A 57,671-nucleotide genomic window follows, 5' to 3' on the forward strand; every position below is an offset into this window, starting at 1 on the left:
CTTGACGCCCGTCGCGGCGTAGACCTTCTCGGCGACGGCTATCTGCTCGCCGCGGCTGGCGAGGTCGGGGCGAGCGGCGTGGGCGAGGCCTCCGTACGACTCCCAGGTCTCCTGCGACATCTGCAGGCCGCCGTAGAAGCCGTTGCCGAGATCCGCGCTCCACATGCCGCCGGACTCGCATTCGGCCACCCGGTCCCAGGTGGTGGCGTCCGCCGCGGACGCGGAACCCGCGCCGAGCAGCGGGAGCGCGATGGCGGATCCGGTCACCCCTGCCGCGACGACGATGGCGGGGGCTTGACGGGGTCGTCGGTGCCGGCCGTTCCCGGAGCGCATGCGGTGCTGCCTTTCGCGTGACTGCTGAGGTGACGGTGAACGTAGCGGCATTCGAACGTCAGTCACAAGTCGATGCAGCGGAGATCACGCGAAGATCACAGAAATGACGATCCGTCAGCTGACGTGTGTCACAAAGGGGGTGAACTCGACCGGGAGCGTACGCAGTCCACGCATAATGAGCCCGCCACGCCACCGCAAATCGGATGGATCCCCCGCAAGCCGGAGATCGGACAGGCGGGTCAGCAGCGTCGCGAGCGCGGTCTGCCCCTCCAGCCGGGCGAGCGGCGCGCCGAGGCAGTAGTGGATCCCGTGCCCGTACCCCAGGTGCTGGTTGTCGCGCCGCGCCAGGTCGAGCGTGTCCGGCTCGTCGAACCGTGCGGGGTCACGGTCGGCCGCGGCGAGCACGACGAGGACGGGGTCGCCGGCCGCGATCCGCTCGCCGCCCAGGGTGAGCGGCTCGGTCGCGAACCGCCAGGTCGCCAGCTCCACCGGCCCGTCGTAGCGCAGCAGTTCCTCGACCCCGGTCTCCAGCAGCCCGCGCTCACCGGCGGCGAGGGAGGCCTGGAGGCGTTCGCGCTGGCCGGGGTTGCGCAGCAGCGCGTACACGCCGTTGCCGATGAGGTTGACCGTCGTCTCGAAGCCCGCGAACAACAGGATGAACGCCATCGCGGCGGCCTCGTTCTCGGTGAGGTGCTCACCGTGGTCCGAGGCCCTGATGAGCCCCGAGATCAGGTCGTCCCCCGGGTTCTCCCGCTTGCGGTGGATCAGCTCCGCGAGGTAGCCGCGCATCTTCTTCACCGACCGGGCGACCCCGCCACGCGGCCCGCCGCCGTGGCGGATCATCATCCCGGCCCAGTCGCGGAAGTCGTCCTGGTCCTCGCGGGGCACGCCCAGCATGTCGCAAATGGCGTAAATCGGGAGCGGGAAGGCGAACTCATGGATGAGGTCCGCGCTCCCCTTTGTAGCGAAGTTGTCGATGAGCCGGTCCGTGAGCTCCTGCACACGCGGCGCGAACTCGGCCACACGGCGGGGCGTGAACGCCTTCGACACCAGCCGGCGCAGCCGGGTGTGGTCCGGCGGGTCGATGTTGAGCAGATGCGTCATCAGCTCGGCCTTGCGCTCGCCCGGAATGCCGGTCTTGCCCTTGGCGTGCGCGGGCTCGTCGTGATGCGCGGGATTCTTGCTCAGCCGCTGGTCGGCCAACGCCTGCCGCGCGTCCGCGTACCGCGTCACCAGCCACGCCTCGACCCCGCTGGGCAGCCGGGTGCGGTGCACGGGCGCGTGCTCCCGCAGCCAGGCGTAGGCGGGGTACGGATCGGTGGCGAACTCCCAGGTGAAGAGCTCGGGCACGCCGGCCTGCGGGACGTCACCCTCCGGGACGGCCGGGGCGGCCGGGGCGCCGTCGGGCGCGGCCGGGGCGCCGGCCGGGACGGTCGGGGCGCCGTGCGGGGCGGCCGACGCGGGCGGGCCCTGCGGGGCCGGGGTGCCGGCCTGCGGGGTGGCCGGGGTGCCGGGGGTGGCCCGGGTGCCTGGCGTGCTCGGGCGGGTGGGAGTACCGCCCGGGGCGGGCGGGGAGCTCGGGGTACCGGCCGCGGCCGGGGAGCTCGGGTGGGCGTTCTCGTCGTGCGGGGCGTTCACTCGTCGACGGTATCCGGCGCCGTGGGGCCCTCCGCCGCGCGGATCGCGTCGCGGTAGGCGCGGCCGGCCGCGCGCAGGGCCGCCTCCGGGTCGACGCCCTCCGCCTCGGCCCGTACCGCCAGGGCCAGCAGCTCGTAGCCGATGCCGTCACCGGACGGAAGCGGGACGTCCAGCCCCGCGTTGCGCACCCGGCTCGCGAGCTTGGCCGCGAGCGCGAGGCCCGGCTGGCCCAGCGGGACGCCGTCCGTGACCGACGCGCGCTGCTTCTCGATCGCCTTGGTCCGCAGCCAGTGCTCCTTGACCTCCTCCGGCGTCTCGGCGCGCTCCTCGCCGAAGACGTGGGGGTGGCGGTGGATCAGCTTCTCGACGATGGTGCCGGCCACGTCGTCGACGGAGAACGGCTCCTCCTCGTGCTCCTCGGCGATCCGCGCGTGGAAGACGACCTGGAGCAGGACGTCCCCGAGCTCCTCGCGCAGCTCGTCACGGTCGCCGTCCTCGATGGCCTCGACGAGCTCGTACGCCTCCTCGATGCCGTACTTGGCCAGGCCCTCGTGTGTCTGCCGGGACGACCAGGGGCATTCGCGGCGGATCCGGTCCATGACCTCGACGAGGTCCAGCAGCCGGGCGCCCGGCAGGTCGTACGAGCCGGGCAGCAGCTCCAGGTCGGGCATCGCCACACGGCCGGAGCCCGCCATCCGGGCCAGCCCGTCCGTCAGGGCGCGGTCGCCCTCGCCGGCCGCCACGACCACCACCGTGCGGCCCCCGGCGCAGGTGCCGACCAGCTCCTGCGCCGTGGGCGCCGCGATCTCCACGGCGACGCCCGCCTCGCGCAGGTACGGCAGCTGCGGGTGCGCGTCGTCGGCGCACAGGACCCGGTCGGCGGCGTGCAGCGTCCGCCACGCGGGCCAGGACAGCAGCCCGGGCGCGACGCGGTGGCTGGCGGTGAGCAGGACGATGCGGCCGGGGGTACCGGAGGTGTCGGTGTCGGGGGTGTCGGCGTTCACCCCTCGAACCTACATCTGCTGCTGCTTACCGATCTGCCGGATCCAGGGCGCGCTGTACTCACCGAGCTGGATCTTGTCGTTGTCCCACGTGCCGTACCGCGGGTTCACATCGATGTCGAGCGCCTTGGACGCGGCGGCGAAGACCTCGGTGAGCTTCTGCTGCCCCTCCGGGGTGTTCCCGGCGCCGAGCTTCGCGGCGATCTTGTTCATGATGACGTTGCGGCGCACCACGCTGTCGATCTCGTCCGGCGCGACACCCTGCTGCTGGAGCAGCATCGCGGCGAGCTGCTCCTCACCGCCGCTCTGGCCGGCGGCGGCCCGCCGGGTCTCCTGGATCTCCTTGCGGCTGACGGTGATCCCGTGGTCCGCGGCGACCTTCTCCACGACCCGGTCGAAGATCATGCCGTTCAGCTTCTCGCGGTTCAGGTCACCGGTGGCCTCGATCAACTGCTTCGCCTGCGGGGACGCCTCCTGGGCGGTGCGGACGTCCCTGACCTGGGCCTGGAGCGCGCTCACCTCGATCCGGTCACCGTCGACGACGGCCGCCGCGCCCGGGCGGGCGTCGCTTCCGCAGCCGGCCAGGAGCGGGGCCGCGGCGAGGAGCGCGGCGGAGACGGAGAGCGCGGTGCGACGGCGGCGATGCGGGCTACGCAGGCGGTGCAAAGGAGCCTCCCGGCGTGGGTCGTGCGTCAGTGTGAACGACCTTGCGGTGATCGATGGTATGCAGTCGGAGTGGCGTAGGCCACTACTTCTGCATGCTCACTGCCGACCAACGAAACAGGGCCGGGGTGGGATGCGGACCTCCCCCACCTCGGGGCGGCCGTATGACGCCCAGGCACGAACAAGAGCGTCGGCTACTGCCGCTGCACCTGTCCCTCAGCAGCCGGACCGCAATCGTGGGGCAGATGCGCGACCACCAATGCTGCCGCCTGGGCCGCCGTTGCCACATCACCCAGAGTGGAACCGTCCTTGCCGTACACGCGCCACCCATTCTCCAAGGGCCCGATCATCGCGAGGTCGTTGGAGAAGGGCTTGCGAGTGGTCCTGCTGAAGTGAAGCCACCCGTGGCCGGCGACCGGAAACAACTGGCGAAGCCTTGGCTCGGCATAGGCAGCCTCGGTCAGCTCGTCATCAACCAGATCGACCTCGGGGTGCCTTTCCCGCATGAGGCGCCACGCGGTGGCCACCGCATGCCCTTCCACGTGCGCTTCGGCGAGCGGCTCGAACTCGATGAACGGCCACACGGCACGCATCTCGCCCAAGGGCATGTCCTGGTTCCAGGCCTGTACGGCACCGGCCACAGCGAGAAGATCTGCCGTACGCCCCGTACCGAGATCCGCACCCGGCGCCCAGACGGTTATGTGGAACAGCCGGGAGCTCGGCGAGTCGGCCGCGACAAGGAAGGTGCCCCGCTCCGTCACGGCCTTGGCCCGGGCCGCCCCTCCCGGCCCCTCCCCCTGCGACAGGTTTCCGAGGTCGAACCCCTTGTCAGAGGCGACCCGCCGCAAAGCCGGCACAAGTCCGCCGGCGGCCGCGACATCCGGATACAGGGCTTGGTCGACAGCATCAGAGGTCCGGCCTCTCGGCTCGTCGGGCTGCGGAGGCACCATCACACATGTCCCATCAATCTGCTCAATCCGAGTGACTGGCGCTCACCCGCCGCCACGTCGTACGTCTGCGCCGAGTCAACCGTCAGGGGTCCGTACGCCGGCCGGCAACTCGGACAGTTGGACGCATCCCGCTTCGGCATCCGCCGCAGCCACTGCGGGGCCGAGAGTGTTCCAACACGTTCCCACGACAACTTCGTATAGAAGCCGTTGATGTGTCCGGCTCACCCGGTCATCCCATAGCTCTCCGGAAGCCCAACGCAAGTGGAGTCAGATCGATTCCACGTCTACGCCGTAGGCATCCCGGACATCGAGCAGGAAAATACCACCGCCGACGCGAGGAATCCGACGTTCCCACCAACCCCAACTGCCAGTGACCTGAAATCCTCCCTCAAGCAGCGATGAGAATCTCGCGTGGATAGCTGCAACTTCCCCGATGAACCACTGCACATCTGCAGCCTGCTGGATCTGAGGGTCGTCGATCACGGCCTGCAAGAAGCGTCGAATGGATAATTCGTCTCTATATTCGGCAATGCTGTCTTCGTAACCCTGCGCGCAGTTTTCGACCGAACTGAACCCACACTTCAAGAGCCTGTTGAGGCGTCAAAGAAGGCCTGCCCAGCGTTCGCGCCACACTATTGTACCGTTCTGCTAACACAGATCCCCCGAATTCTGGCATGTCCACAGTCCGACGCTGGATCGGCGTTGACTAGGAAGCAGCGGCCTTGCCGATTCGGCCGTCATCGGCTGGGACGACGTCGGCCAGGTGTTGCCCTGCCACTACCCAGCGCACGAAGGGCCCACTGGGCTGCGTACGTCCCCCGGGACCTTTCGCATGTCGTGCCAGTCAACGACTGACTGACGATCCCACACCTCGTCAATCTCAACGCTTCAGCCGTCCGGCGAGCGCTGAGCGAAACTCCTCAAACCGGCTTTCATCCGGATCAGCGAACTCGAGTACGTCCAGGGCTGCCTCGGCATCTCCGGCAGCGGCCTCTTCGTAGAGGGTCCAGAGGCCCTCTCGAACGGCCTCGACGCATTCTTCCTCTAGGTCCGGGCAACCCGCTTCCACCTCACTGCTGTGAGATTCTCCGGTCACGAGGAATGCGAGAGTGCTCAGCAGATGCCCGCGTACGAACTTCGGCAGGTCAGACGCAAGTGCAGCCAGCATTACCGGCACAGCGTGCGGCGCCACTTGGAAGAGCATTGACTGCTCCTCCAAGTGTCCATCCAGCCGGTACCCGACACAATCCTCGGGAGCTCGAGCCTCCAGGAGCCGGGTGAACGTCTCCGTCAAGTGAGCGGCTGACTCACCGCATCCACAGCGCAGCCTGGACCAATCATGGCGGTCAAGTTCAAGTAGTGCGGCCCTCACGACGGCCCCCCGATCATCCACGGCCCCTTCGGATCGTAGAGCACACCGGAAACGAAGTTCCCTGGCCCATAGTTTCCCTGACAGGTAGTACAAATCTCTTTTTCCTGCAACACCTTGCCCAGCCCGTCATCGAAGTCCTCGCGCCGAATAGCACTGGTGAAGGTAACATCTTCTGCCTTCCACCCAGTGAACTCAAGGATGTTCGGCTCGGCACAGCTACCATTGCCCGAGCACCCGACCGCGATGTCACCGGTATTCCTGTTCACGGCCGCAGTGTAGGTTCGGCTCTTCGCCTTACCAGTAGCGGATTCCGCAGCCTCGTAACGCAGAGCTGTGGCGTCCGAGATCCGTGTGTTCATGTCCCAGTCGCCCTGGGCTTGGTGAACGGTGATCGTAGGCTTGAACTTGCCCTTGTTGCCACGCGTGCCCGCAGTAACACAGTTGTGAACAAGGGCTGATGTCTGGCCGGTGGCCACATAGTACGTATGCGCCGTATCGACGCTGAGGTTGTAGACGGTGGCCTGCTGCGTCCAAGCCTGGACCGCCTCCACCTGGACCCACGTGCCGCTGCCGGTTTGAAGCCATTGCCCAGGCTTGAGCTCTCCAGCCTTGAGCCACTTCTCCAGCGACGGCACCCAGAAGGGGTGGCCAACGGTTGCCGTAAGGGTGTCAGTGGCATTGCCCTTCTCACCATCGAGATCGATAGTGAGCCTGACCAGGCGCTTCTCTCCCTTGCCCTCGATCAGATCGGTGACCTCTTGGGCCGAGGCTTCGCCCGTAGTCGGATCGGTGGCCAGCACCATGTCACCCACCTCGACGTCCTCGATCGGCTTGCGTGTGCCGTCCGCCATCACCACCTCAGTGCCTGGCACGAAGCTGTTCCCTGCGAGTTCACTGGCGAGCGTGGCGCACTCGACGGCGGACTCGACCTTGTCGACGGCGTCCTCGACCTTTTCGGCCGCCTTGCCGACCTTGTTCGCCGCCTTCGCGATGTCGTCCGCGTACCCCGCCGCCTTCGACGCCATCCGCCCGGCCTTGGCCGCGCGGACGAAGCCCGCACCGACGCCGCCCAGGGCGGCGCCCGCGAGGGTGGCGGCGGCCCAGGCGCAGGACTCCATGTCGCCCTGGGTCACGCAACGCTTGATGTCGTTGAAGCCCGTGACCTCGGCGACGACATTGCCGACCGACCTCACGCCCTCCCAGATCTCGCCCAGGTCGACGTTGTTCTTGACCGTCTCGACGACGCTGCCGATCCCGTTGACCACGGTCTTGCGCAGCTCATTGGCAGCGCGAGCCATGTCCTTGATGACATCGGGTGCCGCCGCGACGATCAGGGCCGGGAGGTTGGGGTCGCCCGTGACGATCGCCACGCCGACGGCCACCCACGGCTTGACCGCGGCCTTGATCGCCGGGATCGGGTTGTGCTTGGCGACGAAGGCCGACGCCGCCTGTGCCTGCCGGGTGACCGCGGCCTTGGCCTCGTGCACCTGGCGCCGTATCTCAGCGGCCTTGTTCACCGCCCAGTTGGTGACCTCTCTCTTGGTCACGTTCCAGGCCTGTCTGGCCTTGTTGACGGCCGATTTGAGGCCTGACTTCTCGTAGATGTAGGAGGCGCCCCGGCCCACCCAGCTCCTGAAGGAGTTCCACGCGGCCCTGGGGTTGTGCCAGACGTACGACACTGCGCTGCCGATGGATCGGGCCGTCTTGACCAGGCCGTTGCCCACGGCCCTCGCGCCCGAGACGAAGGCCCTGCCCACGGTCTTGGCGCCGTCGGCGATCGCATTGCCGACCTTGTTGCACCAATCGCACGACCAGTGGCCGTCCGGGTCCGAGTAGTTCATCGGAGCGCCGGCGCCGTAGGTGTACCGGTTGGCCAGGATGGAGGCGCCCGAGTTGTACTGGTAGGAGTCGCGCGAGCTGAAGGCCGCCGAGACCGGGTCGTACCAGCGGGCGCCCATGTTGATCTGGTCGGTGTCCGGGTCCGTGTAGTCACCCTGGTAACCGGCGTTGCCCGCCATGTCCGTGGTGCCGGCGGTACCGATCGGCACCCCGAAGGGGTCGTACGCCGCGGACTGTGCCAGTGAGGTGGCCGCGCCGTCCGTGGGCGACATGTTGCCCACCACGTCACCGTGGTTGTCCGACAGGGTCAGCCGCGCGACTCCGCCTTCCTGGACCGACATCAGCTCGGCGCCCACACCGCGGCCGTAGGTGGAGGTGTTGTCCTTCACCGGGTCCGGGGACATGCCCTCGTACACGAAGTCGACACCGTTGCGTGCGGCGACCCGGTCGAGGGAGTCGTACGTGTACTCGGTACCCGACTCACCCGCCTTCGTCATGCGGTCGAAGGCGTCGAACGTGAACTCCTCCGTCAGACCGGAGCTCGTGCGCGATGTGAGCGTGCCGCGCGCGGTGTGGTCGTAGGTGTAGTCCCCGTCCGAAAGCATCCGGTTGCGCTCGTCGTACGTGGCGGTCTTCTCGCCGTTCTTGACGCGGTTGCCGCTGTCGTCCCAGGCGTACTCGACCTTCTTGCCGTCCGCGGTCCAGGAGGTCATCCGGTCCGCGTCGTCGTACTCGTAGGTGTTCGTCCCGGCCTTGGCGGTACCGGCCGTGGTCTTCGACGTCAGGCGGTCCTGAATGTCGTAGCCGTAGTCGGTGGACGCCACCGCGGTCCCGCCGCTGCTCTTGACCGTGTCGGTGTCGAGACGGCCGAGATCGTCGTACGTCAGCGACCGCGCCTGGCCCGAGCTGTAGTTGATCCGCTCCAGTTTGCCGGACCGGTCATAGCCGTACCCCTGCTGGACGCCGGTGAGCGGGTCCTTCGCCGTGGTCAGCAGCTGGTTGGTGTAGGTAAAGGTCGCGGTGCCGGAGGCATCGGTACGGGTGGACAGCTGGCCGTCGCTGTTGTACTCGTACGTGGCGGTGCCGGACGGGCCCTCGGCCTTGAGCAAGTTGCCGCGGTCGTTGTACTCGTACGTGTTGTCACCCTTGGGCGACGATGCCTTGATCAGTCGGCCTGCGGGGTCGTAGCCGAACTTCTTCTCCGGCGTCGCTGCCTCGGCACCCGCCCCGGTCTCCCGGACCAGCTCGCCGGCCTTGTCGTATTCGCGCTCCCGCACCACGTTGCCCGGTGCGGTGATCTTCACCGGCTGGCCGCCGGCGTTGTAGGCGGTCGTCCAGGTGCGGTCGGCCGCCGCGGGGTCCCGCTCGGTGACGGGCTCGATCACGGACTCGGGCAGACCGAGCGTGTTGGTCGTGTAGACCGTTTTGTTGCCGCGGCCGTCGGTGTAGCGCGTGCGGTTGCCCAGCGCGTCGTACCCGAAGGACGTGGTGAGGGACTTGGTCTCCGACACCGGCTCCGTCTGGCTCGTCAGCCGGCCCAGCGCGTCGTACGCGTACGTCGTCGTGCGGTTCATCGGATCGGTCGACGACGTGACGTTGCCGGCCTTGTCGTAACCGAACGTCATCTTGCGCAGCTGGCTGTTGGCCGGGTCCATGTCGGAGTCCTCGACGACCCGGCCGAGCTGGTCGTACATCTTCGCCGAGGTGCGGCCCTTGCCGTCGGTGGTGCGCACCTCACGGCCGAGGGCGTCGTAGCCGAACTGGGTGGTCACGCCGCTCGGCTGAACGACCTTGGTGATCTGGCTCAGCGTGTCGTAGGTGTACTGGGTGACGCCACCGCCCGGGTTTGTCTGCCTGACCACGTTGCCCGCGTCGTCGTACTCGCTGCGCGTGGTGAAGGCGCCCGGGACGGGCTTGCGCTCGATGGACGTCTGGGTGACCGGGCGGTCCAGGTCGTCATAGGTGGTCTCGGCTCGCGCCCCGTTGGGGTCGGTGACCGTGAGCACCTGGTTGGTGCGGGTGTAGGTGTACTTCCACTGGGCCCGCTCCTCGCCGGTTCCGACCGGGACGTCCTTGATGGTGACCCGGTTCTGGCGGTCGTATGTGAGCTTCGTCGTGCGGCCCAGCGGGTCGGTCGTCTCGATGACGTTGCCGAGCGCGTCGTACTTGTTGGTGACGGTCGGCGTCACGGGTGCGTTCGCGCCCGGTGCCGTGTAGGCCGGGGCCCTGGCCGACACCGCGCGCCCGAGGCGGTCGTAGACGGTCCTGTTGGTGTTGCCGAGGGCGTCCACCGACTCGGTGACCGCGCCGAAGGTGTCGTAGCCGGTGTACGTGGTGGGGCGCGAGGTGACCGGCGCCGAGCCGTTGCTCTCGGTCTCGACGGTGGGCGCCTTCGTCGAGATGGGACGGCCCAGTTCGTCGTAGACGTACTCGGTCTTGTTGCCGGCCGGGTCGGTGGTGGCCGTCAGCAGGCCCCGCTGGTCGTAGTCGTACGTCGTGGTGCGGGGGTCGGTGCCGTTCTCGACGGTCTCGGAGCGCCGGTTGCCGGCGTCGTCGTACGTGTAGCGGACCGTGGCGCCGGAGACGGCCAGCGGCCACGGCACGTTCGACCCGAAGCCGCTGGAAACGGTGGTCTCCACGTTGCCCGCGAGGTCGTAGGTGAACGACGTCCGGCGGGCCAGTCCGGCCGGATCGGTGACCTCCGACTTCACCCGGCCCACGGCGTCGTAGGTGTACTGCGTGACGAGTTTGCCGTTGGCGGCGGTCTCGGTCAGGACGTTGCCCGCGCCGTCATAGGTGTTGGACTCGATGACGATGTCGCGCTTGGTGCCGTCCGGGTTGTGGAAGCCCTCCAGCTTGACGGACTTGACCAGGTCGTCGCCGTAGTACTCGTACACCATGGTGCGGCCCATGCTGTCCGTCTCACGGGCCACGCGCCCGCCCATGTCGTACGCGTACGACTTGAGGACCGTGTGGTCGTCGTCGCCGCCGTCGTCCTCCCAGTCGCGCAGCCGTGTCTCGGCGAGCATGTTGCGCGCGGTGTAGAGGTACTCGTACCGGTTGCCGTTGGCGTCGACCATGGACGTCTTGTTGCCGAAGACGTCGTATGTGTACGAGGTCTCGTTGCCCTCGGCGTCCGTGATCTTCTCGGGACGGCCGCGGTCGTCCAGATCGAAGGTCATCACACGCGAGGCGTCGCCGCCCAGGAGGTCACTGACCTCGGTCCGTATCACGTTGCCGTCGGCGTCGTACGCAGTGACCGTCTTCTGCTGGTGCTTGCCGAGCGTGACGACGTTGGTCGCTGCCGCGTCCGTCGTCGAGGTGAGCCGCGACAGCTTGTCGTAGGTGTACGTCCGCGTCACACCGGCGGGCTGGGCGGTCGTGACGGAGGTCTCGGTGATCTTCCGGCCGAGCGCGTCATAGGTGAAGTTGGTGACCTTGCCGGACGGCTCGGTCACCCTGGCGAGGTCACCGTTCTTGAAGTACTGGAAACGGGTGATCTTGCCGCGCGGATCCTTCACCGTCATCGGCAGCCCCGAGGGGGTGGGGCCGCCGTCGAGCGCCGGCTCTCCTCCTGTGGTGTACGTGTGCGCCACCGAGCCACCGTCGGGCGACGTCTGGGTCAGCAGACCGGCCCGGGTGTTGTACGTGTACTTGGTGACGTATCGGCTGTCCGTCGGCCCGGAGGAGCGGCCGTCACGGGTCTCCGTCGGCTGGTCCGCCCGCGGGTCCAGATCGCTCTGCGGCGCCGGGTAGGTGGTGTAAGCGGTCTGGCAGTCGCCGGTCGACCTGCACGTCGTGCGACTGGTCACGTTGCCGCGGTCGTCGTAGCCCAGCTTGACGGTGTCACCGTTCTCGCTGGTGATACCGGTCTGGAAGCCCTTGTCGTCGTACGTGAAGGAACGGATCGCGACGCCGTCGACCGGGTACCGGATGAAGTCCGGTTCACTTCCGCTGCCGCTGGGCGGCGTGGTGCAGAACATCGGGTCGCCCGGGTCCGGGGTGGTGCACACCTCGGTCGGTCCGGTCGGGGACGGAGACGGCGAGGCGGTGACCGGCTCGCGGGCGCCGAGGGCGGTCGGCTCACCGGAGCGGAGCAGGTTGGAGGAGAGTCCGTCGTACTCGTAGAAGTACGGGGAGTTCATCGGGTCGCGGACCTCGACGGTGCGCCGCAGGTCCCTGTCGTTGCCGAAGACGGCCGGCGCGCCGATCCGCCACGTGCCGCCGTTGCGGTCGGTGTACTCGGTGACGCGGTCGCGGGAGGTGTCGTACGTGACCTCCGACGCGGTGCGTCCGGTCGGCAGCGTCGTGCCGGTCACCAGGTCGGCGGCCCGGCCGCCCTCGCGGTAGTGGCCGGCGACGGTCGAGGCGCCCAGCGGGTGGTGGTAGACGGCGACGTCGTCGATGGCGCCGTCGAAGGACTTGGCCCCCACGGAGCCCCAGCCCGGCCAGGAGGCGGGCGTGGAGGCGTGGGCGGCGCCGATCTGGTTGTGCGTGAGGTCGTTCTGGACGAGCTGCTTGCCGGTGATGGTGCCGGACAGCTTGCCGTCCAGGTAGAGGCTCTGGGTGGAGCCGGACACGGACAGCACGGCGTGGTGCCAGCGTCCGTCGTTGACGTTCTTGGTGATGTCGGTGATGGGCTGGACGGCGCCGGTCCAGAACTGTCCGCGCAGCTTGCCGTCCGTACCGACGTACAGCATCGGGACACCGGTGGTCGGGGCGGTGCCCCAGGCTTTGTTCTGGTAGCCGACGAGCGGGCCGCCGACACCGGTGGCGACCGTCCTGAACCAGACCTCGACGGCGGCGTCCCGGCTCTTCTTAAGCGTGCCGGCGGGCAGGCTCACCCGGGAGGTGCTGCCGTTGAAGCCGGCGGCGGTGCCGGGGTCACCCGCGATGGCGCCGGCGGCCTTGAGCGTGACGTTGGTGTACGTACCGCGGTCCTTGCCGAGGTTGGCCACGTTGGCGCTCTCGGCCGCAGTGCCCTCTTCCTCGCCGAGGCGCCAGTAGGACTCGGGGCGCGAGTCGAGGACGGTAGTGCGATAGTGGCTGCCGGTGCCGTAGGTGTACTGGGTGCAGGCGTCCTGCGGGTCGCACACCTTGGTCAGCAAGTCACCGGTGTAGGTGTAGTTCCAGCTCAGCGCTGCCCCGTTGACGGCGTTCGTCGACACCTTGGTGACATGCGCACCGGTCCAGGTGAAGGTCAGCGAGCGGCCGGAGCGGCTGTTGACCGCGGTGGCGAGCTTTCCGGCCGAGTACGTGTAGGTGACGGACGTCGAGTAGGCGTCGGTGACCTTGGTCAGCAGACCGGTGGAGCTGAAGTCGTAGGTGGTGCCGGACTTGTCCTGGAGCTTGTACGCGCCGGTGGTCGTGTCCTGCGTGAGCTTGGCGAAGCGGCCGGGCGGCGGGGCGAAGGTGCCGTCGGCGTTCTTGCCGAAGCGGACGTCCTGGCCTTCCGGATACCGGATGACGACGTTTCCGGTGCCGTCGTCATCCGGCGTCAGACGGACGTCGTACCGCGTCGTCCAACCCGCGCCGAACGCGAGGTCACGCCGCGGGTCGAGGCTGTTGTAGGTCCGGACGAGGGTGAGGTCGGGCCCCACTCCGGCGAAAGAGGCATCGACGGCCGTCGCGGTGAAGTTGCCGACGTTGGGGTCGAACTCCTTGCCCTGCCCCTGGGAGAGGCGCGAGGTGATCTCGGGCTGCGGAACCATGGCGAGCAGAGCGATCTGCGCGGTCGGCACCTCGTTCGTCGCGTCCTTGACGAAGCCGCGCCACAGATAGGTCTTGCCCCACTTCAGCCGCCCGGAAGGAACGGGATAGGCAGAGCTCGTCTGGTAGGCGGAGGTGGTGCAGCCGGTCGGCTTACCGTCCTTGTCCGCCTCGCAGATCTCGAACTTGTACTGGAGTGCGGAGCCGGCCGGAGCGTCGATGTCGACACCCGCCGCCCACAATTGCGGGGTCAGCGTCTGCGCCTGATAGCCGTTGGGCGGGAACTGCTCCTTGACGACCGGCGCGATGTCGAAGACCTGGATGGTGAGCCGGCCAGGCGGGACCTGTTCGTCGGTGAAGACCTTGCCGCCGGTACGCACCATGGTGAAGTCGAGGAGATAGACCCCGGGCGGCATCGCCTTGATGGTGGCGTCCAGTGTCACTTTGGCACCGTGTGCCACGTTGGCGACGAGGTTGGCCGCGCGCTGCTGGCTGACCAGCTTGCCCTTGTCGTTATAGACACGGTACGCGAGGTAGTACGTGCTCGGCGTCCATGTCTCGGCGCCCTTGTTGGTGACGGCGATCCGCACCTTGCCGTTCTGGTTCTGCATGACCGGCGGGTCGGGAACGGGCTTCGTGAAGGCGTACGTGGCGTTGTACGGGCTGTGGGTGACGTACAGCTTCGGCGGGTTGGCCGTGGCGTGCCCGGTGAACCGCTTCCAGGCCAGCGAGTCGGTCGCTGAAGCGCGCAGCGACAGGCCGTGGTTGGCCTGGGTGCCGTCCGCCCATCGCTGCACGAGGTCCCGGCCGGCCTTGCCGAGGTCGAAGAGTTCACCGGCGGTCGGGCAGGCGGACTGGGACTGGCCGAAGCCGATGTGGCCGTACGCGAAGGGCTTCGACGTCAGCGCGGAACCGACGGAGGGGCCCGGGTAAGCGGTGCCGGTCCCGGCGGTCCAGGCCTGGGTGACCGGGTGTACGGAGACGGAACGGGGACGGCAGGAGGCGGAGTCGTAGTTCACGACCTGGAGCTGTGCGCCGAAGATGTTGTGGTGCTTCAGCTTCGTGTCGAGGCCGGGGAAGCCGAGGTAGGAGGCGGTGGCTCCCTCCGGGCCCTTGCCGACCTGGAGTTCGCTGGAGCCGACGACCGAGCCACCGCTCTTGACGTACATGGAGGTGGTCGCCGCCGTGGTGTCGACGGACGGGTCGACGCGCACCGGGAAGGCGCGGGCCGGGTCGGTCAGCCACTCCTGGTCAACATTCACCCGGAGCGCCTGGCCGCCGCCGTGCTGTTCGACGAGGTCGTAGCGAACGGCGTGCGAGAGTACGCCCTTGGCGTCCTCCATGAAGCCGGCCGGGATGACGGCCTTGGTGCGGCCCGCGGCGTCGGTGAGGGTGATGGAGCCGTCCCGCGCCTTGGCGGTGAGGCCGGTCAGCCGCAGCGGGAAGAGAAACTCGCCGGGCGCGTCCGCCGAGTGCAGGACCAAGGTCTCCTTGACACCGCCCGCCTGCGACTCCAGCCACAGGTCGGTCTCGGGCAGGACCTTCTCATAGGTGACCTTGTTGCCGTCGGCGGTGCCCGCACCGGCGGCGGCGCTGTCGAGGCCGTACCCGAAGACCTCCCCGGACGGCAGGGTGACGGCGGCCAGCTCGGCGGCATCGGCCCGGTCGGCGATGCGGACGTCGACCGCGTCACCCGAGTTGGTCCAACCGCCCGGCCGCTCGACGAGGTCCGCGTCAATGGGGCGCCAGTCGCCTTCGCCGTCGCGGAAGTTCAGCGGTGCGGTGGAGAGCTCCGTGGTCTGCGTGCCGTCCGCGTTCAGGTACGTACGGCTCCGGCCGTCTCGTTCACCGACCAGTTCCTTGCTCGTCCTGCGGTCGAAGCCTTTGAGCCGGGGGACCGGCGGGGCGTCCACCGAGACGGTGTTGCGGGCGACACCGGGGCGCGCCACCGCCACCGGAGTGGTCGGGTACTTGGCGCGAAGGGACTGGGGTACCTCACGGTTTCCCTTGCCGCCTACCGCGTGTGAGAGGCCCTCCGCACTGCCCCAGCGCTGCCCGGGCCCCTTGGCCTCGGCTGCGGCCTCCGGGAAGAGAGGCACGCCGACCCCGGCAACCGCGAGTGAACCGACGCCTATGACGACGGCGACAGCGAATGCAACTGCCGTGCCCCACCGGCTCCGTAGCAAGCGGTGCACGAGAAGCTTTCGGGCAGTCTTCCGGTACGCCGGCACGGTCCCCCCACAGGACAGAGGTCAAGAAGCTCAGTGATCCTTACGCATCTGTGACGCTCGTGTCGATTACTTGTGAGAACCATTGACCGAATGTGATTAGGTCGTGACCGGTACGTGGACATGGGAACGTACTGTTTTCAGCCGTAACTGATCAGCCCTGGGGGGGCAGTGACATTTTTCAAGCATGCAGGAACACGACGATGGGCAGCGGCGGCGATGAGCGCCGCAGCGGCCGTTCCCCTGCTCGTCGCCGTGCCGGGCACGGCCCGTGCGGCGGAGACCGCCAGTTGCACGGCCAACGGCCGAACGTTCGTCACCAACGCGGTCGGTGACCTGCTTCAATACACGATGGCGACGCCGCTGACCGGCTCGACCTTCTCCGCCTACACCAAGGTCGGTGCCGGTTGGGGAAGTTACGGCAAGGTGGTGGCCGGCCCGAGCGGCCAGTTCTACGCCTTCAAGTCGGACGGCACCTACTACGCTCATCGCACCTCGACGGGCACGTGGGACGTCAGCCCGAAGAGGGTCAGCACCTATCTGGGGTGGCTCGCCAACGCCGCCGACCGCGACCAGGCCACGGTGGACCGCGACGGCCATCTGTGGGTGGCAGACAACCTCGGGCAGCTGTACGCGTATCGCTATGACGCCACCATCGGCACGACAGGCGGTCTCCGCTCCCTGGGCCGGCTCGACAAGGGCTGGGACCGCTACAACCTGATCACCGCGGGCGACTCCGGAGTCCTCTTCGGCCGAGCTGCCGACGGACGGCTCTACCGTTCGCGCTACGACCACTCGAGCCAGCGCTGGCTCGAGCGGCACGTCCTGGTCGGCTCAGCTGCATGGGGAAACTTCGAGGCCATCACGGGCGGAGGTGGTGACACCCTCGTGGCGGTCAACCCCACCGGTGAGGCGCTGTACTACCGCCGTGACGAGGCGACAGGGGCCTGGCCGGTCACCGGCAAGGAGGTCGCGGCGGGGGGTTGGCACAACTTCACCAACGTCACGTCGGCCCCGGACAACTGCCGGCTGACCGCCAACCACACGCCCGCGGCGCAGCCCCAGCAAGTGGAGAACTTTTCGCGCACGGCGGTGATGCAAGGATCCTCAGGGAAACTCGAGTTCGCCTACACCGACAACTTCGGTCGCCTGATGCACGGGCGAACCGATCCGGTCGAGCTCGACAACATCCAGTGGACGCCGATTTCCGTCAACGACGCCTTCAGCGGCCGGCCGTCGCTGTCCCAGCACGCCGACGGCCGCCTCGTAGTGACCGCGCACAACGCGTCCGGCAACGTCTGGCAGCGTCAGCAGACCGCGGCGAACGGCACCGACTGGGCGGCCTGGGCCGACCTCGGCGGCTCCATGGCTCAGCACGCCGTCACGGCGAAGACGCCCTCGGGACTGCTGGTCCAGTTCGCCGTGGACGCCGCGGGCAAGCCCTGGTACCGACTCCAGGCGGCCGCCAACGCGGAAACGATGAGCTGGATGCCTCTGGCCGGCTCCGGGTTCGCCGGGCCACTGACCGTGACCCAGGTCCGGGACGGGATCCAGCTGTTCGGCAGGAACGCCTCCGGCGTCCTGAGCACCGCCCTGTTCAAGCAGGACGGTACCCTTTCCGCCTGGACCGCCATCGGCACGCAGGCGGTCACCGGCGCCCCGTCCGTCATCGTCTACCCCGGCTACCGGATGCGGATCTTCGCCACCGACACCAACGGCAAGATCGTCACCACGGTCCAGTCCGCCGAGGGCGGCGCGTACGGGGAGTGGACCGGTGTGGGGGACTCCGCACACGACAACGGAATGCCCGTCGACCCCCTGATCGTCAGCGGTTCTCCCAGCGCGGTGCTCTCGGCTCAGACGGTCGAGATCGTGGTCCGTGGCGCCGACGGATCCGTCTACAACACGGGCGAGACCTCCCAGGGCAGCGGAGTGTGGCGCCCGTGGCAGAGGGTGGGCGCCGAAAGCGCCGCCACCGAGCCGACTGCCTTCACCTACACACAGGACACCGGGCTGACCTGGGGCTACACCTTCCGCACGGCCGCCAATCAGGTCCGGGTATACCGGGCCCAGTGATCGAGGGACTCAACCACTCATGACGACGAACGGAACGAACGGGACACGGCGCTGGACCGCCACGGCCGTGGCCGCCGCGGCCGCGCTGCCGCTGCTGGTCGCCCTTCCCGGTACGGCCAGTGCCGCGGATGCCGCGAGCTGCACCACCAACGGGCCGACCTACGCGGTGAGCTCGACCGGCTCCCTGATGCAGTACACCATGAAGGCGCCGATCAACGGCAGCGGTGGCTACAACGCCCCCACCACCATCGGGTCGGGCTGGCACAACTTCGGCCTCGTGCTGGCCGGCCCCGACGGGGCCTTCTACGGATTCAAGTCGGACGGCGTCTACTACGGCCACCGCACCGACGCCGGTGTCTGGGACGTCTCGCCGAACCGGGTGAGCACCAGCTTCGGTTTCCTGGCCACTGCCGCCAACCGCGGGCAGGCCGCGGTCGACCGCGACGGCTGGCTCTGGGTGGTCGACGAAGCAGGTGCGCTGCGGACCTACAAGTACAACTCAGCCGCGAACAGCTGGGACGTCGGCCGCAGCAAGGCCCACGACGACGGCTGGGACCGCTACAACCTGATCATCGCCGCCGACGCGGGCGTCCTCTACGGGCGCAGCGCCACGGACGGCAAGCTGTACCGCTCGCGTTACGACATCGCCAGCCAGCGTTGGATCGAGCGGCACGTGCTGGTGAGCCCCAGCGACTGGAACCAGTTCGAGTCGATCTCGTCAAACGGCGGTGACACGCTGTTGGCCACCAAGTCGAGCACCGGCGAGGCCTTCTACTACCGCTTCGACGAGAACACCCGTAGCTGGCCGGTCACCACCGTCAAGGTGGGCACCGGCGGCTGGGCGGCCTTCCGGGACGTCGCCGCCGCGCCCGACAACTGCCGGATCCTCAAGAACCACACGCCGGTCACCACGGCGCTGCCGAAGGAGACCGGCACCCGCACGGCGGTGATCCAGGCCGGCGGCGGGAAGCTGCACTTCGCCTACACCAACAACATCGGGCGGCTGACCCTCGGCACCACGGACCCCGCGGACATCAACAACGCGACCTGGACGGTGGTCCCGGAGAACGAGGCGTTCGCCGGTGAGCCCTCACTCTCCACGCACTCCGACGGCCGTGTCTCGGTGGCCGTGCACAACACCACCGGCAGCATCTGGCAGCGTTTCCAGGCCGCGACGAACAGCACGGACTGGGCGGGCTGGCACGACCAGGCCGGTGCGATGGTCCACCACCCCGTCACCGGGAAGGCGCCTTCGGGCACGCTGGTCGAGTTCGCGGCCGACGCCTCGGGCAAGCCCTGGTACCGCCTCGTGGCCAAGGACGGCCTCAACTTCAAGGGCTGGATGCCGCTGGCCGGCTCCGGCTTCACCGGCCCCTTCGCCACCGGGACCGTACGTGACGGTGTCCAGCTCGTCGGCAAGAAGGCCGACGGCACCCTCGCCACGGCACGGTTCAAGGAGGACGGCAGTCTGTCGGCGTGGACGGCGCTCGGCACCCAGACGGTCACGGGCACCCCGGCCGTCATCGTGAACCCGGGCTACACGGTCAGCGTGTTCGCCACGGACGCCGTCACGAAGAGTGTCGTCACCGCCGCCCAGGCCGCCGAGGGCGGCGCCTTCGGCACCTGGTCGGCGCTGCAAGGCCTCACCGCCAAGGGATCACCCAGCGTCCTGATCGCACCGAACGGCAAGACGGAGATCGTGGTCCGCGGCGAGGACGACGTCATCCACAACACCGGCGAGACTGTCGCGGGCTCCCTCACCTGGCGTACCTGGAAGCCGGCGGCCCAGTACGAGGGTGCCATGCCGGAGGTCACCGCCACCGACCCCACGGCCTTCACCTTCACGGGCCCGAACGGACCTGTCTGGGGTTTCGTGTTCCGCAACAGCGACGACCAGACGCGTGTCTACACCGCCGGTTCGACCACGATCGGCAACTGAGCAGCGCCGGATCGGCGTCAGCGCCGGCCACCTACCCCCGCGGTTCCCGCTGCCCCGGATGCCTCTCCGCCGAGTGCGTCCGGGGCAGCGGTGCGTTCGGTCATGATCGCCCGCGAGACCACGAACGTGACGGGGATGGCCGCCGCGGCGGCGGCCAGCGGGGCCCAGCGGCTGGAGAAGCCCGCCACGTCGACCAGGAGCCATACGCCGCTCGTCGTGATCACGAAGTTCGCGGCGTTGGTCAGCGGGAACAGCAGGAACTTCCGCCACGTGGGACGGGTCCGGTAGGTGAAGCGGCAGTTCAGGAAGAAGGACCCGGTCATGGCGAGGAGGAAGGCGACGACATGGGCGGCCACATAGGGCCGGCCGAGCGCCAGGAACGACAGGTAGAAGCCGTAGTACGTGGCGGTGTTCACCACGCCCACCAGCGCGAACCTGACGATCTGGCCGCGGACGGTCATCGGCGTACGAGCTCCCCACGGGGTCGGTGTTCCGGTACGGGCGTGTTGGTCGCCTTCACCAGGAAGTGCGGGCGCCGTTTCACCTCGTAATAGATGCGGCCCACATACTCCCCGACGAGTCCCAGCATCACCATCTGGACTCCGGCGAGTGCCGTGACCGTCACCAGCAGGGTGACATAACCGGGGGTGTCGACACCGTTCACCAGGGCGTCACCGACGATCCAGGCGGCATACGCGGCGGCGAGGGACACCAGCAGCAGACCGAGATGGAGAGCGGCCCGCAGCGGTTTGTCATTGAAGGAGATCAGACCGTCCAGGCCGTAGTTGAACAGCTTGCCGAAGGTCCATTTCGAGCGGCCCTGCTCGCGCCGGACGTTCTCGTACTCGAAGGTCGTGGTGCGGAATCCCACCCAGGCGAAGATCCCTTTGGAGAATCGGTTGTACTCGGTGAGCTCCAGTATCGCGTCGACGGTGCGGCGCGACAGCAGGCGGAAGTCGCCGACGCCGTCGACGAGCTCGACGTCGACGAGCCGGTTGATCAGCCGGTAGTAGACGCGGGCGGCGACGGTACGGGTCACCCGGTCGCCCGTGCGGGTGCGCCGCGCCACCACCTGGTCGAAGCCCTCGCCGTGCAGCCGCAGCATGCGCCGTATCAGCTCCGGCGGGTGCTGGAGGTCGGCGTCCATGATGACGACTGCGTCCCCGCCCGCATGCTGCAGGCCGGCCAGCATCGCCGCCTCCTTGCCGAAATTACGGCTGAAGGAGACATAGCGCGTACGGGGATCGGAAGCCGCGATCCCTTCGAGTAGGGGGAGCGTACGGTCATGACTTCCGTCGTCCACGTAGACCAGCTCGAATTGCACCGCGAGGTCCCGAGCGAATTCCGCCGCGAGGGATTCGAGTTCCGTGGTCACATGGTCGTGGAAGCGGCCGATGATCTCCTCTTCGTTGAAACACGGCACAACAATCGAGATCAGCACGGAAGAACGACAACCGATGAGCGTGTCGACGGCGGTCGCTCCACATGGCGGGCAGACGACCATTCAATGAACTGGTCCGGGAGGCCGGTGATTTCACCGAAGGGCGCTGGCATATTCGGCCGCACCATGGAGAGAAACGCGCCCCGCGCCGGTGCCCTCGCCGGGCTCCTCACCGCCCTCGCCGTCTGCGCCGGTGACGCCGTCGCCCGGACCTTCCCCTTCGGACCGCGCACGCGCAGCGTCAACGACCTGGGCAACCAGTTCGTGCCGTTCCACGCCCACCTGTGGGACCTGCTGCACGGCCGGGCGGACGGCGGGCTGTGGCTCAACTGGTCCTCCGGTTACGGCACGAGCTTCCTGCCGGACCTCGGCACCTACCTCAGCAGCCCGTTCGCCCTGCTCGTCGGGGTCTTCCCGCGTGACGACACCGATCTCGCGGTGTATGTGATCACGGTCCTGAAGATGGCCGTCGCGGCCGCCGCCATGAGCCTGCTGCTGCTCGTGCGGCGCCACGGGCCGTGGTGGGGCGCGGCTGTGCTGGGCGCCTCGTACGCGCTGTGCGGCTGGGCCGTCGTCGAGGCGTCGTACAACCCGATGTGGCTGGACGGTCTGATCGCCTTTCCGCTGCTGTGCCTGGTCGGCGAGTGGATACGGACGGGGCGGCACCCGGTACTGGGGCCGCTGGTCGTCGCGGTGGTGTGGGTGGCCAACTTCTACACCGCCTACATGGCGACGATCGGCGCGGCGCTGGTGCTGCTGGCCCGCGGGGTCCCCGGGTGGCGGCTCCTGGGCCGGGCGGCGTGGACGGTGCTCCTGGGGATCGGGCTCGCCGCGCCGGTCCTGGTGCCCGTCTTCCTCGGGTCGCGGCACGCCTACCCGGGCTGGACGCGGGAGTTCGCACCCGCCGGGTGGGGGGACATGGCCGCGCGGGTGCTTCCGGCGACGTACGGCTTCTTCACCCCGGCCGTCTTCCTGGGCACGAGCGCGCTGCTGCTGGCGGCGTCGCTGCCCTTCCACCGGGGGGTTCCGGCGCGGGAGCGGTGCATATGGACGGGGCTCGTAGTGGGCGTGGTGCTGTCGCTGCAGTGGGAGCCCACGCACCTGGTGTGGCATGTGTTCGCCACGCCCAACGGCAGCCCGTACCGGCAGACGTTCGTCCTGGCGGGCGTGGCGGTGCTCGCCGCCTGGACGGCGGTCTCCCACGGCTGGCCGGGGTGGCGGGCGCTCGCGGGAGGGACCCTGGTGCTGGGGGTGATCGCGGCGGGCGCGATGTCCGGCGACCTGGCGTCCGGGTGGGCGTACGCGCTGTTCGCGGCAGGGCTCGCGGCCGAGGTCGGCGGGGTGGCGCTGGTGCGCCTGAGGGCGCGGCGGTACGGGATCGCCGGCGCCGTCCTGCTGGCGGGCGTCCTCGTCGGGCAGGCCGCGGCGACCACGGCGTACGCCGACCGGGAGCGGCCCGCGCGGCTGGACGACTACCCGGCCTGGGGCGCGGCGCACGAGGCGCGGGCGGCGGCGGTCGCCGGGGCCGACGGGTGGCCGCGCCACCGCACCGACCCCGGGCGCCCGCAGCTCACGGGCAACGACCCGCTGCTGGTCGGCGGGCAGGGAGCCGCGTACTACAGCAGCCACACCCCGGCGGTGCTGACCCGGACGCTGGCGGCGCTCGGCGGCGGGTGGACGTCGAACGGACGGAACCTCCAGTCCCTGGACAACCCGGTGACGGACGCCCTGTTCGCGGTGGGCGCGCGGTGGCGCGGGACGGAGGTGGTGCGGAACGCGGACGTGCTGCCGCTGGTGACGGTACGGCCGCCCGGGCGGGAACTCCGCTACGGGGCCTCGCCGTTCCGCAACCAGGAGCTGCTGCTCGGGGCACGCGTCTACGACCTCCCCGCCGATGGCGCGTGCCCGGTCGGCAGCGACGTCCACCTGTGGGCGCCCGACTTCACCGGGACGGCACGCCTGGGCACCGGCCCGCCGGTGGAACTGCGCGGCGGCCTGCCCAAGCGCCGCGCCCCGATGACACCGCTGGGCACCCAGCGGACGGCGGGCGTGACCGTGACGCTGGACGGCCAGGGCGCCGTGCCCCCGGCCGGGAGCGTCGGCTGCCTGGACCGCGCCCGGCTCGGGGCGGCCGTGGCCCGGCTGAAGGCGACCGGCGCGGTCGCGGTGCGCGCCACCGCCGACGGCGTCCGCGCCGACCTGCCCCCCGGCGCCCGGGGCACCGCCGTCCTGGCGGCGCCCCGCATACCGGGCTGGCGCTGCGAGGGCCGGCCCGCCGGGTCGTACGGCGGGCTGGTCGCGGTGGAGGTCGGCGGCGGGCGCACGGCCGTGGACTGCGCCTTCCGGCCGCCCGGGCTGCGTGCCGGTACGGGCATCGGGGCACTGGCGCTCACCGCCCTGGTGGCGGTCCGCTGCGCCGGTCGCCTGAGCGCCACCAAGACTTCACCCCCGCACCACCGTGCCGTGACCCGGGCGGCGGCCCGAGCGGCGTAGCTTGCCCCGCATGCCCTCTCTTCTGAGCAACCGGCTGGCGAAGCGGGTCCTGCGCCCCGCGTTCGCCCTGGTCGAGCAGCGCATGGAGCGCGTGACGACCGCGTTCCAGACAGACCTCGACGCCCTGCACCACGAAGTGGCCGACCTGCGCCGCCAGAGTTACGGCCTCGGACTGCTGCTCGACCACGCTGGGCGCGACGGGCACCGGATGCCCACCGCGACCCAGGTCGACACCCTCGTACGCGAAGTGCGCGCCGTCAGCGGCGACGACGGCGAGCGGGCCCGGCACGACATCACCGTCGCCTACCGCCACCTGGTGGCGCTGGAGGCGCTCGGGGCCGGCGGCCTGGCCGGCACGGTCTCCGACGTGTGCGGGCGCCTCGCGACCGTCCCCCTGCTCACCCCGCCCAACGGCGAGGTGCTGGAGATCGGCACCGCGCACGGGCTGTTCGCGGCCGCGCTGCAGCGGATGCTGCGGCGCGGCGGCGTCGAGGGGCGGCTGACGATCGTCGACCCGCTGGACGGCTCGCCCACCCGGGAGGACGTGGTGCGCGGCAACCTGACGCTGGGCGGCGGGAACGGCTCGGCAGACGCGGTACGCCTCACGCGGGGCGGCTTCGGTGACGCGGGCGTACGGGAGCGGATCGCCGACCGCCGCTACGGCGTGATCGTGGTGAACGGCGAGCACGACCTGGTCGCCGTACGGGAGCTCGCGGCGCCCGGGGCGGTCGTCGTGCTCGGCCCGGACGCCGGGTCGCGCCCGGCGGGGCTCACCGGGCTCGGACGGGTCGCGGACTCGGTGTACTGCCGGGCGGACACGGCCTCATAGGCCGCGCATCTGCCGCTGGCGCTCCAGCGCGCGGCGCAGCTCCGCCGGGAGCGGGTGGTACGGGCCGTACACCCGCTCCGTGTCGTACAGCAGGTTCTGGAGCTGCTGGTGGGCCGCCGTGTGGTCGCCCATCGCCAGGAGCAGGTGCCCGATGCGGTGCCGGATGTCGAAGGCGCGGGCCGGGTCGGCGCCGGTGGACTGGCTGCTCGTGTAGTACGGGAGGACCGCGCGGTACTCGGCGAGCGCGGCGGCCGTCTCGCCCAGCTGCTCCAGGCACAGCGCCGCGTCGTACCGGAACTGCAGCGTCTGCGGGTCGGCCGGGCCCGCCTCGGCCTCCCGGTCCTCGGCCAGGCGCCGCAACTCGGGCAGGGCACGCCGGTACTGGCCGTCGTCCATCAGCGTCGTCGCGTACTGCTTGCGCAGGATCCGGACGACCGGGGAACGCTCGCCGTGCTCGGCGGCCGCGGCCGGGAGGATCCCGCCCAGGATGTCCACCGCCTGCGTGATGCCGCCCTCGCCGAGGAGCCGCTTGACCTCGTCGACGGCGGCCGCGACGTCCGGGCGCGTCGCGGCGGGCGGGACGGGGGCCTGCGGCCCGGGCGCGGGCGTGGTGACCCGGTCCGGCCAGGGGGCGTGCGGGCGGAGGAAGGGACGCGTGGGGTCGAGCGGGCCGGACTGCCCTCCGCGGGTGGGCAGCAGCGGGGCGAGCGCCTCGTACACCTCCTGCGCGCCGGACGGGCGGGCCTGCGGGTCCTTGGCGAGCAGCCGCAGGACCAGGGCTTCGAGCGCCTCGGGTATCTCCGGGCGCAGCTGGCGGACGGGCAACGGCGGCTCGTACAGGTGGCGGTGGAGGACGCCGAGGGCGGTGGAGCCGGCGAAGGGCACGTTCCCGCTGAGGAGTTCGTGCAGGAGGGCGCCGAGCGCGTACAGATCGGTGTACGGGCCGACGGCTCCGCCCATGGCCTGTTCGGGCGCCATGTAGGCGGGGCTGCCGATGGGCGAGCCGGTGTGGGTGAGGCGCGTGGTGTCGGTGTCGATGACGGACGCGACGCCCAGGTCGAGGACGGTGACCGTGCCGTCCGGCTTCACCATGACGTTCCGCGGCTTGAGGTCGCGGTGGACGATCGGCACGGCGTGCACGGCGGCGAGCACGGCGCACAGCTGGGCGGCGACGGACACCGCCCACTGCCAGGGGTACGGGTCGTGCTCGGCGAGGTGGTCGGCGAGGTCGGCCCCCTCCACGTACTGCATGACCAGGTACAGGTCGTCGCCGTCGCTGCCCGCGTCGTGGACGGTGACCAGGCCGGGGTGGGAGACCTGCGCGGTGACGCGGCACTCACGGACGAAACGGCGGCGCATCTCGTCGGCCGCGGTGGCGGCGGCCATGTGGTCGGGGCGCAGCAGCTTGACGGCGACGCGGCGGTCGAGCCGCCCGTCGTAGGCCGTCCAGACCTGGCCCATGCCGCCCTGGCCTATGACGGTGGACAGCTCGTACCGGCCGGCGATGACCCGCCCGTTCACCGGCCCTCTTCCCGGGGGTCCCGCGGTTCGTTGCGGAGGAGGTCGCTGAGCTCGTCGAGCTCGGCGCGCACCTGGTCGATGCGCTGCGACGTGGGCTTGGCGGGGGGCTGGGGTGGGGGCGTCGGCTGGGGCTGGGGCGTGAATCGGGGGTCCGAGGGGGGCGCGACCGGACGCGGGGCAGCGACCGGGGGCGCTGGGTGCTCGTACGCCGGGGCGGTACGGGCCCCCGGCGGATAGCCGTGCATGGGATGCGTCGGGGCGATCGGCGACGGCGGCGCGAAGGACGCCGCGAACGGAGCCTGGGAGGCGGAGAAGTGCCGGGTCTCCGCGTACAGGTAGTAGCCCATGACCATCGCCGCCATGAGCAGCAGGGAGCCGATGGCGATGTCCGACCGGGGCATGCTGAGGTCCTCGGTCGGGTCCGACATGACGGTGACGAGTCCCGCGATGCTGCCGGCCAGCACGATTGCGAACAGCGCCCAGTCCCTGGGCCGACGGGTCACCAGCGCCAGCCGCAGGGCGGTACCCCAGGCCAGCAGTCCGCAGCTGCACAGCGGAAGCATGGCGAAGATCACACGCAGCGCGATCAACGACGCCGGGGTCGCGCCCGGGGGCTGCGGCGGCGCGTAGCCATGGCCGTGCATTGCTGCTCCTGAATGACGGAAGATCTGTACGGGGACGAGCGTATACAGCGACACCGACAACGGCCCCGGGGTTCCACGGAACCGTTGTCGAACCGATCACCTGACGGGTCCGTACCGCACCCGTGCTCAGGCCTCGACGGTGCCGTCCGTCAGCCCGTCGTACATGCCCCGCACCAACCGCTCGCCCAGCCGCCCGGCGAGGCGCAGCGCCTCCTCGAACTCGGCGAGCGCGCGGAACCGCTCGCCGTACCGCTGCTGCTCGGCGAGCGGGAGGCGGGGCAGCTGGAGGCGCCGCACGTCCAGGCGGGTCGCGGTGGACGCGTAGCTGCTGGCCTGGCGGTTGTTGGCGGTGCCGCGCAGGAAGCCGGCCAGGAACCAGGGGTCGAGCGCCGCCGGGTCGGGGCGCAGCAGCTGGAGGTTGCGGCCGAGGGCGGCGCCCGCGGTGGCCTCGTCGACGACACGGGCGATCGCCCCGCCGCCGAGGACCGGGACGACGACGTCACCGGCGCGTACGAGTACGGGCTCCTCGCCGGTGCCTTCGGCCAGGCTGCCGGAGGGGCCCTGGCCGGTCAGGACGTCCTGCTCGGTGAGGACCGGGAGACCGGCCGGGCCGGTGCCGGTGCCGCCCGCGCGCAGCTCCAGGGCGCCGGTGCGGGCCAGTTCGCCCACGGTGACGCCGGGCATCCGGGCGGGTTCCGGGTGCGCGGCGGTCCGGAGCGGGGGCGGGGTGAGTTCGCCGGTGCGGCGCAGCACGGCCGTCAGCCGGTCGCGCACCCCGGCCAGTTCCTCGGCCCCGCCGGCGGCGGCCGGGGGCGGCAGGTGGCGGGCGGGCGCCAGGTCGACGTCGTCGTCGAGGAGTTCGATGACGGGAACTGACCGGTGGGCGCCGGGCCGTTCGCTGACCGTGCCGTGCTTGTCGAAGGGCGTCCACGCGTCGAGTACGGCGGTGTGGACGGCTGCCCAGTCGAGCTTGTCGCGGCCGGCGTCGGTGTGCTCGGCGGTGTCGACGACCAGGAGTTCCGGTGAGGCGGGGGCGCCGGCGACGGGCTTGCGCAGCACCCACAGGTGGAGCGGGATGCCGTACGGGGGCGCCGCCCCGGCCGGGAGGGCGACGACGGCCCGGAGCGCGCCGCGGCGCAGCAGGTCGGCGCGGATGCGGCGGCCGGAGCGGCGGGAGGCGGCGGCGGGCGGCATCAGCAGGACGGCGGTGCCGCCGGGGCGCAGCCGGGCCAGCGCGTGCTGGACCCAGGCCAGTTCGGACTCGGTGCGGGCGGGGAAGCCGTACTCCCAGCGCGGGTCGTAGGCCAGTTCGTCGTGGCCCCAGTTGCGTTCGTTGAACGGCGGGTGGCAGAGCACCGCGTCGGCGGTGAGCTGCCCGAACGCGTCGGCGCGCAGCGAGTCGCCCGCGCGGGCGCGGACCTCGGCGCCGGAGTGCAGGGCCAGCCGGAGGGCGGTGAGCGCGGCCAGGTCGCGGTCGGTCTCCTGGGCGTACAGGGCGGCGGGCTCGGTGACGGCGCGCAGCAGGGCACCGGTGCCGCAGGCGGGGTCGAGCACGGTCGCGGCCGGTCCGGCGAGCTCGGCCATCAGGGCGGCGGGGCCGGGCGGTGTGAGGGTGTACTGGCGCGGGTTGGCGTCCAGGTGGCGGCCGAGGAGGAACTCGAAGGCCTGCCGGGCGCCCGTCTCGGCGGCGAGCTCGGTGACGGCGCGCAGCAGCGGGACGGAGGGCGCGAGTTCGGTCGGGTGCGGGGTGGGGACGGCCCGCTCGGCGCCGAAGCGGAGCGTGAGGACCTCCTCCAGGGCGGTGGGCAGCAGTTCGGTCATGCGCTCGTCGGACACGGCGGTCAGCTCCAGCCAGGCGCTGGACCTCTCGCGTACGAGGAGGAGGGCGCAGCCCGCGTGGACGAGGGCGGTGACCGCTCCGGCGGGGTGCCCGGCGATCTGCTGCCAGACGCGTTCACGGAGCGGTACCTCGGCGAGCTTGCCCTGGGTGCGCAGCCACTGTTCGACGTCGGCGAGGGCGAAGGACGGGCTGGCCTCGGTGCCGCCCACGGGCTTGGGGAAGTCGGCGTGCCGACGCCGCCAGTTGCTCACGGCGGCGCGTCCCACCCCGGCGAGGCGGGCGATCCCGGCCGCGGTCACCTCTGCTGCGTTGTCCGGCACCGGCTGACTCCCTTCCATCTGCTGCTGTGGCGCCGATCCTACAGCCGCACACAAGAGGGACCGCTTCACAGTGTGATCGGCGATCCATCCTGTGAAGCGTGTTGACTCGGTTCACAGGCTCTGGTCTTATTGACCCGTCGCCACACGGGGCAGCTGCAAAAGCCCCGACAACCCCTGCCCCTGTCCGGGAGGACACCCATGTCCGACTTCATGCAGCAGCCCCAGCACGGCACCCACCAGCCCCACCCCGGCTCCGGCCCGTACGGTGGCCCGCCCCAGCAGCTGGGACCCGCCCGCAACGGCCTCGGCACCGCCGCGCTGGTCCTCGGCATCATCGGCGCCCTCTCGGGCGTCATCCCGCTCCTGTTCTGGCTGGCCGGCATCCTCGGCCTCATCGCACTGATCCTGGGCCTGGCCGGCCGTGGGCGCGTCAAGCGGGGCGAGGCCGTGAACAAGGGCGTCACGACGACCGGTGCGGTGCTCGGCCTGGTCGCGCTGATCCTGTCGGTCGTCGGCGCGGTGATCACGTTCAAGGCCGTCGACGACGCGGTGAAGGAGATCGACAAGGAGCTGAGCGCCACCGCACCGAAGGACCCGGCCGCCGACAAGAGCAGCGGCGCCCCGGAGGCGACCGAGGACGCGGTCGAGGGCAAGCCGCTGGCCGCCGGTGACACCTCCATCTACGACGACGACGTGCAGGTCACCGTGTCGGCGGCCACGTCCGTCAAGCCCGGCGAGTTCGCCATCGGCCACACCGAGGGCAACAAGGCCTACGAGCTGACGATCGTCGTCGAGAACGCCGGCAAGGAGAAGTTCTCCACCGACACCCTCACCGTCAGCGCCCGCGCCGGCAAGGACGGCGTCACCGCCGAGGAGATCTTCGACGGCGACACGTACGGCAAGGGCTTCTCCGGCGCGATCCTGCCCGGCAAGAAGGCCACGGTGAAGTACGCCTTCGACGCCCCCGCCGACGCCAAGACGCTGACCGTCGAGGTCCTTCCCGGCTTCGACTACAACGCCGCCCAGTGGGACCTGAAGCTCTGACCGAGCCCCCTCCCCCGCGCCCCCACTCCCCCGCAGCACCCCTCCCCCGCTCCACTCACACCCGGAGAAACCACCCCCATGTCTTCCACCGTCCTCCGCACGTTCAAGCGCCCCGCCGTAGCCGCCCTCTGCGCCGCCGCCGCGCTCGGCCTGACGGCCTGCGGCCCGTTCGGTTCCTCCGGCGGGGTCGAGGAGACCGGTCCCTTCGCCGGGCTGTCCGGCCCGCAGATCGCCAACAAGGCCATCAAGGCCACCAAGACGGCCGACTCCCTCACCCTCGACGCCAACCTCAAGACCTCCGAGGGCCAGATGAAGGCCTTCATGGCCCTCGACACCAAGGGGCAGTGCGCCGGAACCATAACCATGGGTTCCACCGGCACCATGGAGCTCATCAAGAGCGGCAAGCTCGCCTACATGCGCTTCGACGAGGCCTTCCTGCGCGATCAGAACAAGGGCGGATCGCCGGAGGAGACGGAAGCGGTCCTGAAGATGCTCAAGGGCCGCTGGGTGCAGAGCGACGCCACGGACCCGGAGTTCAAGGACGGCCTGGAGATGTGCGAACTGGACACGATGCTGTCCGAGTTCGAGACGGGCATCAACTTCGCCAAGCGGGGCGAGGAGACCACCGTCAACGGCAAGAAGGCGCTGACGCTCACGGAGAACGACGGCGACGCCACGTACAAGATCTACGTCGCCACGGAGGGCGAGCCGTACCTGCTGAAGATCGAGCAGAAGGGCGGCGAGGAGCCGGGGACCATGTCCTTCAAGGACTACAACAAGCCGGTTCCGGCGAAGAAGCCGGCCGTTAAGGACATCCTCGACCTCGACGAGCTCGGCAAGCAGTAACCAGAGCCACGGGGGGAACACGGGGGAAACGCGGGGGAGCCGGACAGACCGTCGGAGGGGGCGGCCTGTCCGGCTCCGCCGTGCGTCCACCAGGACCCACGGCGCGGCGCCTACAGCCGGTGGCGCACCCACACATTGGGCTCGACGTACACGGCGTACCCGCTCGACACCTCGCACCGCACCGGCACCAAGGCGCCCTCCACCTCCACCGGGCCGTCCGTGTCGAACGGCAGCCCCGTCCACTCCCGCCAGCGCTCCACCGAGTGCGCGATCGTCATCGACGCGGGCGCCACCGCCTCCACGGCCCCGCCCGCACGGACGTGGACGCGCAGCCACGGGTCGTACGGCAGCCCGTCCTCTTCCCGCGTACGGAAGGCGTACTCCCCCATCGGCACCCGCGGTTCCAGGTGCTTGCCGCTGGGCCGGACCGGCGCGACGACCTCCCGGAACCCCAGCCGCCGCGCGTTGTCCCGCATGGCGGCCAGCATCCGGGCGGACAGGCCCTTGCCCTGTACGCGGGTGTCGACGGCGATTTCGATCGCGCTCACCGTGTCGGGAATGCGCCCGTGCCGCCGGTCCGAGAACGCCCACAGCAGCACCTGGTCCCAGCCGGTCGCGGGGAGCTCACCGCGCCCTTCGGCCCGCAGCTGGAAGGGAACGCTGAACGCCCGGGCCACCACCGCCCCCTCGGAGTCGGTGGCCACGAGCACGTACTCCGGCAGCTCGGCGACGATCCGCCCGATGTTCGCCCAGCCGATCGGGTCGTGGCGCATGAACTCGGGCCACAGGTCGAGCATCTGCCACAGGGGGTTCTGGAGTTCGGGGCGTTCGGCGAGCGTCGTTATGTGCAGTTCCATCCGGGCAGGCTAAACAGCCCCTCCAGCGGGCCCAATCCATTTACGCGCGGCTCAACCACCGCACTGCACCCGCATGGTGCGCTTGTCGGCCGCGGTCACCGGCAGCCGGTACTTCACCGCCACTTGCGCGAACCGCACCACGTACGCGCAGCGGATCCCCTTGTCCGGCGGCAGCCAGGACGCCGGGCCGGAGTCGCTCTTGCGGCTGTTCGTCGGGCCGTCCACCGGCAGCAGGTTCAGCGGATCGTTGGCCAGCTGTTCGCGCTTGTCCTCGGGCCAGCGGGCCGCGCCCATCTGCCAGCTGTACGACAGCGGAACGACGTGGTCTATCTGCACCTGCGCCGCCTCCGCCTTCTTCCAGGCGATGTCCTTGCCCGTGTACGGGTCGTGCAGGGTCATCGCCACGACCACGCAGTCGGAACCGGAGCGGAAGCGCAGCTCCCGGCCGTCGCGGCGCAGGAGGTCGTTGCGGGTGTCGCAGCCGTTGCGCGCCAGTGGTACGCCGTCGGCGGTGTCCATCCAGGCGTAGCCGAACTCGTCCCGGTCGTAGCCGGTCTTCGGCCCGCGGCCCTTCACGGTGAGCGTTTCGACGAGCCGCCGCGCCTCGGCCCGGTCGGCGTCCGACGTGAGGGGCGCCAGGCCCGGCTTCGTACCGTCCGGGTTGTCCAGCGGGGCGGTCGCTCCCGCGGGTGCCGGTCCCGGCCCGGGCGTCCCGTCGCCGCCGCCCGCTCCGGCCACCGGGCCACCCGCGTCGCATCCCGTGACGAGCGACGCGGCGAGCAGGGCGGCGAGCGTCGCGGCGGTGAGGACCGGCGGCCGGGGCATCCGTGTCATGGGCATTCCCGCATGGTAGGCGCCGGGTCTACACCTTGCCGATCCCCAGGGTGTTCTCGGCCGGCAGGAGGCCGCTGCCGAGTACGGCGAGCCAGATGCCGCCGAGCGCCTCCGCGAGCCGTTCGGTGTTCCCTGCGCCGAGCGCCGCCCAGGGGCCCGCGGCCATCTCGTCGGTGCGGCGCTCGACCTCGTCGCGCAGCGCGCGGCCCTCCTCTGTCGCCGTGCCCCCGGCCGTCAGCAGCCCACGCGCGACCAGCCGTGCACGGGCGGCCGACCACGCGTCCTCGGTCCAGCCCCGGCTCGCGAAGACCTCCGGGGCGGCGGCGCCGATGGCGGCGAAGGAGACGAGTGCCTCGACCGGGTCGAGCCCGGCGGTGAGGAGCGCGGCCAGGTGGCCGTCCCCGCGGTGCTCGCGCAGTACGGTCGCGGCCTGCCACAGCACCAGGTGCGGCTCCTCGGGCCACTCCCGTGCGGCGTTGGCGGCGGCGAGCGGCCGACCGGCGTGCACGGCGGCCTCGGCGGCGCGCCGGGCGAGGGCGGCGGCCTGCTCCAGGTCGCCCGTCCCTTCCCCGAGCAGCCTCCGCATCTAGTCACCGTCCAGATGGAGCGTCCACCCCGGCACACGAACTTGTCATGCTGTTCACAACCTGATCGCGCCACCCACCGCCGGCCGATGAGCCTCCGCCCCGGTGCCGGCACGCCCAAGGTCGTCGCCCGCGGCGACCTCGCCGAAACCGTGAACGGCCTCAAGGCGCAGCCGGGCGGCGACATCATCGCCCCGCCTGAACGAGGGGTGCCTTTCAGCCGCCTTCGACCATCCGCAGAACGTCGTCGAGGGCACGGCTCAACTGCGCCACGAGCGCGAGCAGATCGGCGTCCGCCGGCTGCGCACCCTTGAGGGTCCGTTCCGCCCGGCCCAGCAGGTGCCTCGCCATATCGAGCCGGGCGGCCTCCATCTCGTCCGCGAGGCGGGAGACGGGGCCGTCACCGTCGCCGATGACGTAACACCGCTTCCCGTCGCCACCGGCCCAGGGCAACTCCCGCACGCTCACCCGGCCACCCCCGCCCGGGCGCCGCAGCACCACGTGTACTCCTGCTCGCACGCCCGCAGGTAGGGGCGGACCAGCGCGGTCGCGTCACCGTCGAGGGGTTCGTACCACTGCCGTACGGTCGGCGCGGGTTGCGTGGCGACGGCGGGCGGGTCCGGACGCGGCGGTGCAGCGTTCGCGTCGGTGGCGCGGTGGCGGATGCGCGGGGCGGCGGTTCGCGGCCGCATTCGTTCAAAGAGGTCCAGGAGTAGGCGGTGCATCAGGGTGCACTCCTTCGTCAGACGTCGGTCGTACAGCAGAGCTCGGCCCACATGGCGCGCCGTTCGGAGTCGACCCCGCTGGCCGTACTGAGGGATCGGACGATGACCGAGCCGGGGCCGTGACACTGAAGCAGGGACAGGACCGAGGGACCGGCCGCGGTGATGCGGACGCGGCGATCCGCGGTGGACAGGGTCATTTCGACGGCGTCGGGCCGGCTTCCGATGGCCGCCACGAAAAGTTCGTGAGCGATGAGCGGGGCGTCGGCATGCGGAATGCGGAGCGCAGTCCACCCCCGGACGGCTCGGGCCTGCTCGGGCAGCCCAGCAAAACACTTGCACCACGTGTACCCCCGTCCGGGCATGCAGGACCTCCCGAGGGAGTTATCTGACGTCAGATAACTCTTATCTGACGTCAGAATGCCGCTGCCGTTGGCGCAGGTCAAGCCGGGCGGGACATTATGTGTACGCAGATTAAGAAGCCCGTTCGGAACGGTGGTGTGGCGTGACTCAGCCCGAATACCAGCGGATCGCCGCTGACCTGCGGCGCCGTATCTCCTCAGGGGAGTTCGGGCCTGGCGACAAGCTGCCCATCCTCCCGGCGCTGTGCGACGAGTACGGAGTCTCGGAGGCCACGATCCGCAATGCCCTCGGCTTGCTTCGCAATGAAGGCGTTGTGGAGAGCCGGGCTCGCGCGGGAACCCGCGTACGGCCTCGGCCACCCGTCCATCGCATGGCAGCGGATCGTTACCGCACGCAGAACGGCGCGAAGTCCACGCCCTTCACCCGTGATCAGGGAATCGGCTGGTCGGAGTACCGGCTCGAAAAGCGCTTCGAGCAGGTGCGGGCAGACCCGGAGGTGGCGGTGCTCTTCGAGTGCGAACCGGGAGAACGGCTTCTCGCGCGCCATTTCGTCTTCTACGACAGCGACATGCCGACCCAGATGAGCACGAGCTACCTGCGGTGGAGCGACGTCGCCGGGACTCCGGTCGCGGATCCGATCAACGAGCCGTGGCCCGGCGGAACGCGAGCACAGTTGTCCTCGCTCGGCATCACGGTCAGCCGGATCACCGAGTCGTTCATGTGCGGGATGCCCACCACAGACGAGGCGACCACTTTGCGTATCGGCACCGGCGTCCCCGTCCTGCGGTACACGCGCCGACACATCGCGGACACGGGTCGCGTCGTCGAGGTGGCGCACCCGATCGTGCGGCGGGGTGACACCACCGTGGTGGACTTCGTCATCGATCTCGACGGCTCGTAGCGCCGGACACCGGGCGGCCTCCCTCCTTCGAGGGAAGCCGCCCCGCCCGGTGCCGTACACCGGGGTCCTACGACCCCAGGATCGTCGTCAGGAACTCACCCGTCCACGCCAGCAGTTCGCGGCCCACCACCGGCTTGCCGCCGATCTTGCCCGTGGTGGGGCGGGGGACCAGGATCTGGTGGGTGGGGGCCTTGATCACCGTACGGGGGTAGAGGCGCTTGAGGCGCAGCTCCTGCGACTCGCGCAGTTCCACCGGGGCGAAGCGGATGTTCGGGCCCTGGAGGACGATCTCGCCGACGCCGCACGCGCGGGCCAGCATGCGCAGGCCGGCCACCAGGAGGAGGTTCTCGACCGGTTCCGGCAGCTTGCCGTAGCGGTCGGTGAGTTCCTCGCGGACCGCCTTGATGTCCTCCTCCGAGTTCGCGGAGGCGATGGCCCGGTACGCCTGGAGGCGCAGCCGCTCGCCCGGCGCGTAGTCGTGCGGGACGTGCGCGTCGACCGGGAGCTCGATCTTGACCTCCAGCGGCGGCTCCTCCTCCACACCGCCCTCCAGGGAGGCGCGGTAGTCGGCGACCGCCTCGCCCACCATGCGTACGTACAGGTCGAAACCGACGCCCGCGATGTGGCCGGACTGCTCGCCGCCCAGCAGGTTGCCCGCGCCGCGGATCTCCAGGTCCTTCATGGCGACGTACATGCCGGCGCCCATCTCGGTGTGCTGGGCGATCGTCGCGAGGCGCTCGTGGGCGGTCTCGGTGAGCGGCTTCTCCGGCGGGTAGAGGAAGTACGCGTACCCCCGCTCGCGGCCACGGCCGACCCGGCCGCGCAGCTGGTGGAGCTGGGACAGGCCGAAGTTGTCGCCGCGCTCGACGATCAGGGTGTTGGCGTTGGAGATGTCGATGCCCGACTCCACGATGGTGGTGGAGACCAGGACGTCGAACTTCTTCTCCCAGAAGTCCACGACGACCTGTTCCAGGGCCTGTTCGGTCATCTGGCCGTGGGCGATCGCGATCCGGGCCTCGGGGACGATGTCCCGCAGCCGGGCCGCCGCGCGGTCGATCGACTCGACCCGGTTGTGGATGTAGAAGACCTGGCCCTCGCGCAGCAGCTCACGGCGGATCGCCGCGCCGATCTGCTTCTCCTCGTACGGGCCGACGAAGGTGAGGACCGGGTGCCGCTCCTCCGGGGGCGTGGTGATGGTCGACATCTCACGGATGCCGGTCACCGCCATCTCCAGCGTCCGGGGGATGGGGGTGGCGGACATGGTGAGCACGTCGACGTTGGCGCGGAGCTTCTTCAGCTGCTCCTTGTGCTCGACACCGAACCGCTGCTCCTCGTCGACGACGACCAGACCCAGGTCCTTGAACTTGGTCTCGGAGGAGAACAGCCGGTGCGTACCGATGACGATGTCGACCGAGCCGTCCTTCAGGCCCTCCAGCGTCGCCTTCGCCTCCGAGTCGCTCTGGAAGCGGGACAGGGCGCGGACGACGACCGGGAACTGCGAGTACCGCTCGGAGAACGTGCCGAAGTGCTGCTGGACGAGGAGCGTGGTGGGCACGAGGACCGCGACCTGCTTGCCGTCCTGCACCGCCTTGAACGCGGCGCGCACGGCGATCTCCGTCTTGCCGTAGCCGACGTCGCCGCAGACCAGGCGGTCCATGGGGACCGTCTTCTCCATGTCCTCCTTCACCTCGGCGATGGTGGACAGCTGGTCGGGGGTCTCCGCGTACGGGAAGGCGTCCTCCAGCTCCCGCTGCCAGGGGGTGTCCGGGCCGAAGGCGTGGCCGGGGGCGGCCATGCGGGCGCTGTACAGCTTGATCAGGTCGGCGGCGATCTCCTTGACCGCCTTCTTGGCGCGCGCCTTGGTCTTGGTCCAGTCGGCGCCGCCGAGCCGGTGCAGCGTGGGCGCCTCGCCACCGACGTACTTGGTGACCTGCTCCAGCTGGTCGGTGGGGATGTACAGGCGGTCGCCGGGCTGGCCGCGCTTGGCGGGGGCGTACTCGACGAGCAAGTACTCGCGGGTGGCGCCCTGGACGGTGCGCTGCACCATCTCGATGTAGCGGCCCACACCGTGCTGCTCGTGGACGATGTAGTCGCCGGTCTCCAGGGTGAGCGGGTCGATCGTCTTGCGGCGCCGCGTCGGCATCCGCTGGCCGTCCTTGCCGGCCGCCTTCTGGCCCGACAGGTCGGTCTCGGTGAGGACGGCGAGCTTGAGGGCCGGGTCGACGAAGCCGTACTCGATCGAGCCGCACGCCACGTGGACGACCGACGGCGAGATACTGGTCAGGTCGGCGTCGAGGCGGGCCGCGATGCCCTCGCCGCCCAGCACCTCGACCGTGCGGGCCGCCGGGCCGTGCGCCTCGGTGACGTACACCGTGCGCCAGCCGTCCGCCAGCCAGCCCTTGGTGTCGGCGAGGGCTCTCGCGGTGTCGCCGCGGTACGACTCCGGGGCGTGCATGCCCAGCTTGAACGTGTCGTCGGACAGTTCCTCGTCGGCGGCGAACGGCGACACCGACCACCACATCATGCCCAGCTCGCGCGCCCGGTCCCGGACGTCCGCGATGCCCCACAGCGACGCCGCGCCGACGTCGATCGGCGCCTCGCCGCCACCGGCCGTCGCCGCCCATGAGGCGTGCAGGAACTCCTGGGAGGTGGCCACCAGGTCGGCGGCCCGGGTGCGGACCCGCTCCGGGTCGCACACCACGGCCATGGAGCCCTTGGGCAGCACGTCCAGCAGCAGCTCCATGTCGTCCACGAGGACCGGGGCGAGGGACTCCATGCCCTCCACCGCGATGCCCTCGGCGATCTTGCCGAGCAGGTCGCCCAGCTCGGGGTGGGCCTCCGCCAGGGCCGCCGCCCGCGCCTTCACGGACTCCGTCAGCAGCAGCTCACGGCACGGCGGCGCCCACAGGCCGTGCTCGGCGACCTCCAGGGACCGCTGGTCGGCCACCTTGAAGTACCGGATCTCCTCGACGTCGTCGCCCCAGAACTCGATCCGGAGCGGGTGCTCCTCGGTCGGCGGGAAGACGTCGAGGATCCCGCCGCGCACCGCGAACTCGCCGCGCTTCTCGACCAGCTCCACGCGCGCGTACGCGGCGGCGGCCAGGCCCTCCACGATGTCGTTCAGGTCCGCCTGCTGCCCCGTGCGCAGCGACACCGGCTCCAGGTCGCCCAGGCCCTTGACCTGCGGCTGGAGCACGGAGCGTACGGGCGCGACGACGATCTGGACGGGGCCGGTCGCCGGGTCGTCCGCCGACGGGTGGGCGAGGCGGCGCAGCACGGCCAGGCGGCGGCCCACGGTGTCGGAGCGGGGCGAGAGGCGCTCGTGCGGCAGCGTCTCCCACGACGGGTACTCCACGACCGCGTCCGGGTCCAGCAGGCTGCGCAGGGCGGCCGCCAGGTCCTCCGCCTCCCGGCCGGTCGCCGTCACGGCGAGCACCGGGCGGCCGGCGTCCCGGGCCAGCGCGGCGAGCGCGAAGGGGCGCGCGGCGGGCGGACCGACCAGGTCGACATGGGCCCGGTGGCCATCGGCGGCGGCCTTCACCGCGGCGGCGAGGGCGGGGTCCTTGACGACGGCGTCGAGCAGACCGTGCAAGCTCATGAAGGCTTCCATCCGGGGGGTGGGCAACGCGAAGGGCCCGACACGTCTCACGGGCCGGGGGTTCCCAGCGTACGACGTCGGTCCGACACCCGCCCCCGAAACCTCTCCCGCCCCACGAACCACCCCACGAAACGTCCGAAAATTCGTGCGGCACAGTGTCAACCGGGACCGGCCCCCCGGACGTATACGCCATGAGACCTGTCCGACCCACCGGGTCCCGCACCCCGTAAGCGACCCCAAGGAGCCCCTCACCCATGCGTGGAGCCGTCCTCGCCCCGCCCGCCGACGGCACCGAGCCGATCCGAATACCCGGCGCGCGCCGCCCGTCCGCGCCGCCCGGAACCCGGCGGCGCACCTGGGCGGACCGCGCGCCGTACCTCCTCGCGCTCGCGCTGTTCGCCGCGTACGCGACCCTCTCCGTGCTGCGCCACCGCCGCATGGAGACCCGCTCCTGGGACCTCGGCATCTTCGAGCAGGCCGTCCGCGGCTACGCCCACCTCCAGGCCCCGGTCGCCGACCTCAAGGGCCCCGGCACCCACATCCTCGGCGACCACTTCAGCCCCGTCACCGCCCTCCTCGCCCCCGCCTACCGGCTCTTCCCCACCCCCATCACCCTCCTCGTCGCCCAGGCCGCGCTGTTCGCGCTCGCCGCGATACCCGTCACCCGGGCCGCCTCCCGCCTGCTGGGCCGGGCGTCCGGCCTGGCGATCGGCATCGCGTACGGACTGTCCTGGGGCATCCAGCGGGCGGTCGACTTCGACTTCCACGAGATCTGCTTCGCCGTCCCGCTGATCGCCTTCTCGCTCGAAGCCCTCCTGCGCCGGCGGTGGCGCGCCGCCCTCCTCTGGGCGGTGCCGCTCGTCCTGGTCAAGGAGGACCTGGGCGTCACCCTCACCGCGATCGCCCTGGTCGTGGCCTGGCGGGCCCGCCGCGACTCTCCCCGCGCCGCCCTGTACGCGATCGGCGTCGCCGTCCTGGGCGCGGCCGCCACGCTCCTCACCCTCACCGCCGTCATCCCCGCCTTCAACACCACGGGCGGCTACGACTACTGGACCAAGGTCGACGACGGCCCCTCGCCCTTCGCCGGAGCCGACACCAAGCTGCGCACCCTCGCGTGGCTGCTGCTGCCCACCACCGGGCTGCTCGCCGTCCGCTCCCCCCTGCTGCTGGCCGGCGCGCCCACCCTGGGCTGGCGGTTCCTGTCCGGCGACGACCACTACTGGTCCACCGACTGGCACTACAGCGCCGTCCTGATGCCCGTCCTGTTCCTCGCCCTCGCCGACGCCGCCGACACCGCGCGCCGCAGCCCGCGCCCCTGGCTGCGTAGGTACGCCGACCGGCTGCCCGCCTGCGCCGCCGCGGCCGCGCTCGCCCTCACCACCTCGCTGCCCCTGGCGACGCTCACCGAGGCCGCCACCTACCGCAAGGCGCCGCGGGTCGTCGCGGCAGAGGAGCTCCTCGCCCGTGTCCCCGACGGGGCGACGGTCGAGGCGAACGTCGGGCCGATCAGCCGCCTGGCCGGCCGGTGCCGTGTCATGTGGGTCGGCGACACCCGGGGCGTGACCCCCGACTGGATCGCGCTCGACAACTCCTCCGGCTGGGTCCGCGACGCCCACGCCTACGCCCGGCAGCTCCACCCGGACGCCCGCTACCGCGTGGCCGGCGAGGCCGGCGGCTACCTCCTGCTGGAGCGCCGCACCTGACCCCCGGGCCTGCCGGCCGCGGCGCCCCATGGCACCTCACGCCCCACCCGGTGCGGCGCACCCCAGTGGCACCTCCCGCCCCCACCCGGGGGCGGCGCACCCCGTGACGCCTCACACCCCCGCATGGAATGCTGCTCCATACATGCATCCGAAGATGCCCAGGGGGGAACGTGAGCGGCACCGCCGGCCGAGCAGACCGCGCCGAGGACGGCGCCACCCCCCGCCCGCCCGGCCGTCCGGACCTCGCCGCCGCACCCCGGGGGCGCGGACCGGTCGTCGCGGCGCTCATGATGGGCATGGCCCTCGTCGCCCTCGACGGCACCATCGTCGCCACCGCCGTACCGCAGATCGTCGGCGACCTCGGCGGGCTCTCCGTCTTCTCCTGGCTCTTCTCCGGCTACCTGCTCGCCGTGACCGTCACCCTCCCCGTGTACGGCAAGCTCTGCGACACCTTCGGCCGCAAACCCGTCCTGATCGCCGGCACGGTCCTGTTCCTCATCGGCTCCCTGCTGTGCGCCGCCGCGTGGAGCATGCCCTCCCTCATCGCCTTCCGGATCGTCCAGGGACTGGGCGGCGGCGCGTTGCAGGGCACCGTGCAGACCCTCGCGGCCGACCTGTACCCGCTCAAGGAACGCCCCAGGATCCAGGCCCGGCTCTCCACGGTCTGGGCGACGTCCTCGGTGGCCGGACCGGCCCTCGGCGGACTGCTCGCCGGATACGCGGACTGGCGCTGGATCTTCCTGGTCAACCTCCCCGTCGGCGGCCTCGCCCTCTGGCTGATCGTCCGCCACCTCGTCGAACCGGCCCGCGCCCGGACGAAGGTCCGTGTCGACTGGCCGGGCGCTCTCGCGATCTTCACCACCGGTACGTTGCTGCTGACCGCCCTCGTCCAGGGCGGCGTGGCCTGGCCCTGGCTCTCCGCCCCCTCCCTGGCGCTGTTCGGGGGCGCGGCGGTCCTCATGGCCGTCACCGTCCTGATCGAGCGCCGCGCCGCCGAGCCGATCATCCCCGGCTGGGTCTGGCGCCGCCGCACCATAGCGGCGGTCAACCTCTCCCTCGGCGCGCTGGGCCTGCTGATGGCCGCACCGACGGTGTTCCTGCCCACGTACGCCCAGTCGGTCCTGGGCCTGGGCCCCATCGCCGCCGGCTTCGTCCTGTCCGCGATGACCCTGTCCTGGCCGATCAGCGCGGCCTTCTCCAACCGCGTCTACAGCCGCGTCGGCTTCCGGCTCACCGCCGTCACCGGCATGACGCTCGCCGTCCTGGTCCTGCTGGCCTTCCCACTCCTGCCCTACCCGGGCGAACCGTGGCAGCCGGCCCTCATCATGCTGCTCCTGGGCGCCGGCCTCGGCCTCTTCCAACTCCCCCTCATCGTGGGCGTCCAGTCCACCGTCCCCTGGTCCGAACGCGGCACCACCACCGCGTCCGTCCTCTTCTGCCGCCAGGTCGGCCAGAGCCTGGGCGCGGCACTCTTCGGCGCCATCGCCAACGCCGTCCTCGCCACCCGCCTCACCGAGGGCGGCCTCGACGACCCCGGCACGCTCACCCCCACGGCCGTGGACGCCGCGGTGGAGTACGTGTACGTCGGCGCCGCGGCGGCCGGGGCCCTGGCGATCGTGGTCCTCCTCACCCTGGCCCCGCGCCGCTTCCCCGTCCTCACGGACGACGACCGCCCGGCCTAGGCCGGGTCCGAACGCCCCGTCAGCGCCGCCAGGCTGCTGCGCACGTGGGCCATGTGCGCCCGCACCTCGTCGCGGGCCGTCTCGTGCTCCCGCAGGATCCGCTCCGTCTCCCGCGCCACCCGCTCGGCCCGCAGCCGTGCCTCCCCCAGCAGCGTCCCGGCCCGCGCGTCCGCCTCCTCCTGGCCGTGCCGCGCCTGCTCGGCCGCCTGCGCCAGGGCACGCTCCGCCTGGGCCAGGCGCGCCTCGGCCGCGCCGGTCAACTCCCCGTGCCGCGCCGCCAGTTCCGCTTCCCGCCCGGCCACCTCACGCTCCGCCGCCTCCCAGCGCTCGGCGTGCCGGGCCTCCTGCTCGGCCAGCAGCCGCTCCGCGCGCTCCCGGGCCTCCCGCAGCGCGGCCAGCCCCTCGCCCCGCCGCTCCTCGGCCTCGGCGAGCGCGCCCGCCCGGAGCTCCCCGGCCGTGCGCCGCGCCGCCGCGAGGGTCTCCTCCGCCCGTGCCTCGGCCCGGCCCCGTACCTCCTGGGCCGCCTCGCGCGCCGCGTCCCGCACCGACCGGGCCGCCGCCTCGGCCTCGTCCGCCAGGCGCCGCGCCTCCTCCAGCGCGTCCGCCCGCAGCGCGCCGGCCTCCTCCTCCGCGAGCGCGAGGATCTCCCGCGCACGGCGGCTCAGCGTCTCGTACCGCTGCGGCGGCAACTCCGCCACGAACGCCCGCAGCCGCGCCGCCTCCGCCGCCGCCTCCTCGGCGCGTACGGCCAGCTCGTCCGCCCGGCGCAGCGCGGCGTTCCGCTCCTCCTCCAGACCCGCGACGGCCCGGTCCACCTGCTCGGTCCGGTAACCGCGCCCCCATACGACAGAGAAACCGCTCATGACTGACGCCCCTTTCCCCGGTCCAGGATGCAACAACCCGTACCGATGGAAAGGGGCGCCCATGCGCCAAGCTCAGGCCTAAAGCAGCCCGTCCCACATCTGCTCCAGCAGCACCGACCACCAGCTCTCCGGCGACGACAGCGCCGCCGGGTCCAGCATCGCCAACTGCGCCTGGAAATCGACCGTCCAGCGGCCCGCCTGCTCCGGGGACAGCCCGAACCGCAGCCGCCACATCCGGCCCAGCAGCCCCAGGCACCGGGTGAACTCCGGCAGCCCGCTGTTGACGAACTGCGGCGCCACCGGCCGCCCGTCCGGGCCCGCCTCCACCGGCACGGCCACGATGTGCGCCGTCCCGTACTGCACGCAGATCGCCCGCCCGAAGTCCGACCCGATCACCAGGTACGAGCCCGCGTCGGACGCCGGCTGCACCTGCCGCTGCGCGGCCAGCTCGGCCAGCGTCGGCACCACCGGCTGGGCCGGCTGCGCCCAGAAGAACGGCCCGAAGTCCGCCGGCAGGCCCGCCCACACCAGCGTGCGCGCCACCAGCTCCGGCACGCCCTGCCGCGACACGGCCCGCTGGTCGAACCGGCAGATCCCCTGCGGCCCGAAGGCCCCCACCAGCTCCTGCGCGATGCCCTCCGGCGGAACCGGCGGCGCCGGCTGCACCGGCGGCAACGGCACCCGCAGCGGCGCGGGGCGCGCCGGACCGTCGGCCACCTGGTGCAACTCGCCCTGGTGGGCGATCAGTTGCCGCATGCCCTGCTGACGGCTCGCATGGTCACGCCCGTACGGGGCGATCGACGTGATCCGCGCCTGCGGCCACGTCTCCCGGATCATCCGGGCGCAGTAACCGCCGGGCAGCTCGCACGACTCCAGCTCGGTGTGCAGCTCCAGCACCTGCTGCGGCGGCACGTTCATCGCGCGCAGCTCGTGCAGGATCTGCCACTCGGGGTGCGGCGTGCCGGGCGCCGAACGACGGATCAGCTGGGCCTCGGAACCGTCGGGCGCGCGGTAGCGCAGCACCGCCTGGTAGCCGGGGCCCACGGTCGGCATCCCGGTGGGCGGCGCCTGCGGATAGCCGTACGCGGGCGGAGCCGGAGCGGGCGGAGCGGGAGCCGGAGGCGGCAGCGGACCGGGCGCACCGCCCGGACCCGGCTGGGCCAGCATCGTCGCGGCATGGTGCACCCCACCACCCGGGACGCCGGGAGGCGCCGGAGGCGGCGGCGTGCCGGGACCACCCGGCGCGCCGGGAGGACCGGGCGGGGGCGGCGTCCCCGGACCCGGCTGGGCGAGCATCGTCGCCGCGTGGTGCACCCCGCCACCCGGAGGCGGCGTCGCGCCCGGAGGAGCCGGAGGCGGCGGCGTACCGGGACCACCCGGCCCACCCGGACCGGGCTGCGCCAGCATCGTCGCCGCGTGGTGCACCCCACCGCCCGGAGGCGGCGTCGCGCCCGGAGGCGGCGGAGGTGCCGGCGGCCCGGGCGGAGGCGTGGCGTCCGGCGGGAGCTGCGAGACCAGCTGCGTCGGTACGTATCCCCCGGCCGGTGCCCCGGGCGCACCCGGGCCCGAAGCGGGCGGCCGTGCGCCCGGAGTGCCCGGCGCACCGGGCGGCGGCGGAGTCGTCGGCCCGGTGCCGCGCGAGGGCCTCGCGCCACGCGGCGGCAGGGTGGCCTTGCTCGTCGCGGCGTCCGCGATGTCGCCCGCCGCCGGACCGGCCTGCGGGTCGAGGGCGGGCGCGATGGCGGTACGCGGCAACTGGCTGCCGCCCGACATCAGCGCGGTCGGCGCGTCCGCGCCCACCGCGGGCGGCGGTGTGTCGTCGTCGTCCGACCCGGACAGCGGCGGCGCGAACACGGTCGCGGGCAGCGGTACGGAGGCGTCGTCACGGCCACCACCGGGGGCGTTCACGTCGCTCCACGGCGCGGAGGCGGGCACCCCGTCCGGCGTGGTCGGCTCGTGGTCCCCGGGCGCGGCCGGCCAGACGGCGGCTTCGACGGAGGACCCGCCGCCCGACGTCGCCGAGTCGGGGGGCACCGGAGCGGACGAGGCCGGCACCGCGTCCGCCGAAGCGACAGGCACCGCGTCGGTCGGCACCGCGTCGGCGGGAGCCGGCGCGCCCGGCTCCCCACCGGCGCCGGGGACGCCCCCACCGGAAGTGCCCCCACCCCCGGAACGCCGGTCCGGAATACCCAGCTTGTCCGCCGCGTCCTGCAACCACTCCGGCGGAGTCAGCAGGAACGACGTCTGGTTCAGGTCGATCCGCTCCGGCGCCTCCGCCGCGGGAGCCGGCGCACTCGCGGGCGCCCCGTACTCCTCCTCGTACCGGCGGATCACCTCACCCACCGGCAGGCCCGGCCACAACGTGGCCTCGCCACTGTCCCGGGCGATCACCAGCCGCTGACGGCCACCGTCCGACGTCGGGCCGGTCTCCCGGTCCTCCGCCCACGCCACGAACCCCAGCTCGAACTCCCGCACCCGCACCTCACGGTGCTGATACGCGGGAACGTCACCGTTGACCCACTCTTCCGCCCGCTCCTGGGCCTGCGCGAACGTCACCATCGAAAGCTCACTCCCCCACCGGAACGGCCCGCGCGAAGCCGCCGTCCACCATCAGGTTCGCCACGGTCTCCAGCTCCGGCGGATTGCCGGCCAGCCGCTGGAGGAACTCGTCGAAGTCCGCCCCGCACGGCAGCAGCAGCCGCTCCACCCGGTCCTGCACCGTCAAACCGTCCTGATCCCGCGCGTCGTCGTACGCGCAGAACCACACCGACCCCACGTCACCGCCGCCCCGCACCTTCACCGCCAGCAGACCGCCCTGCACGAAGGCCACACCCAGGTAGTCCTTCGTCAGGTGATCACGCAGACACTTGTTGACGTACATCAGGTCGTTGACCGCCGCCTCGTCGCGCACCGTGAAGAACGGCTGGTCGACCAGCAGCCCCAGCTCCGCGTCGAGCGCGGCGCCGACCGGCGCACAGCCCCCCGCCGCCTTCAGGAACGACCGGTACGCCTCCGGAAGCCGGTAGCCCAGGTCCTCCTCCACACCCTGCAACTGCGCCTCGGTCACCGACAGCGCACCCTTCGGCAGTCCGAAATGCGCCGGACGGGTCTCCTGCAACGGGCGCGTACCGCGCTTGCCGTGGTCCACCGCGGCCGTCGCCAGCCCACCGTGGTGCCGCAGCAGCGCCTTCACCTCCACCGGAACCAGCTCCATGCGCCGTGTACCGGCCACGTGGTGCCACGTCCACCCGTGCGGCGTCGCCACCGCGGGGACCGTGTCCCACAGCTCGTGCCCCGTCGCGGACAGCGCGGCGTTCGCGGACACGTAGTCCGTCAGCCGCAGCTCGTCCACGCCGAAGCCCTCCGGCGGCTCGGCGATCTCCGCGGCCGCACGCGCGTACGGCGAGAAGACCGGGTGACCGTTCCCGTCCACCCGCACCCCACCGGGATACCGGGCGGCCCGGACCGGGTCCGGGAAGTGCACGACCTGCCCGGCGTAGGCCGCGTTCGGTGGCGCGGCGATCTGCTGCCCGAGCCGACCTGTCGTCATGGCGGATGCCCCCTGCTGCTGCTGGCTGGTCCGCACAGCCTATGCGGTGGCCCGACAGGGGGAACCCGCCCTCCGTTTCGGTGACCACCCGTCACACTCAGGTGACCCATTGACGATCACACGACACACCGATCACACGTTTCAGCGCCCCCGCTTCCCCATCAGCTCACCCATTTGGCAGGCTGTCCCACGCAACTCGGGGGATTGCAGAGGGGACGACACGCATCATGCAGGCAGCGCGACCAGGCACAACGCCCACCACCGGCGACCCACGTCTCAGCTGGAGCAGCACCGGCCCCAATCTCACGCCCATACTCCGGCACCGCCGCGACGGCATCCTGCCCACCGTCGGAGCAGCACTCTCCGTACGCGGCGAGACCCTCACGTGCACCGCCGGCCGCGGCGACCGGCCACCCGCCCTGCACCCCCTCGTACAGGATTTCCTCGACACCCTCACCAGCGGCCAACGCGAACGCTTCACCGGCCGCTGCCCCGAGGCGATCCTCCTCTCGCGCCACCTCACCGCCACCGAGGCGGGCCGCTCCAAACGCGCCCAGCGCAAACCCCTCAGCCAGGGCGAAGCCCGCCGCTCCCTCAAGAACGCCAAGATCACCGCCCGCCGCATCCGCGAGGACGGCGACCCCCTCCACGGCAGCTACGCCGCCCCCTGCCGCTCCTGCGCCGCCCTCCTCGCCCACTTCGGCGTACGCTCCGTCGACCCGACCACCGCCCAGAACGGCTGACCGCACGCACATGCCCGACCTGAACACCACTCGCTTCCCCGTCGCCGTCGACGCAGCCCTCAGGGAAGCGGGCTGGCAGCCCGGCCGCTGGGACATCAAACAAGCCGAACAATGGGCCGACGCCCTGCGCGCCTACGTCTCACCCGCCGGCCACCGGCACAGCGTCTTCCCCGCCGCCGTCGAAGCCTGGGCCGAATTCGGCGGCCTCCGCATCACCGCCCCGGGACCCGGCCGCCAGATCGCCCCCGTACCGGTCCACCTCGACCCCCTCGCCGGACTCCACCACGCCCGCAGCCTCGCCGACCTCGGCCGGGCCCTCGGCACCGAAATGGCCCCACTGGGCGAAGAGGCCGACAACCGGGCCGTCCTCGCCATCGACGCCGAAGGCCGCGTCTACAGCCTCGACCACGCCGGCGACTGGTTCCTCGGCCCCGGCATCGACCACGCACTCGCCGCCCTCGTCACCGGCGCCCAGCCGGCCCGCCTCACCTCGACCTGAGCCGCCTCCTCGAGCAGCCTCAGGCAGCCTCGACCGGCAGCACCGCCGACACCTTGAAACCACCCTCGTCGGTCGGCCCCGACACGAACACCCCGCCCAGCGCCGTCACCCGCTCCCGCATCCCCACCAGACCATTGCCCCCACTCGGCAGGCCCGCGTCCGCCACCATCCCGTCCGACGGCCCGTTCTCCACCTGCATCGCCACCTCACCCTCCCGATGCGCGAGCCGCACCACCACCTTCGCGCCCGGCGCGTGCTTGTGGACGTTCGTCAGCCCCTCCTGCACCACCCGGTACGCCGTCCGCTCCACCGCCTTCCCACACGGCTGCGCCTCGCCCATCACCTGCAACTCCACCGCCATCCCCGCCTGCCGGGACTGCTCCACCAACTCCTCCACCGCGTCCAGACACGGCCCGTCCTCAGCCGCGTCCGCCCCCCGGCCGGCTGCGGCCGCGGCCGCAGCCCGCCCCACCGCCGCCAGCGGCACCGAACCCCGCACCGGAGCCGCGTCCCCCGCCCGCAGCACCCCCAGCATCTCCCGCAACTCGGTCAGCGCCTGCCGCCCCATGTCCCCCACCAGCGCCGCGTTCCTCGCCGCCTTCTGCGGGTCCTTCAACGCCACCGCCTGCAACGCCGCCGCGTGCACCACCATCAGACTCACCCGGTGCGCCACCACGTCGTGCATCTCCCGCGCGATCCGCGTCCGCTCCTCCGTCCGCGCCATCTGCGCCCGCTGCTCCGCACGGTCCGCCAGCAACGACAGCTCCTGCTCCAGGCTGTCCGCCCTCCCGCAAACTCTCCAGCAACCGCCGCCGCGCCCCTATGTACAGCCCGAACAGCACCGGCGGCGCGTTCATCCCGAGCGACAGGATCACCGCCATCAGCGGCACGTACCAGGGCCCGGGATCGAAGTCGGCCGACGCGATGTCCTGCCGCAGCCGCACGAACGTCACGATCAGCACCGCGGCCAGCGACATCCCCGCCAGCAGCGCGATGATCCGCCGGGGCACCTCGGACGCCGCGAGCGTGTACAGCCCGACGATCCCCATCAGGTAGCCCATCTCGGCCGGCGTGATCGCGATCGACACCAGCACCACGGCGATCGGCCACCGCCGCCGCACGACGAGCACCGCCCCCGCGACCAGCCCGAACAACACCCCCACGGGCACCGGCAGCGCGGCGTAATCCGCGAACCCGACCCCCTCGGCCGCACACTCCAGGGCCGACACGGCCCCGAGCGTCACATCCAGCACGGCGCTACGCCGCCGCCCCCACCACCACCAGCCCCGGGCGGTCATACCCGCGGGCTCCTGGTGCTCCCCCGTTGTGGTCATGTTCTCCAGCCTACGGGCGGGCGCGACCCATTTTCCGGCGAGCCGGGCAGCACAGACCGGGACGATCCGCTCGCGAAACGCACGATGATCCCTCGAACATGTGAATCGCCCACACATTCGACCTGGACGTCCGCAATCCGGACGATCCTGTCCGCGTGACCACTGCCACCGGCAAATACGCCGACTTCGAGACCCTGCGCGAGCAGGCCGTCGCGCTGCGCCGCGAAGGCCTCAGCCTCCGTCAGATCCGCGACCGCCTCGGCGTCCACAACAACGACATCCTCAACCGCTTGGTGAAAGGAGAACCGCCCCCGGACTGGACGAAGCGCCCCAACGCCAAGGACGACCTCCGGGCCAAAGCCCGAGAGCTGCGCCTCCAGGGCATGACGTACGACCAGATCCAGCTCGAGCTGGGTTGCTCGAAGAGTTCGATCTCACTGTGGGTGAGGGACCTGCCGAAGCCGGAGCCCCGGTACACCCCCGAAGAGCAAAGAGCCCTCATGAACGCCGGACTCAAGAGACTCAGAGCAGCACAGGACCAAGAGCGCGAGGCCATCAAGAGCGCGGCACACCGCGAGATCGGCAACCTGACCGACAGAGAGCTGTTCCTGATCGGCGTCGGGCTCTACTGGGCCGAAGGCCAGAAGAGCAAGCCGTACGCACGCCGGGAGCGAGCGATCTTCGTCAACAGCGATCCGGACATGATCCTGACCTTCTTGGCCTGGCTCGACCTGCTCGGAGTGGAGCGCGACCGTATCCAGTACCGGGTGATGATCCACGAAACAGCAGACGTCGATGGTGCCGAGCGCTTCTGGGCAGCCCTCGTGGGCGTGGACATCGCGTGGTTGCAGAAGACCACGCTGAAGAAGCACAACCCCAAGACGGTTCGGAAGAACGTGGGCGACGACTACTACGGGTGCCTCGTGATCCAGATCATGAAAAGCGCCGACCTGTACTGCAGCATCGAGGGTTGGTGGTCCGGGATCAATGCCGCACTACGCCGGGTCTCCGGTATGGTCTGAGCAGCCGATCCCCCGTGGTGTAACCCGGCAGCACACCAAGTTTTGGTCTTGGCAGGTCAAGGTTCGAATCCTTGCGGGGGAGCTGCTCAGTTCGGGTCCTGACCTCACGGTCAGGACCCGCCCTCATTTCCGCTCCGAAACCCCCCGGTATCCTGCGGGTGTCCACCACCCGAAGCCGAAGGGCATTCCCGTGAGCGCCAACCGCCCGGCAGCCGTCGTCGTCCTCGCAGCGGGTGAGGGCACCCGCATGAAGTCGAAGACCCCCAAGGTCCTGCATCAGATCTGCGGGCGTTCGCTCGTCGGACACGTGGTGTCGGCCGCACGCGAGCTGGATCCGCAGCACCTGTGCGTCGTCGTCGGTCACGCCCGTGAGCATGTGACCGCGCACCTCGACGAGTTCTACGCCGGTACCCGTACCGCCGTTCAGTACGAGCAGAACGGCACCGGTCACGCGGTGCGCATGGCCCTGGAGGAGCTGGGGGCCGGGGCGCTGGACGGGACCGTCGTGGTGGTGTGCGGTGACACTCCGCTGCTGTCCGGCGAGACGCTGACCGCGCTGGCGAAGACGCATGCCGCCGACGGCAATGCCGTGACCGTGCTGACCGCCGAGGTCCCGGACTCGACGGGGTACGGGCGGATCGTGCGGGATCCGGAGACGGGTGCCGTGACGGCGATCGTGGAGCACAAGGACGCCACCCCCGCGCAGCGTGCGATCCAGGAGATCAACTCCGGGGTGTTCGCGTTCGACGGGAAGCTGCTGGCGGACGCGCTGGGCAAGGTGCGGACGGACAACAGCCAGGGCGAGGAGTACCTCACGGACGTGCTGGGCATCCTGCGCGAGGCCGGGCACCGGGTCGGGGCGTCGGTGGCGGGTGATCACCGGGAGATCCTCGGCATCAACAACCGTGTGCAGCTCGCGGAGGCGCGCCGGCTGCTGAACGACCGGCTGCTGGAGCGGGCGATGATGGCCGGTGTGACGGTGGTGGACCCGGCGTCGGTGTTCGTGGACGTGACGGTGACCTTCGAGCGCGACGTCGTGGTGCATCCGAACACGGAGCTGACGGGTTCGACGCATCTGGCGGAGGACTCGGAGGTGGGTCCGAACACCCGGCTGAAGGACACGAGGGTCGGCCGGGGTGCCCGGGTGGACAACACGGTGGCGGACCGCGCGGACGTCGGTGAGGGCGCGACGGTGGGTCCGTACGCGTATCTGCGGCCCGGGACGCTGCTGGGGGCGAAGTCGAAGGCCGGTACGTACGTGGAGATGAAGAACGCCCGGGTGGGTGAGGGGTCGAAGGTCCCGCATCTGTCGTACGTCGGGGACGCGACGATCGGCGAGTACTCCAACATCGGCGCTGCGAGCGTGTTCGTGAACTATGACGGTGAGAGCAAGCACCACACGACGATCGGTTCGCACTGCCGCACCGGCTCGGACAACATGTTTGTGGCTCCTGTCACGGTCGGGGACGGCGCGTACACCGCTGCCGGCTCTGTGATCACCAAGGATGTGCCGCCGGGTTCGCTCGCTGTCGCCCGCGGCCAGCAGCGGAATATCGAGGGTTGGGTCGCTCGGAAGCGGCCCGGAAGCGCTGCCGCGCAGGCGGCTGCGACGGCCTCCGAGCAGGCTTCTCGCGAGGACTGACCGGAAACAGGTGCGTCGAACTCGGCGTACCGTGATACGTGCACACAAATTCGGCTGGTTCGCGCGAAAGTGGTCGCGGCCAGGGAACACGTCTGAGGAGACAGTGCTGTGACCGGGATCAAGACGACCGGCGAGAAGAAGCTGATGCTCTTCTCCGGCCGCGCCCACCCCGAGCTGGCCGAGGAGGTTGCGCACCAGTTGGGTGTCGGCCTCGTGCCGACGAAGGCGTTCGACTTCGCCAATGGTGAGATCTATGTCCGGTTCCAGGAGTCGGCGCGTGGTGCGGACTGCTTCTTGATGCAGAGCCACACGGCTCCCATCAACAAGTGGATCATGGAGCAGCTGATCATGATCGATGCTCTGAAGCGGGCTTCGGCCCGGAGCATCACCGTGATCATTCCGTCGTACGGGTACGCCCGGCAGGACAAGAAGCACCGCGGCCGTGAGCCCATCTCGGCCCGTCTGATCGCGGACCTGCTGAAGTGCGCGGGTGCCGACCGCATCCTCACGGTCGATCTGCACACGGACCAGATCCAGGGCTTCTTCGACGGTCCGGTGGACCACCTCTCGGCGCTGCCGGTGCTGGCGGACTACGTGGGTGCGAAGGTCGACCGGAACAAGCTGACGGTCGTCTCTCCGGACGCGGGCCGTGTGCGGGTCGCGGACCGTTGGTGCGACCGGCTGGACGCGCCGCTGGCGATCGTGCACAAGCGCCGCGACAAGGACGTCGCCAACCAGGTGACGGTGCACGAGGTCGTCGGTGAGGTCAGGGGCCGGGTGTGTGTCCTGGTCGACGACATGATCGACACGGGTGGCACGATCTGCGCCGCGGCGGAGGCGCTGTTCGCCAATGGTGCCGAGGACGTCATCGTCACCGCGACGCACGGCATCCTGTCCGGCCCGGCGGCTGACCGGCTGAAGAACTCCAAGGTCAGCGAGTTCGTGCTGACGAACACCCTGCCGACGCCGGGTGAGCTGGAGCTGGACAAGATCACGGTGCTGTCGATGGCGCCGACGATCGCCCGCGCGGTGCGTGAGGTGTTCGAGGACGGTTCGGTGACGAGCCTCTTCGAGGAGCAGGGCTGACACTGCTGTGACGAGGGCCGCTCCGACCGTGCCGGTCGGGGCGGCTTTCGCTTTCGGTTAAGCTGGTGTAGTTGCTCGGCGAGGGAGGCCGCATCCGTCACACGGTGCGGCGGTCCGTTATCGACGCGCTCTTCGTAGCAGGCCAAGTCCAGTCGTGGCCGGGTGACCCCACGACCGTTGATCCGTCTGTCACTTACGAGGAGTGCATATGTCCGAGGTGAAGCTCACCGCTTCGACCCGTACCGAGTTCGGCAAGGGCGCTGCCCGCCGCATCCGCCGCTCGAACCAGGTTCCGGGTGTTCTCTACGGCCACGGTTCCGACCCGATCCACCTGACGCTGCCGGGTCACGAGCTGCTGCTGGCGCTGCGTACGCCGAACGTCCTGATCTCCCTGGACATCGACGGCAAGTCCAACGAGCTGGCGATCCCGAAGGACGTGCAGCGTGACCCGCTGAAGGGCTTCCTGGAGCACGTCGACCTGCAGCTCGTCCAGCGTGGCGAGAAGGTCCACGTGGAGATCCCGGTTCTCACCGAGGGCGAGCTGGCCGCGGGTGGCAACCTGCTGGAGCACGTCCTGAACGCGCTGCCGGTCGAGGCCGAGGCCACCCACATCCCCGAGTCGGTCACGGTCTCCGTCGAGGGCCTGGAGGCCGGTGCCTCCGTCCTGGCGAAGGACATCCCGCTGCCGAAGGGCACCACGCTCACCGTCGAGGGCGACACCGTCGTCCTTCAGGTCCTGGCCGCGCAGGCCGAGGAGCCGGCGGGCGAGGCCGCCGAGGGCGAAGAGGCCGCCGAGGCCTGAGCCGTCCTGGGCTCTGCTTGACGGGGTGGCGGGCTGCGGCCCGCCACCCCGTTTCCCTGTTCTGTGTACGTGTACGCATGCGAGGAGACTGACGACATGACCACGGCGACGGATGCCGGCGCTCCCTGGCTGGTGGTGGGCCTGGGCAACCCGGGGCCGGAGTACGCCGCGAACCGGCACAATGTCGGGTTCATGGTGGCCGACCTCCTCGCGGAGCGGATCGGTGGGAAGTTCAAGCGGGCGGGCAAGGCGCAGGCGCAGGTCGTCGAGGGCCGTATCGGTCCTCCGGGGCCGGCGAACCGCCGGGTGATCCTGGCGAAGCCGATGTCGTACATGAACCTGTCGGGCGGTCCGGTGACGGCGCTGCGGGACTTCTACAAGGTACCGACGGCGCACATCGTGGCGGTCCATGACGAGCTGGACATCGACTACGGGATGCTGCGGCTGAAGCTGGGTGGCGGGGACAACGGGCACAACGGTCTGAAGTCGATGACGAAGGCGATGGGTTCGGACTATCACCGGGTGCGGTTCGGGATCGGGCGCCCGCCGGGCCGGATGCAGGTCGCCGATTTCGTGCTGAAGGACTTCTCGTCGGTGGAGCGCAAGGAGCTGGACTACTTGGTGGACCGGGCGGCGGACGCGGTGGAGTGCCTGGTGACCGAGGGTCTGGAGCGGGCGCAGTCGGCGTACAACTCGTAGCGGTGTCCGGCCGGAATTGACCGGGTGCGGTCATGTGCCAGAGGATCGCGCCCCATGAGCAAGAAGCGGACTTCAGCCCTCCCGTACGCCCGTGGTGCCGCCATGGCGCTGGTCGCGCTGTTGCTGGTGGTGGCGGGTGTGTGGGCGTCATGGGGTACGGCGCAGCATGTGCTGCTGTCGAAGGGTCGTGAACACGGCACGCTGACGGTCACGGGGTGTTCGGCGGACGTGTGCACGGGGCGGTACGACCCGGAGGGGCCGGCGGGACCGCGTACGGACATGACGATCGACCGTTCGGTGGCGGTGGAGAGTGGTGGCCGCTATCGGGTGGTGGTGAAGCCGGACACGACGGAGCTGGTGCGTACGGGGTGGTCGGGCGGGCTGCACGCGTGGCTGCCGCTCGGTGGGGCGTTGTTGCTGGCGGCGTTGGTGATCGGCGGGGGGATGCGGTTGCCGCGGCTGGCGTGGGCGTCGGCGTCGGTGGGTGGGGCGTTGCTGGTGGGGACGTTCTTCGCGTTGTGACGCCGGGCGGAGCTGCCTCCGACCGAAGTGGAATGGGGCATTCACTCAATCGTTATGCGGATGACCGGGTCTGTGGTGCCGGGTGTCTTGACGGGGTTCAGTCAGCCACACGAAGCTTCAGCCGCCCCCCACGGCCCCCCTCCCCCAATCTCACGTTGGACTGCCCATGCGCATTCTCACGCCCAGCATGCTGCTGGTGACGGCTGCGGCCTGCTCCCTTCTGCTCCCCCACACCGCCTCGGCCACCCCTCCCGGCGACAACGGCACCGTGAAGATCCACGATGCCGCGACCGGTGAGGAGCTCCGCAAGAACGAACCGCACGTCTGCGCCTTCTACCTCGATGCCTTCGGTTTCGATGCCGGGCAGGAGGTGGAGTGGAGCATCGAGTCCTGGGCGCCGACCGCCGGTGTGAAGGGCGAGGAGGTCGAGGCAGGTTCCCTGACGCTCGACGCCTCGGGCCATGGACGGAGCGAGGACCTGTCCCTGCCGGACGGTCACTACAAGCTGTTCTGGACCTTCGACGGCGAGCACGGCCGTGCCAAGCACAAGGTGTTCTGGTCGGCGTGCGACGCGGAACCGGGCGGGCCGGAGCCGGTCGGCGCGGAACCCGGTGGTTCCAAGCCGGGCGACGCGGAACCGGGCGGCGCGGAACCCGGTGGCTCCACGCCGGACGAGCGGCCCTCCACCGAGGCGTCCCCCGCCGGAAACGCCCCCGGGACCGCCCCCGGGACCGCCCCGGGGAACCCCGGAAACGCTCCCGCCGCCAACGGCTCCGCCGAGGGGGACCTCGCCGAGACCGGCAGCTCCGCCCCCGTCGGCATCCTCGCGGCCGTCGCGGCCGCGCTCCTCGCGGGCGGCGCCTTCCTGGTGGCCCGCCTCGGGAAGGCCAAGAAGCAGCCCTGACCCCGGCGACGTACGAGGGGGCGCCCGGTTGTCACCGGGCGCCCCCTCGTGTCGTTCCGTACGCGTCAGCCGGTGTTGCGCAGACCGGCCGCCACGCCGTTCACCGTCAGCAGCAGCGCCCGCGCGAGCAGCGGGTCGGGCTCCTCACCGCGCTCGGCGGCGGCCCGCTGGCGGGCGAGCAGCGCGACCTGGAGGTAGGAGATCGGGTCCAGGTAGGCGTCGCGGATGGCGAAGGTCTGCTGGAGCACCGGGTTGGAGTCGAGCAGCTTCTCGCCCCCGGTCACACGCAGCACCTCGCTGACCGTGAGCGCGTGCTCGGCCTCGATGTCGTCGAAGACATGCCGCAGGTTCTCGGGCACGAGGGTCTCGACGTAGTGCCGGGCGATCCGCAGGTCCGTCTTGGCGAGGGTCATCTCGACGTTGGACAGGAAGTTGCGGAAGAAGTGCCACTGCTCGTACATCTCGTCGAGCACGGCGTCGAGGCCGGCCTCGCGCAGGGCCTTGAGGCCCGAGCCGACTCCGTACCAGCCGGGGACGATCTGCCGGGACTGGGTCCAGCCGAAGACCCACGGAATGGCCCGCAGCCCGTCGAGCGAGACGCCCGAGCCGGGGCGGCGGGAAGGCCGCGAGCCCAGGTGCAGGTCGGCGAGCTGGTCGACGGGTGTGGAGGCCAGGAAGTACGTCGGCAGGTCGGGGTCCTCGACGAGCCTCCGGTAGGCCGTGTGGGCGGCGTCCGAGACGATGTCCATGGCCGCGTCCCAGCGGGCGAGGGCCTCGTCGGACTGGCGGGGCGCGGTGTGCAGGGCGGAAGCCTGGAGGGTGGCGGCGACCGTCAGTTCCAGGTTCTCGCGGGCCAGCGACGGGATGAGGTACTTGTCGGAGATGACCTCGCCCTGCTCGGTGACCTTGATCTCGCCCTCCAGGGTGCCCCAGGGCTGGGCGAGGATCGCGTCGTGCGAGGGGCCGCCGCCGCGGCCGACGGTGCCGCCGCGGCCGTGGAAGAGCCGCAGCCGGACTCCGTAGCGGTGGGCGACGTCGCGCAGCCGGCGCTGGGCGCGGTGGATCTCCCACTGGGAGGTGGTGATGCCGCCGAACTTGGAGGAGTCGGAGTAGCCGAGCATGACCTCCTGGACGTCACCGCGGAGCGAGACGAGGCGCCGGTAGGAGGGGTCGGCGAGCATGTCGTCGAGGATGACGTCGGCGGCCTTGAGCTCGTCGGTGGTCTCCAGCAGCGGCACGATGCCGATCTTGGCCCAGCCGGCGTGCAGGTCGATGAGTCCGGCCTCGCGGGCGAGGACGGCGGCGGCGAAGACGTCGTCGGCGCCCTGGCACATGGAGATGATGTAGGACTCGATGACCTCGGGCCCGAAGCGCTCGAAGGCTTCCTTGACCGTGTGGAAGACGCCGAGGGTCTTGGTGCCGGCCGCGTCCAGCGGAGCGGGCGTCGGCGCCAGCGGGCGGCGGGAGCGCAGCTCCTTGGCCAGCAGCTTCTGCCGGTAGTCGCGGGGCATGTCCGCGTACCGCCAGGACTCCTCGCCGAGGCGGTCGAAGAGCTGGCCGAGGGCGTGGTGGTGGGCGTCGGCGTGCTCGCGGACGTCCATGGTGGCGAGCTGGAGACCGAACGCGGACAGAGTGCGGATGGTGCGGTCCATCCGGCCGTCGGCGAACAGGCCGCCGCGGTGCTCGCGCAGGGAGGTCTGGATCAGGGTGAGGTCGCTGATCAGCTCGGCGGTGCCGAGGTAGTCGCGGCCGTCCTGGTGGGGGGTGCCGTTGGCGAGGCGCTCGCGGGTGTTGACCAGCTTCTGGCGGATGCAGGTGGCCTTGAGCCGGTAGGGCTCCTCGGCGTTGAGGCGCTTGTAGCGGGGGCTGATCTCGGGGAGCCGGTCGAGGTCCCTCTGGAGGGAGTCGAGGAGCTCCTGGGTGGCGCCCGCGTACCGGATGGAGTTGGACAGCTGGCTGCGCAGGTGGTCGATCAGCTCGATGGCGTCGGTGATGCCGTGCTCGTGCTGGAGGATCAGGACGTCCCAGGTGACGG

The 57,671-nt window shown here is 71.0% G+C and carries 40 protein-coding genes, 1 tRNA gene and 2 pseudogenes (2 of these 43 cut by a window edge); 19 read left to right on the forward strand and 24 right to left on the reverse strand.

Annotated features, from left to right (window positions below; translation table 11 throughout):
• The 8 genes from ABT360_RS08995 to ABT360_RS09030 all read right to left on the reverse strand — a co-directional run.
• Positions 1-267, reverse strand: partial view of a transglycosylase family protein gene (locus tag ABT360_RS08995; RefSeq protein WP_351812979.1) — the 5' end (the start) only. The gene continues 666 nt to the left of window position 1, outside the view; 267 of the gene's 933 nt are visible here — the first part of the coding sequence; its start codon is at positions 265-267; the stop codon falls past the left edge of the window.
• A gap of 180 nt (positions 268-447) precedes the next feature.
• On the reverse strand, positions 448-1,683 hold the full coding sequence (locus ABT360_RS09000) for a cytochrome P450 family protein (protein ID WP_351813138.1): 1,236 nt from the start codon (positions 1,681-1,683) through the stop codon (positions 448-450).
• 284 nt (positions 1,684-1,967) lie between these two features.
• Positions 1,968-2,975: a nucleoside triphosphate pyrophosphohydrolase gene (locus tag ABT360_RS09005; protein WP_351812982.1), complete on the reverse strand. Its 1,008-nt coding sequence runs from the start codon at positions 2,973-2,975 to the stop codon at positions 1,968-1,970.
• Between the two features lie 9 nt (positions 2,976-2,984).
• Positions 2,985-3,638 carry a SurA N-terminal domain-containing protein gene (locus ABT360_RS09010; protein WP_351812985.1) on the reverse strand — a complete coding sequence of 218 codons (654 nt, stop codon included), beginning with the start codon at positions 3,636-3,638 and terminating at the stop codon, positions 2,985-2,987.
• Between the two features lie 191 nt (positions 3,639-3,829).
• Positions 3,830-4,585, reverse strand: a complete 756-nt coding sequence (locus ABT360_RS09015) for a DUF6193 family natural product biosynthesis protein (protein WP_351812987.1) — start codon at positions 4,583-4,585, stop codon at positions 3,830-3,832.
• Between the two features lie 267 nt (positions 4,586-4,852).
• A complete protein-coding gene (locus ABT360_RS09020; RefSeq protein WP_351812990.1) occupies positions 4,853-5,170 on the reverse strand; it encodes a hypothetical protein in 318 nt (105 codons plus the stop codon).
• 295 nt (positions 5,171-5,465) lie between these two features.
• The gene (locus ABT360_RS09025) at positions 5,466-5,789 is read right to left on the reverse strand and encodes a hypothetical protein (protein WP_351812993.1); all 324 of its coding nucleotides are present in this window, start codon (positions 5,787-5,789) and stop codon (positions 5,466-5,468) included.
• A 164-nt stretch (positions 5,790-5,953) separates the two neighbouring features.
• Complete coding sequence (locus ABT360_RS09030; RefSeq protein WP_351812996.1) at positions 5,954-15,604, reverse strand: polymorphic toxin-type HINT domain-containing protein; 9,651 nt, start codon at positions 15,602-15,604, stop codon at positions 5,954-5,956.
• A gap of 348 nt (positions 15,605-15,952) precedes the next feature.
• Here ABT360_RS09030 and ABT360_RS09035 point away from each other — a divergent pair, with 348 nt between their 5' ends.
• Positions 15,953-17,809, forward strand: coding sequence for a tachylectin-related carbohydrate-binding protein (locus ABT360_RS09035; protein WP_351812999.1), 1,857 nt, complete (start codon positions 15,953-15,955; stop codon positions 17,807-17,809).
• A gap of 19 nt (positions 17,810-17,828) precedes the next feature.
• Positions 17,829-19,748, forward strand: coding sequence for a tachylectin-related carbohydrate-binding protein (locus tag ABT360_RS09040; protein ID WP_351813002.1), 1,920 nt, complete (start codon positions 17,829-17,831; stop codon positions 19,746-19,748).
• Between the two features lie 17 nt (positions 19,749-19,765).
• Here ABT360_RS09040 and ABT360_RS09045 read toward each other — a convergent pair whose 3' ends face one another.
• Complete coding sequence (locus tag ABT360_RS09045) at positions 19,766-20,209, reverse strand: GtrA family protein (protein WP_351813005.1); 444 nt, start codon at positions 20,207-20,209, stop codon at positions 19,766-19,768.
• Positions 20,206-21,189, reverse strand: a complete 984-nt coding sequence (locus ABT360_RS09050) for a glycosyltransferase family 2 protein (protein ID WP_351813008.1) — start codon at positions 21,187-21,189, stop codon at positions 20,206-20,208. Before ABT360_RS09050 ends, ABT360_RS09045 begins: the two co-directional genes overlap by 4 nt.
• Before the next feature lie 126 nt (positions 21,190-21,315).
• On the opposite strand from ABT360_RS09050, the gene ABT360_RS09055 reads away from it, so the two are divergent.
• Positions 21,316-23,682, forward strand: a complete 2,367-nt coding sequence (locus tag ABT360_RS09055) for a YfhO family protein (protein ID WP_351813011.1) — start codon at positions 21,316-21,318, stop codon at positions 23,680-23,682.
• 10 nt (positions 23,683-23,692) lie between these two features.
• Positions 23,693-24,511, forward strand: a complete 819-nt coding sequence (locus ABT360_RS09060; RefSeq protein WP_351813014.1) for a class I SAM-dependent methyltransferase — start codon at positions 23,693-23,695, stop codon at positions 24,509-24,511.
• Here ABT360_RS09060 and ABT360_RS09065 read toward each other — a convergent pair.
• From ABT360_RS09065 to ABT360_RS09075, 3 genes are all read right to left on the reverse strand, one after another.
• Complete coding sequence (locus ABT360_RS09065; RefSeq protein WP_351813017.1) at positions 24,506-26,032, reverse strand: serine/threonine-protein kinase; 1,527 nt, start codon at positions 26,030-26,032, stop codon at positions 24,506-24,508. The genes ABT360_RS09060 and ABT360_RS09065 overlap by 6 nt on opposite strands.
• Positions 26,029-26,676, reverse strand: coding sequence for a hypothetical protein (locus ABT360_RS09070; protein ID WP_351813020.1), 648 nt, complete (start codon positions 26,674-26,676; stop codon positions 26,029-26,031). The genes ABT360_RS09065 and ABT360_RS09070 overlap by 4 nt, the downstream gene beginning before the upstream one ends.
• Positions 26,677-26,802: 126 nt before the next feature.
• The gene (locus ABT360_RS09075; RefSeq protein WP_444852199.1) at positions 26,803-28,854 is read right to left on the reverse strand and encodes an N-6 DNA methylase; all 2,052 of its coding nucleotides are present in this window, start codon (positions 28,852-28,854) and stop codon (positions 26,803-26,805) included.
• A gap of 180 nt (positions 28,855-29,034) precedes the next feature.
• Here ABT360_RS09075 and ABT360_RS09080 point away from each other — a divergent pair, with 180 nt between their 5' ends.
• Together ABT360_RS09080 and ABT360_RS09085 are read left to right on the forward strand one after the other, a co-directional pair.
• Positions 29,035-29,880 carry a DUF4352 domain-containing protein gene (locus tag ABT360_RS09080; protein ID WP_351813026.1) on the forward strand — a complete coding sequence of 282 codons (846 nt, stop codon included), beginning with the start codon at positions 29,035-29,037 and terminating at the stop codon, positions 29,878-29,880.
• Between the two features lie 78 nt (positions 29,881-29,958).
• Positions 29,959-30,726 (forward strand): hypothetical protein, encoded by a 768-nt coding sequence (locus tag ABT360_RS09085; RefSeq protein ID WP_351813028.1) that lies wholly within the window; start codon positions 29,959-29,961, stop codon positions 30,724-30,726.
• Between the two features lie 110 nt (positions 30,727-30,836).
• Here the strand turns inward: ABT360_RS09085 and ABT360_RS09090 are convergent, their stop codons facing one another.
• The 5 genes and pseudogenes from ABT360_RS09090 to ABT360_RS09110 all read right to left on the reverse strand — a co-directional run bounded on the left by ABT360_RS09090 (position 30,837) and on the right by ABT360_RS09110 (position 33,726).
• Positions 30,837-31,583 (reverse strand): N-acetyltransferase, encoded by a 747-nt coding sequence (locus ABT360_RS09090; RefSeq protein WP_351813031.1) that lies wholly within the window; start codon positions 31,581-31,583, stop codon positions 30,837-30,839.
• A 51-nt stretch (positions 31,584-31,634) separates the two neighbouring features.
• Entirely contained in the window at positions 31,635-32,417 is a 783-nt protein-coding gene (locus ABT360_RS09095) for an HNH endonuclease family protein (protein WP_351813140.1), read from the reverse strand.
• 28 nt (positions 32,418-32,445) lie between these two features.
• Positions 32,446-33,000: pseudogene (locus ABT360_RS09100) on the reverse strand (SCO6745 family protein); the annotation flags it as partial.
• 217 nt (positions 33,001-33,217) lie between these two features.
• Positions 33,218-33,502, reverse strand: coding sequence for a hypothetical protein (locus ABT360_RS09105; protein ID WP_351813033.1), 285 nt, complete (start codon positions 33,500-33,502; stop codon positions 33,218-33,220).
• Positions 33,466-33,726 (reverse strand): hypothetical protein, encoded by a 261-nt coding sequence (locus ABT360_RS09110; RefSeq protein ID WP_351813036.1) that lies wholly within the window; start codon positions 33,724-33,726, stop codon positions 33,466-33,468. The genes ABT360_RS09105 and ABT360_RS09110 overlap by 37 nt, the downstream gene beginning before the upstream one ends.
• A gap of 502 nt (positions 33,727-34,228) precedes the next feature.
• Here ABT360_RS09110 and ABT360_RS09115 point away from each other — a divergent pair.
• Positions 34,229-34,987, forward strand: a complete 759-nt coding sequence (locus ABT360_RS09115) for a GntR family transcriptional regulator (RefSeq protein ID WP_351813039.1) — start codon at positions 34,229-34,231, stop codon at positions 34,985-34,987.
• A 67-nt stretch (positions 34,988-35,054) separates the two neighbouring features.
• Here the strand turns inward: ABT360_RS09115 and mfd are convergent, their stop codons facing one another.
• Positions 35,055-38,585 carry a transcription-repair coupling factor gene (gene mfd, locus ABT360_RS09120; protein WP_351813042.1) on the reverse strand — a complete coding sequence of 1,177 codons (3,531 nt, stop codon included), beginning with the start codon at positions 38,583-38,585 and terminating at the stop codon, positions 35,055-35,057.
• 254 nt (positions 38,586-38,839) lie between these two features.
• On the opposite strand from mfd, the gene ABT360_RS09125 reads away from it, so the two are divergent.
• Positions 38,840-40,288 (forward strand): DUF2079 domain-containing protein, encoded by a 1,449-nt coding sequence (locus tag ABT360_RS09125; protein WP_351813045.1) that lies wholly within the window; start codon positions 38,840-38,842, stop codon positions 40,286-40,288.
• A gap of 128 nt (positions 40,289-40,416) precedes the next feature.
• Positions 40,417-41,970, forward strand: a complete 1,554-nt coding sequence (locus ABT360_RS09130; protein ID WP_444852200.1) for an MFS transporter — start codon at positions 40,417-40,419, stop codon at positions 41,968-41,970.
• On the opposite strand, the gene ABT360_RS09135 is transcribed toward ABT360_RS09130, so the two are convergent.
• The 3 genes from ABT360_RS09135 to ABT360_RS09145 form a co-directional block, all read right to left on the reverse strand.
• Complete coding sequence (locus ABT360_RS09135; RefSeq protein ID WP_351813051.1) at positions 41,967-42,833, reverse strand: cellulose-binding protein; 867 nt, start codon at positions 42,831-42,833, stop codon at positions 41,967-41,969. The genes ABT360_RS09130 and ABT360_RS09135 overlap by 4 nt on opposite strands.
• Positions 42,834-42,911: 78 nt before the next feature.
• Positions 42,912-45,392, reverse strand: a complete 2,481-nt coding sequence (locus ABT360_RS09140) for an SUKH-4 family immunity protein (protein ID WP_351813054.1) — start codon at positions 45,390-45,392, stop codon at positions 42,912-42,914.
• 7 nt (positions 45,393-45,399) lie between these two features.
• Positions 45,400-46,383, reverse strand: coding sequence for an SMI1/KNR4 family protein (locus tag ABT360_RS09145; RefSeq protein ID WP_351813057.1), 984 nt, complete (start codon positions 46,381-46,383; stop codon positions 45,400-45,402).
• A gap of 227 nt (positions 46,384-46,610) precedes the next feature.
• Between ABT360_RS09145 and ABT360_RS09150 the strand changes: the two genes are divergently transcribed.
• Entirely contained in the window at positions 46,611-47,126 is a 516-nt protein-coding gene (locus ABT360_RS09150) for a YwqJ-related putative deaminase (protein ID WP_351813060.1), read from the forward strand.
• Positions 47,127-47,136: 10 nt separating this feature from the next.
• Positions 47,137-47,625: an SUKH-3 domain-containing protein gene (locus tag ABT360_RS09155; RefSeq protein ID WP_351813062.1), complete on the forward strand. Its 489-nt coding sequence runs from the start codon at positions 47,137-47,139 to the stop codon at positions 47,623-47,625.
• Between the two features lie 19 nt (positions 47,626-47,644).
• Here ABT360_RS09155 and ABT360_RS09160 read toward each other — a convergent pair.
• A pseudogene (locus tag ABT360_RS09160) lies at positions 47,645-48,959 on the reverse strand (sensor histidine kinase).
• A 155-nt stretch (positions 48,960-49,114) separates the two neighbouring features.
• Here ABT360_RS09160 and ABT360_RS09165 point away from each other — a divergent pair.
• From ABT360_RS09165 to ABT360_RS09200, 8 genes are all read left to right on the forward strand, one after another.
• A complete protein-coding gene (locus tag ABT360_RS09165) occupies positions 49,115-49,981 on the forward strand; it encodes a hypothetical protein (RefSeq protein ID WP_351813065.1) in 867 nt (288 codons plus the stop codon).
• An 8-nt stretch (positions 49,982-49,989) separates the two neighbouring features.
• Positions 49,990-50,063 (forward strand) — tRNA-Gln (locus ABT360_RS09170).
• Between the two features lie 108 nt (positions 50,064-50,171).
• A complete protein-coding gene (glmU, locus tag ABT360_RS09175; protein ID WP_351813068.1) occupies positions 50,172-51,623 on the forward strand; it encodes a bifunctional UDP-N-acetylglucosamine diphosphorylase/glucosamine-1-phosphate N-acetyltransferase GlmU in 1,452 nt (483 codons plus the stop codon).
• Between the two features lie 108 nt (positions 51,624-51,731).
• Positions 51,732-52,709, forward strand: coding sequence for a ribose-phosphate diphosphokinase (locus ABT360_RS09180; protein ID WP_351813071.1), 978 nt, complete (start codon positions 51,732-51,734; stop codon positions 52,707-52,709).
• A 208-nt stretch (positions 52,710-52,917) separates the two neighbouring features.
• Positions 52,918-53,511 (forward strand): 50S ribosomal protein L25/general stress protein Ctc, encoded by a 594-nt coding sequence (locus tag ABT360_RS09185; protein WP_351813074.1) that lies wholly within the window; start codon positions 52,918-52,920, stop codon positions 53,509-53,511.
• Between the two features lie 96 nt (positions 53,512-53,607).
• Entirely contained in the window at positions 53,608-54,210 is a 603-nt protein-coding gene (pth, locus tag ABT360_RS09190) for an aminoacyl-tRNA hydrolase (protein WP_351813077.1), read from the forward strand.
• Positions 54,211-54,264: 54 nt separating this feature from the next.
• Positions 54,265-54,732: a hypothetical protein gene (locus ABT360_RS09195; protein WP_351813080.1), complete on the forward strand. Its 468-nt coding sequence runs from the start codon at positions 54,265-54,267 to the stop codon at positions 54,730-54,732.
• A 166-nt stretch (positions 54,733-54,898) separates the two neighbouring features.
• Positions 54,899-55,636, forward strand: a complete 738-nt coding sequence (locus ABT360_RS09200; protein ID WP_351813083.1) for a hypothetical protein — start codon at positions 54,899-54,901, stop codon at positions 55,634-55,636.
• Positions 55,637-55,701: 65 nt separating this feature from the next.
• Here ABT360_RS09200 and ppc read toward each other — a convergent pair whose 3' ends face one another.
• Positions 55,702-57,671: the 3' portion of a phosphoenolpyruvate carboxylase gene (ppc, locus tag ABT360_RS09205; RefSeq protein ID WP_351813086.1), read on the reverse strand. Its footprint extends 760 nt past the window's final position; only the last 1,970 of its 2,730 coding nucleotides appear in the window; the start codon falls outside the window, past its right edge — the gene reads right to left on this strand; the stop codon is at positions 55,702-55,704.

The sequence above is a fragment of the Streptomyces sp. NPDC000229 genome, from assembly GCF_040300825.1.
Classification (GTDB): Bacteria; Actinomycetota; Actinomycetes; order Streptomycetales; family Streptomycetaceae; genus Streptomyces.

Excerpts from the sequence above, each read along its gene's own strand:
- ABT360_RS09015 (WP_351812987.1), bottom strand. The coding sequence starts at position 4,585 with ATGGTGCCTCCGCAGCCCGACGAGCCGAGAGGCCGGACCTCTGATGCT.
- ABT360_RS09025 (WP_351812993.1), bottom strand. The coding sequence starts at position 5,789 with ATGCTCTTCCAAGTGGCGCCGCACGCTGTGCCGGTAATGCTGGCTGCA.
- ABT360_RS09035 (WP_351812999.1), top strand. The coding sequence starts at position 15,953 with ATGAGCGCCGCAGCGGCCGTTCCCCTGCTCGTCGCCGTGCCGGGCACG.
- ABT360_RS09040 (WP_351813002.1), top strand. The coding sequence starts at position 17,829 with ATGACGACGAACGGAACGAACGGGACACGGCGCTGGACCGCCACGGCC.
- ABT360_RS09045 (WP_351813005.1), bottom strand. The coding sequence starts at position 20,209 with ATGACCGTCCGCGGCCAGATCGTCAGGTTCGCGCTGGTGGGCGTGGTG.
- ABT360_RS09055 (WP_351813011.1), top strand. The coding sequence starts at position 21,316 with ATGGAGAGAAACGCGCCCCGCGCCGGTGCCCTCGCCGGGCTCCTCACC.
- ABT360_RS09060 (WP_351813014.1), top strand. The coding sequence starts at position 23,693 with ATGCCCTCTCTTCTGAGCAACCGGCTGGCGAAGCGGGTCCTGCGCCCC.
- ABT360_RS09070 (WP_351813020.1), bottom strand. The coding sequence starts at position 26,676 with ATGCACGGCCATGGCTACGCGCCGCCGCAGCCCCCGGGCGCGACCCCG.
- ABT360_RS09075 (WP_444852199.1), bottom strand. The coding sequence starts at position 28,854 with ATGGAAGGGAGTCAGCCGGTGCCGGACAACGCAGCAGAGGTGACCGCG.
- ABT360_RS09080 (WP_351813026.1), top strand. The coding sequence starts at position 29,035 with ATGTCCGACTTCATGCAGCAGCCCCAGCACGGCACCCACCAGCCCCAC.
- ABT360_RS09085 (WP_351813028.1), top strand. The coding sequence starts at position 29,959 with ATGTCTTCCACCGTCCTCCGCACGTTCAAGCGCCCCGCCGTAGCCGCC.
- ABT360_RS09090 (WP_351813031.1), bottom strand. The coding sequence starts at position 31,583 with ATGGAACTGCACATAACGACGCTCGCCGAACGCCCCGAACTCCAGAAC.
- ABT360_RS09095 (WP_351813140.1), bottom strand. The coding sequence starts at position 32,417 with ATGACACGGATGCCCCGGCCGCCGGTCCTCACCGCCGCGACGCTCGCC.
- ABT360_RS09110 (WP_351813036.1), bottom strand. The coding sequence starts at position 33,726 with ATGCACCGCCTACTCCTGGACCTCTTTGAACGAATGCGGCCGCGAACC.
- mfd (WP_351813042.1), bottom strand. The coding sequence starts at position 38,585 with ATGAGCTTGCACGGTCTGCTCGACGCCGTCGTCAAGGACCCCGCCCTC.
- ABT360_RS09125 (WP_351813045.1), top strand. The coding sequence starts at position 38,840 with ATGCGTGGAGCCGTCCTCGCCCCGCCCGCCGACGGCACCGAGCCGATC.
- ABT360_RS09130 (WP_444852200.1), top strand. The coding sequence starts at position 40,417 with ATGCTGCTCCATACATGCATCCGAAGATGCCCAGGGGGGAACGTGAGC.
- ABT360_RS09135 (WP_351813051.1), bottom strand. The coding sequence starts at position 42,833 with ATGAGCGGTTTCTCTGTCGTATGGGGGCGCGGTTACCGGACCGAGCAG.
- ABT360_RS09140 (WP_351813054.1), bottom strand. The coding sequence starts at position 45,392 with ATGGTGACGTTCGCGCAGGCCCAGGAGCGGGCGGAAGAGTGGGTCAAC.
- ABT360_RS09145 (WP_351813057.1), bottom strand. The coding sequence starts at position 46,383 with ATGACGACAGGTCGGCTCGGGCAGCAGATCGCCGCGCCACCGAACGCG.
- ABT360_RS09150 (WP_351813060.1), top strand. The coding sequence starts at position 46,611 with ATGCAGGCAGCGCGACCAGGCACAACGCCCACCACCGGCGACCCACGT.
- ABT360_RS09155 (WP_351813062.1), top strand. The coding sequence starts at position 47,137 with ATGCCCGACCTGAACACCACTCGCTTCCCCGTCGCCGTCGACGCAGCC.
- ABT360_RS09185 (WP_351813074.1), top strand. The coding sequence starts at position 52,918 with ATGTCCGAGGTGAAGCTCACCGCTTCGACCCGTACCGAGTTCGGCAAG.
- pth (WP_351813077.1), top strand. The coding sequence starts at position 53,608 with ATGACCACGGCGACGGATGCCGGCGCTCCCTGGCTGGTGGTGGGCCTG.
- ABT360_RS09195 (WP_351813080.1), top strand. The coding sequence starts at position 54,265 with ATGAGCAAGAAGCGGACTTCAGCCCTCCCGTACGCCCGTGGTGCCGCC.
- ABT360_RS09200 (WP_351813083.1), top strand. The coding sequence starts at position 54,899 with ATGCGCATTCTCACGCCCAGCATGCTGCTGGTGACGGCTGCGGCCTGC.